Annotated in this window: 47 protein-coding genes (2 of these 47 cut by a window edge); 29 read left to right on the top strand and 18 right to left on the bottom strand. The window is 64.1% G+C overall.

Annotated elements, in window-relative coordinates; all coding sequences use genetic code 11:
* Positions 1–567, bottom strand: partial view of a hypothetical protein gene (locus B0G83_RS33030; RefSeq protein WP_105511528.1) — the 5' end (the start) only. The gene continues 993 nt to the left of window position 1, outside the view; only the first 567 of its 1,560 coding nucleotides appear in the window; the start codon lies at positions 565–567; the stop codon falls past the left edge of the window.
* 246 nt (positions 568–813) lie between these two features.
* On the opposite strand from B0G83_RS33030, the gene B0G83_RS33025 reads away from it, so the two are divergent.
* Positions 814–1,206 carry a nuclear transport factor 2 family protein gene (locus B0G83_RS33025; protein WP_105511527.1) on the top strand — a complete coding sequence of 131 codons (393 nt, stop codon included), beginning with the start codon at positions 814–816 and terminating at the stop codon, positions 1,204–1,206.
* Between the two features lie 16 nt (positions 1,207–1,222).
* Here B0G83_RS33025 and B0G83_RS33020 read toward each other — a convergent pair whose 3' ends face one another.
* Positions 1,223–2,341 carry a CPBP family intramembrane glutamic endopeptidase gene (locus tag B0G83_RS33020; RefSeq protein WP_146120330.1) on the bottom strand — a complete coding sequence of 373 codons (1,119 nt, stop codon included), beginning with the start codon at positions 2,339–2,341 and terminating at the stop codon, positions 1,223–1,225.
* A gap of 47 nt (positions 2,342–2,388) precedes the next feature.
* The gene (locus B0G83_RS33015; RefSeq protein ID WP_105511525.1) at positions 2,389–3,303 is read right to left on the bottom strand and encodes a LysR family transcriptional regulator; all 915 of its coding nucleotides are present in this window, start codon (positions 3,301–3,303) and stop codon (positions 2,389–2,391) included.
* 99 nt (positions 3,304–3,402) lie between these two features.
* On the opposite strand from B0G83_RS33015, the gene B0G83_RS33010 reads away from it, so the two are divergent.
* From B0G83_RS33010 to B0G83_RS33000, 3 genes are read left to right on the top strand one after another with little or no spacing between them, the layout of a single operon-like run.
* Complete coding sequence (locus B0G83_RS33010) at positions 3,403–4,707, top strand: CitMHS family transporter (RefSeq protein ID WP_105511550.1); 1,305 nt, start codon at positions 3,403–3,405, stop codon at positions 4,705–4,707.
* Between the two features lie 25 nt (positions 4,708–4,732).
* The gene (locus tag B0G83_RS33005) at positions 4,733–6,103 is read left to right on the top strand and encodes an acyclic terpene utilization AtuA family protein (RefSeq protein WP_105511549.1); all 1,371 of its coding nucleotides are present in this window, start codon (positions 4,733–4,735) and stop codon (positions 6,101–6,103) included.
* Between the two features lies 1 nt (position 6,104).
* On the top strand, positions 6,105–6,416 hold the full coding sequence (locus B0G83_RS33000) for a hypothetical protein (RefSeq protein ID WP_105511524.1): 312 nt from the start codon (positions 6,105–6,107) through the stop codon (positions 6,414–6,416).
* Here B0G83_RS33000 and B0G83_RS32995 read toward each other — a convergent pair.
* Positions 6,413–7,084: a TetR/AcrR family transcriptional regulator gene (locus B0G83_RS32995; RefSeq protein ID WP_258168428.1), complete on the bottom strand. Its 672-nt coding sequence runs from the start codon at positions 7,082–7,084 to the stop codon at positions 6,413–6,415. The genes B0G83_RS33000 and B0G83_RS32995 overlap by 4 nt on opposite strands.
* 92 nt (positions 7,085–7,176) lie before the next feature.
* On the opposite strand from B0G83_RS32995, the gene B0G83_RS32990 reads away from it, so the two are divergent.
* Positions 7,177–8,211: an NADP-dependent oxidoreductase gene (locus B0G83_RS32990; RefSeq protein WP_105511548.1), complete on the top strand. Its 1,035-nt coding sequence runs from the start codon at positions 7,177–7,179 to the stop codon at positions 8,209–8,211.
* On the opposite strand, the gene B0G83_RS32985 is transcribed toward B0G83_RS32990, so the two are convergent.
* The gene (locus B0G83_RS32985; protein WP_105511522.1) at positions 8,181–8,408 is read right to left on the bottom strand and encodes a hypothetical protein; all 228 of its coding nucleotides are present in this window, start codon (positions 8,406–8,408) and stop codon (positions 8,181–8,183) included. The genes B0G83_RS32990 and B0G83_RS32985 overlap by 31 nt on opposite strands.
* Positions 8,409–8,585: 177 nt before the next feature.
* Between B0G83_RS32985 and B0G83_RS32980 the strand changes: the two genes are divergently transcribed.
* Positions 8,586–9,905 carry an MFS transporter gene (locus B0G83_RS32980; RefSeq protein ID WP_258168427.1) on the top strand — a complete coding sequence of 440 codons (1,320 nt, stop codon included), beginning with the start codon at positions 8,586–8,588 and terminating at the stop codon, positions 9,903–9,905.
* On the opposite strand, the gene B0G83_RS32975 is transcribed toward B0G83_RS32980, so the two are convergent.
* The 6 genes from B0G83_RS32975 to B0G83_RS32950 all read right to left on the bottom strand — a co-directional run bounded on the left by B0G83_RS32975 (position 9,902) and on the right by B0G83_RS32950 (position 17,271).
* A complete protein-coding gene (locus B0G83_RS32975) occupies positions 9,902–12,166 on the bottom strand; it encodes a molybdopterin cofactor-binding domain-containing protein (protein ID WP_105511520.1) in 2,265 nt (754 codons plus the stop codon). The two genes, B0G83_RS32980 and B0G83_RS32975, sit on opposite strands and share 4 nt — an antisense overlap.
* A complete protein-coding gene (locus tag B0G83_RS32970; protein WP_105511519.1) occupies positions 12,163–12,681 on the bottom strand; it encodes a (2Fe-2S)-binding protein in 519 nt (172 codons plus the stop codon). The genes B0G83_RS32975 and B0G83_RS32970 overlap by 4 nt, the downstream gene beginning before the upstream one ends.
* A complete protein-coding gene (locus B0G83_RS32965) occupies positions 12,678–13,955 on the bottom strand; it encodes a c-type cytochrome (RefSeq protein WP_105511518.1) in 1,278 nt (425 codons plus the stop codon). Before B0G83_RS32965 ends, B0G83_RS32970 begins: the two co-directional genes overlap by 4 nt.
* A gap of 272 nt (positions 13,956–14,227) precedes the next feature.
* Entirely contained in the window at positions 14,228–15,442 is a 1,215-nt protein-coding gene (locus tag B0G83_RS32960; RefSeq protein ID WP_105511517.1) for an MFS transporter, read from the bottom strand.
* A 30-nt stretch (positions 15,443–15,472) separates the two neighbouring features.
* Entirely contained in the window at positions 15,473–16,621 is a 1,149-nt protein-coding gene (locus tag B0G83_RS32955) for an FAD binding domain-containing protein (RefSeq protein WP_105511516.1), read from the bottom strand.
* On the bottom strand, positions 16,618–17,271 hold the full coding sequence (locus B0G83_RS32950; protein WP_105511515.1) for a DsbA family oxidoreductase: 654 nt from the start codon (positions 17,269–17,271) through the stop codon (positions 16,618–16,620). Before B0G83_RS32950 ends, B0G83_RS32955 begins: the two co-directional genes overlap by 4 nt.
* A gap of 124 nt (positions 17,272–17,395) precedes the next feature.
* Here B0G83_RS32950 and B0G83_RS32945 point away from each other — a divergent pair, with 124 nt between their 5' ends.
* The 9 genes from B0G83_RS32945 (at position 17,396) to B0G83_RS32905 (ending at position 28,233) form a co-directional block, all read left to right on the top strand.
* Positions 17,396–18,316, top strand: a complete 921-nt coding sequence (locus tag B0G83_RS32945) for a LysR family transcriptional regulator (RefSeq protein WP_105511514.1) — start codon at positions 17,396–17,398, stop codon at positions 18,314–18,316.
* A 247-nt stretch (positions 18,317–18,563) separates the two neighbouring features.
* On the top strand, positions 18,564–19,256 hold the full coding sequence (locus B0G83_RS32940; RefSeq protein ID WP_105511513.1) for a hydrolase: 693 nt from the start codon (positions 18,564–18,566) through the stop codon (positions 19,254–19,256).
* Between the two features lie 64 nt (positions 19,257–19,320).
* Complete coding sequence (locus tag B0G83_RS32935; protein WP_105511512.1) at positions 19,321–21,189, top strand: amidohydrolase; 1,869 nt, start codon at positions 19,321–19,323, stop codon at positions 21,187–21,189.
* A 39-nt stretch (positions 21,190–21,228) separates the two neighbouring features.
* Complete coding sequence (locus B0G83_RS32930; RefSeq protein WP_105511511.1) at positions 21,229–22,698, top strand: mechanosensitive ion channel family protein; 1,470 nt, start codon at positions 21,229–21,231, stop codon at positions 22,696–22,698.
* Positions 22,699–22,899: 201 nt separating this feature from the next.
* Positions 22,900–23,541, top strand: a complete 642-nt coding sequence (locus tag B0G83_RS32925) for an HD domain-containing protein (protein ID WP_105511510.1) — start codon at positions 22,900–22,902, stop codon at positions 23,539–23,541.
* Between the two features lie 26 nt (positions 23,542–23,567).
* The gene (locus B0G83_RS32920) at positions 23,568–23,840 is read left to right on the top strand and encodes a DUF1427 family protein (RefSeq protein ID WP_105511509.1); all 273 of its coding nucleotides are present in this window, start codon (positions 23,568–23,570) and stop codon (positions 23,838–23,840) included.
* Positions 23,841–23,926: 86 nt separating this feature from the next.
* Positions 23,927–24,874, top strand: a complete 948-nt coding sequence (locus B0G83_RS32915) for a glyoxalase (RefSeq protein ID WP_105511508.1) — start codon at positions 23,927–23,929, stop codon at positions 24,872–24,874.
* The gene (locus B0G83_RS32910) at positions 24,864–26,399 is read left to right on the top strand and encodes an alginate export family protein (protein WP_105511507.1); all 1,536 of its coding nucleotides are present in this window, start codon (positions 24,864–24,866) and stop codon (positions 26,397–26,399) included. The genes B0G83_RS32915 and B0G83_RS32910 overlap by 11 nt, the downstream gene beginning before the upstream one ends.
* A gap of 82 nt (positions 26,400–26,481) precedes the next feature.
* The gene (locus B0G83_RS32905; protein WP_105511506.1) at positions 26,482–28,233 is read left to right on the top strand and encodes an FAD-dependent oxidoreductase; all 1,752 of its coding nucleotides are present in this window, start codon (positions 26,482–26,484) and stop codon (positions 28,231–28,233) included.
* A gap of 111 nt (positions 28,234–28,344) precedes the next feature.
* Here B0G83_RS32905 and B0G83_RS32900 read toward each other — a convergent pair whose 3' ends face one another.
* Positions 28,345–31,353, bottom strand: a complete 3,009-nt coding sequence (locus B0G83_RS32900; protein ID WP_105511505.1) for a winged helix-turn-helix domain-containing protein — start codon at positions 31,351–31,353, stop codon at positions 28,345–28,347.
* A 256-nt stretch (positions 31,354–31,609) separates the two neighbouring features.
* The gene (locus tag B0G83_RS32895; protein WP_105511504.1) at positions 31,610–32,527 is read right to left on the bottom strand and encodes an AraC family transcriptional regulator; all 918 of its coding nucleotides are present in this window, start codon (positions 32,525–32,527) and stop codon (positions 31,610–31,612) included.
* A gap of 762 nt (positions 32,528–33,289) precedes the next feature.
* Between B0G83_RS32895 and B0G83_RS32885 the strand changes: the two genes are divergently transcribed.
* Together B0G83_RS32885 and B0G83_RS32880 are read left to right on the top strand one after the other, a co-directional pair.
* Positions 33,290–33,871: a DUF3331 domain-containing protein gene (locus B0G83_RS32885; protein ID WP_105511503.1), complete on the top strand. Its 582-nt coding sequence runs from the start codon at positions 33,290–33,292 to the stop codon at positions 33,869–33,871.
* 134 nt (positions 33,872–34,005) lie between these two features.
* Positions 34,006–37,011, top strand: coding sequence for a winged helix-turn-helix domain-containing protein (locus B0G83_RS32880; RefSeq protein WP_105511502.1), 3,006 nt, complete (start codon positions 34,006–34,008; stop codon positions 37,009–37,011).
* 9 nt (positions 37,012–37,020) lie between these two features.
* Here the strand turns inward: B0G83_RS32880 and B0G83_RS32875 are convergent, their stop codons facing one another.
* Positions 37,021–37,941, bottom strand: coding sequence for a LysR family transcriptional regulator (locus tag B0G83_RS32875; RefSeq protein ID WP_105511501.1), 921 nt, complete (start codon positions 37,939–37,941; stop codon positions 37,021–37,023).
* A 266-nt stretch (positions 37,942–38,207) separates the two neighbouring features.
* On the opposite strand from B0G83_RS32875, the gene B0G83_RS32870 reads away from it, so the two are divergent.
* From B0G83_RS32870 to B0G83_RS32855, 4 genes are read left to right on the top strand one after another with little or no spacing between them, the layout of a single operon-like run.
* Positions 38,208–40,385: an FUSC family protein gene (locus B0G83_RS32870; protein ID WP_105511500.1), complete on the top strand. Its 2,178-nt coding sequence runs from the start codon at positions 38,208–38,210 to the stop codon at positions 40,383–40,385.
* Complete coding sequence (locus B0G83_RS32865) at positions 40,382–41,881, top strand: efflux transporter outer membrane subunit (RefSeq protein ID WP_105511499.1); 1,500 nt, start codon at positions 40,382–40,384, stop codon at positions 41,879–41,881. Before B0G83_RS32870 ends, B0G83_RS32865 begins: the two co-directional genes overlap by 4 nt.
* Positions 41,865–42,065 (top strand): DUF1656 domain-containing protein, encoded by a 201-nt coding sequence (locus tag B0G83_RS32860; protein WP_105511498.1) that lies wholly within the window; start codon positions 41,865–41,867, stop codon positions 42,063–42,065. The genes B0G83_RS32865 and B0G83_RS32860 overlap by 17 nt, the downstream gene beginning before the upstream one ends.
* A gap of 56 nt (positions 42,066–42,121) precedes the next feature.
* A complete protein-coding gene (locus tag B0G83_RS32855; protein WP_105511497.1) occupies positions 42,122–43,087 on the top strand; it encodes an HlyD family secretion protein in 966 nt (321 codons plus the stop codon).
* A gap of 151 nt (positions 43,088–43,238) precedes the next feature.
* On the opposite strand, the gene B0G83_RS32850 is transcribed toward B0G83_RS32855, so the two are convergent.
* Entirely contained in the window at positions 43,239–44,063 is an 825-nt protein-coding gene (locus B0G83_RS32850; protein WP_105511496.1) for an alpha/beta fold hydrolase, read from the bottom strand.
* Positions 44,064–44,219: 156 nt separating this feature from the next.
* Between B0G83_RS32850 and B0G83_RS38345 the strand changes: the two genes are divergently transcribed.
* On the top strand, positions 44,220–44,627 hold the full coding sequence (locus B0G83_RS38345) for a hypothetical protein (RefSeq protein WP_146120329.1): 408 nt from the start codon (positions 44,220–44,222) through the stop codon (positions 44,625–44,627).
* Positions 44,628–44,731: 104 nt separating this feature from the next.
* Positions 44,732–45,466: a hypothetical protein gene (locus tag B0G83_RS38340; RefSeq protein ID WP_146120328.1), complete on the top strand. Its 735-nt coding sequence runs from the start codon at positions 44,732–44,734 to the stop codon at positions 45,464–45,466.
* Positions 45,467–45,551: 85 nt separating this feature from the next.
* Here the strand turns inward: B0G83_RS38340 and B0G83_RS32830 are convergent, their stop codons facing one another.
* Complete coding sequence (locus tag B0G83_RS32830) at positions 45,552–47,453, bottom strand: potassium transporter Kup (RefSeq protein WP_105511492.1); 1,902 nt, start codon at positions 47,451–47,453, stop codon at positions 45,552–45,554.
* A 242-nt stretch (positions 47,454–47,695) separates the two neighbouring features.
* On the opposite strand from B0G83_RS32830, the gene B0G83_RS32825 reads away from it, so the two are divergent.
* A complete protein-coding gene (locus B0G83_RS32825; protein WP_105511491.1) occupies positions 47,696–47,992 on the top strand; it encodes a hypothetical protein in 297 nt (98 codons plus the stop codon).
* Positions 47,993–48,113: 121 nt separating this feature from the next.
* Here B0G83_RS32825 and B0G83_RS32820 read toward each other — a convergent pair whose 3' ends face one another.
* On the bottom strand, positions 48,114–48,839 hold the full coding sequence (locus B0G83_RS32820) for a helix-turn-helix domain-containing protein (protein ID WP_258168425.1): 726 nt from the start codon (positions 48,837–48,839) through the stop codon (positions 48,114–48,116).
* A gap of 276 nt (positions 48,840–49,115) precedes the next feature.
* Here B0G83_RS32820 and B0G83_RS32815 point away from each other — a divergent pair, with 276 nt between their 5' ends.
* The 5 genes from B0G83_RS32815 to fhuB all read left to right on the top strand — a co-directional run bounded on the left by B0G83_RS32815 (position 49,116) and on the right by fhuB (position 56,837).
* Positions 49,116–51,263, top strand: coding sequence for a TonB-dependent siderophore receptor (locus tag B0G83_RS32815; RefSeq protein WP_181157149.1), 2,148 nt, complete (start codon positions 49,116–49,118; stop codon positions 51,261–51,263).
* A gap of 19 nt (positions 51,264–51,282) precedes the next feature.
* The gene (locus tag B0G83_RS32810; protein ID WP_105511488.1) at positions 51,283–52,920 is read left to right on the top strand and encodes a cyclic peptide export ABC transporter; all 1,638 of its coding nucleotides are present in this window, start codon (positions 51,283–51,285) and stop codon (positions 52,918–52,920) included.
* Complete coding sequence (locus B0G83_RS32805) at positions 52,920–53,789, top strand: ABC transporter ATP-binding protein (protein ID WP_374954962.1); 870 nt, start codon at positions 52,920–52,922, stop codon at positions 53,787–53,789. Before B0G83_RS32810 ends, B0G83_RS32805 begins: the two co-directional genes overlap by 1 nt.
* A complete protein-coding gene (locus B0G83_RS32800; protein WP_105511487.1) occupies positions 53,786–54,757 on the top strand; it encodes an ABC transporter substrate-binding protein in 972 nt (323 codons plus the stop codon). Before B0G83_RS32805 ends, B0G83_RS32800 begins: the two co-directional genes overlap by 4 nt.
* 70 nt (positions 54,758–54,827) lie before the next feature.
* A complete protein-coding gene (gene fhuB / locus B0G83_RS32795) occupies positions 54,828–56,837 on the top strand; it encodes a Fe(3+)-hydroxamate ABC transporter permease FhuB (protein WP_258168424.1) in 2,010 nt (669 codons plus the stop codon).
* A 2-nt stretch (positions 56,838–56,839) separates the two neighbouring features.
* On the opposite strand, the gene B0G83_RS32790 is transcribed toward fhuB, so the two are convergent.
* Positions 56,840–57,671 carry the 3' portion of a peptidyl-alpha-hydroxyglycine alpha-amidating lyase family protein gene (locus B0G83_RS32790; RefSeq protein WP_105511486.1) on the bottom strand. It continues 317 nt past the right edge of the window, so the window shows 832 of its 1,149 coding nt (coding positions 318–1,149); its start codon lies beyond the right edge, outside the window — the gene reads right to left on this strand; the stop codon is at positions 56,840–56,842.

The following is a 57,671-nucleotide window of genomic DNA, read 5'->3' as shown; positions in this document are numbered from 1 at the left end:
GGCGAGCAGCGCGAGCGGCGCCACCCACGCGCCGTTGCTCGTGGCGACACCGCGATACAGATTGACGTTTGCCACCGAGTCGTGGCCCGGAAACGTCGCGGCATTCGCGCCGGATACGTAGCCCGACGAGGGCGTAACGGTGACTGTCGTCGGCGATGAGCCGAAGGGATGCAAGTAAGACACGGCGAAGCTCGCGTCGTCGCCCGCCAGGCTGAAGGAGCCCGTGCAGTCGCCCAGGCTGTTCGATGCGCTGACCGTGGTGGCTTGCCCTACGGCGATCTGCGCCGCCGATGCTTGCGGCACCGAGCCGCTTTGGCTCGCCGCGCTGCCATAGCCGAGCGCGAGGTCGGGAATCCAGTTGGTGAGGTTGATCGTCATCGAGCGTCCCGTCAGGCTGCGGCTGACCGCCGCCGCGTTGGCGGATAACTGGGACCCGCCCGGTGAGCCGCCATCGCCGCCACCGCACGCGGACAGCGCCGACACCAGCGGCGTGAGGGCGAGCGCGGCGCCGCCTTTGAGGAACGTCCGGCGGTGCGCGGGCATCGGCTGCCTGGGTGTTCTTGTCATGAGTAATCCCGTTCGAAGTTAAAAGAGAAATTGCATCGGGTGTTCTGAGCGTTGCACGCGTGTGCAACATGGGGCGCGTAAAGGGCGAATAGCGGCAGCGCCGGGTGTAGTTATGCACGAGTTATGTGAAAGGATTGCGACTTGTTTTGACGTGTCGATTCTAGAACTGCACGGCACGATAGAAATCGGTGACACCGATAAAAACGTGTGAAATCATTTCCGCTTTCCCCGAGGACGAGAACCGATATGACCCAGTCTACCGAGAACGCCGTGCACGTGGTTCAGGCGTTTTGGCGTCTCATGGCGACCAACGATTTCCGTTCGGTCACGGCGGTTCTGGCGGATGACTTTGTGCTCGAATGGCCGCAATCGAATGAGCGCATTCGTGGCGTCGCCAATTTCGCGCAGTTCAACGCGGAGTACCCTGCGCAAGGGCGCTGGATTTTCACGATCAACCGTATTGTCGGCAATGAGAAGGACGCGGTGTCGGATGTCTCCATTACCGATAGCGTCCTGCAGGCCAGAGCTATTTCCTTCTTTACGGTCGAGCACGGCAAGATTGCCCGCGTCGTCGAGTACTGGCCGGAGCCTTACGAGCCGCCGTTCGATCGCACGAGACTTGTCGAGCGGATTGAGTGAGTGGGGCGACTACGCCTCATGCCCGCCGTGCGCCGTTTCTCGGCAAGGTTCCAACGATCACGCACGCGAGCACGGCCATCATCGGCAACATCAGTATGCTGCCTTCCGGACCTGCCGCTCCGCCACTCAACCAGGCGGGTCCGGTTGTGTGACTCGTCAGCCAATGACCGCTCGCCATCGCGCCGCTATCGGCGACACCGAACACAAACGATTGACTCCAGTCCCACGCGGCGTGAAAGCCGATGATCCACCACAGCGAACCCGTGCGCCAAACCGCGAGACAGAACACGATCCCGGCAGCGGCGACGGACGCAATGCCGTATACCGTTTCCCCCGGATTGCCCATATGCGTCAGCGCGAAAATGGCTGCAGTGACGAGTGTGGCGACGACTGGCCCCACGCCGCGAAGCAGGCGGAAGAAGACATAACCCCGGAAACTCAGCTCCTCGTTAAACCCGACGAGCAGGAACAACGCCGCCCAGACTGCCGCCGATTGGATCAGCGGTCCCAATTGCATGCCGGAAGGCTCAATGGTCACCGCGTGAAAATAGCGCAGCGTGGCCATCATGAGCGACATGGCCAGGACACCGAAGAAGAGCCCCTGTGCGAGATGGGCGGCGCGATGCGGTGCGCGAAGTCCGTAGTCGAGCCATGAGCGTTTGTCGATCAGGCTCATGACTTTGGTCGCGACGAGTCCCGCCAGGATCATGACGATTTCACCGATGAGCATTTTCGTCGGGATGATCTCCGTGGTTCTGGGCGGAAGGTGATGCAACAGATGCGCGATAAACGCCGCGCCCGCAATCAAGCCGCCGACAATCATGACGAAGAGCAACGCGGCCCAGCCCGAGCGCAACCCGTCCGCGCCGATCCAGATCCGCTTGAATCTGCCGCCAAAAAAACGACGTAGCCGGCCGGGCCGTGGCCGAACGGGATCGCCGCTGCGATCAGGACCGCTCGATGCCGCGCTGTAGTTCTTCAAATCGCTCATTCGCTGCCTCGTATTTTTTTGTTCTGCCTGGAGAGATAACCCGGCAACGTCTTCAGGATGCGAGCGTTGCAGGGTTAAGACATTAGCTCGACAAAAGAGGTTTGAGTATGCGCGGCAGATGAACTTTGTCGATGAAAGCCTCAAGCGTTCATATAGCCCAATGAAAGAGGCAACGTACGCACGCCGTTGAATCAGATCACGCCGTGACCTTCACCTTCTGCGCGCAACTTTTCCAGCAGAAGCTCGACGAATTTTTCAGTCAGCGGAGGCAGCGTGCGGCCGCGCTTTTTGATCAACGCGATGGGCCGCACGAACGCTGCGTCGCGAATCGGTCTTGCCACCAGGCCCGGTTCGGCCAGCACCTCGCGAGCAGTGCCCGGAAGAATGGTCACGCCCAAGCCGCCACGCACCATGGCCACGGCTGTCATCATGTAGGTCGGTTCACAGGCGATCTCGGGCGTGCAGTCGGCGTCGGCCAGCGCCGCGTCGACCACCGCCCTGACACTCGTGCCTTGCGCCGTGAGTACCAGCGGTACGCCGGCGAGATCCTTGAGTTTGACGAGGCGACGCCGTGCGAGCGGATGCGCCTTCGGACACACGGCGACGAGACGGTCCACGCCGGCATACAAGACCTCGAAGCCCGGGTCGGCCAGCTCGCCGCCGGTCAGGCCGATATCCACGTCTTCATTGCGCACCAGCGTATTCACCATACTGGCCACCACGTCGCGAATATGGAAGCCGGCGCGCGGCACCTCGTTCTTTAACGCCTGGATCAGATCGGGCAGCAGGCTGGCGGCGAAGGTGGGCAGGCACGCCATGCGTACGGTTCCGCTCGAACCGTCGCCGAGCGCTCGCGCGTCGATCAGGACATGCTCCATGTCGCGCAGCGACTTTTGCAGCACGGGCAGCAATTCGCGACCCGCCGGGGTCAACGCGACGTTGCGGCTATTACGGTCGAACAGCCGCACGCCGACCGTTTCCTCCAGCCGGCGAATCTGCACGGTCAACGCGGGCTGCGACAGATGCAGGCGCGTGGCTGCCCGCGTGAAGTTGCCGGTTTGCGCCACGGCGATGAACGCACGGATATCGCGAAGATTGAGATCCATTATGTTTTTTGATTGCTGCTATCGAATCATTTCAATTGATTTATCGCAGTGCCGAAATTACGCTGGTTCGCATCAGAAAACAAGTTCGGAGACACGCACATGCTGCCATTGCTGGGGCTGGCCACCATCGTCGTCCTGCTCGGGGCGATCCTGTCGAAACGCATGTCGCCGCTGGTCGCACTGATCATCGTGCCGATCGCGGCGTCGCTGATCGGCGGCTTTGGCTTGCAGACGAGCAAGTTCGTGATCGATGGCCTGAAGAGCCTCGCACCGGTCGTGGGCATGTTCGTGTTCGCGATTCTGTACTTCGGCACGATCACCGACGCGGGCACGCTGGACCCGATCATCGACCGCATCTTGCGGGCGGTCGGCACCAGGCCGACGCGCATTGTGATGGGCACCACGCTGCTCGCGCTGCTGATCCACCTGGACGGCTCCGGCGCCGTCTGTTTTCTGGTCACCATTCCCGCGATGCTGCCGCTCTACGACCGCCTGAAAATGGATCGGCGCGTGCTTGCCGCCGCTGTCTCGATGGCGGCGGGTATCAACTTCCTGCCGTGGACCGGACCGATGATCCGCGCGTCGGCGTCGCTTCATCTGCCGATTTCGGCGCTGTTCAATCCGCTGATTCCGGTGCAGATCGTCGGGCTGGTGTTCGTCTTCGGCACGGCGTTCTGGCTTGGGCGGCGCGAAGCCCGGCGCCTCGGTTACTCGGGCGCCGACGATTCGGTGCCGATGCCCAAACGCGAACTCAGCGCCGAGGAACAGGCACTGCGCCGCCCGAAGAACTTCTGGTTCAACATCGTCCTCACGCTGATCGTGCTCGGCACGATGGTGGTCATGGGCGAGAAGATTCCGCCCGCGATCATGTTCATGGTGGGATTGTGCGTCGCGCTGATGGTGAACTATCCGAACGTGGACATGCAGCGCAAACGGATCGACGCGCATGCACGCGCGGCGCTGATGATGGCGGGCATTCTGCTCGCCGCGGGCGTCTTCACCGGCATCATGCAAGGCAGCGGCATGCTCAAGGCGATGGCGCAGGCCGCGGTCGGCTTCGTGCCGCCCGCGCTTGCCAGCCATATTCCGGTCGCGCTCGGCCTCATCTCGATGCCGCTCAGCATGCTGTTCGATCCCGACTCGTTCTACTTCGGCGTACTGCCCGTCGTGGCCGAAGTGGCCGGACAACTCGGCGTGCCGGCGGTGCACGTCGGCCAGGCGGCCTTGCTCGGTCAGATGACCACGGGATTCCCGGTGAGCCCGCTCACACCCGCCACGTTTCTCGTGGTCGGACTGTGCGGCATCGATCTCGCCGATCACCAGAAATTCACGTTCCCACTGCTGTTCGGTGCTTCGATCGTCATGACGGTCGCGTGCGTCGTGCTGGGCATTTTTCCTCTGTGAGTCTTTTTCAATGGACGATACGCGTATGACTGCAACTCGGACTGCAACCCAGGGCGCACGCCGTGTGCGCATCGGGGCGGGGGCGGGCTACGCCGGCGACCGGATTGAACCCGCGGTCGAACTGGCGGAACACGGTGCGCTCGACTATCTCGTGTTCGAATGCCTCGCTGAACGCACGATCGCGCTCGCGCAGCAGGCGCGCCGCAACGATCCGGCGCTCGGCTACGATCCGCTGCTGGCCGCGCGCATGAACGCGGTGCTGCCCATTGCGGTGCGCAATGGTGTGCGCGTGATCTCGAACATGGGGGCGGCCAATCCACGCGCGGCCGCGCGCAAGACCGCGGAGATCGCGCGGGCGCTCGGCCTTGGTGGCCTGAAGATCGCCGCCGTGACGGGCGACGATGTGCTCGACGTCGTGCGGCAAGGCGATTTCCGTTTCGAAGAGTCCGGTGAGAGCGTGGCGTCGTTGGGCGAGCGGCTGGTTTCCGCCAACGCGTATCTCGGCGCGGCGCCGCTTGTCGATGCGTTGGCGGCCGGGGCCGACATCGTCTTGACGGGGCGCGTGGCGGACCCGTCGTTGTTCACGGCGCCGCTCATCCACGAATTCGGCTGGGACATGACCGATTGGAATACGCTCGGCCAGGCGACCGTGGTGGGGCATTTGCTGGAGTGCGCGGGCCAGGTGACGGGCGGCTATTTCGCCGATCCGGGCTTCAAGGACGTCCCGAATCTCGCGCGGCTCGGCTTCCCGATCGGCGAGGTCGGCGCGGACGGCTCGGTCGTCATCGCGAAGGTGGCCCATGCCGGCGGGTGCGTGACCGAAGCGACGTGCAAAGAGCAACTGCTCTACGAGATACACGATCCCGCGCGTTATCTGCAACCCGATGTCGTCGCCGATTTCACACAGGTTCGGGTGTCGGCCGAAGCGCGTGATCGGGTGCGCGTGACGGGGGGGCGCGGAACGCCGCGCACCGGCACGCTGAAGGTATCGGTGGCGTATGTGGATGGCTACGTCGGTGAAGGGCAAATCTCGTATGGCGGGCCCGGCGCGGTCGAGCGTGCGCGTCTCGCACTCGAGGTCGTGCGCGAGCGGTTGGCGTTGACCGGTGTCGAGACCACCGAACTTCGGTTCGATCTGATCGGCGTGAATGCGTTGCACGGCGAGACGGCCGGCGCGCGCGGCGCCGATCCGTACGAAGTTCGCTTGCGTGTGGCGGGGCGTACCGTGTCGGTCGCGCAGGCTGTACGAATCGGCAACGAGGTCGAGACGCTTTACACCAATGGCCCGGCGGGCGGCGGCGGTGTGACGAAATCGACCCGCGAGGTGCTGGCGGTTCAATCGATCCTGTTGCCGCGAGTCGACGTCAAACCCACCTTCGAATTTGTGGAGGCATGACATGAAGCTCAGAGAGTTGGCCCATTCGCGTACCGGCGACAAGGGCAATACATTGAACGTGTCGGTCATTTGCCGCGATGCGAACGATTACGAGCATGTGCGTCGCGAGTTGTCGGCGGAGCGGGTGAAGGCGCATTTGAGCGAGGTGGTTCGCGGCGACGTGGTGCGCTACGAGTTGCCCAATCTGGCGGCGTTCAACTTCGTGCTGGGGCAGGCGCTCGGCGGTGGTGTCACGCGTTCGCTCGCGCTGGATGCACACGGCAAGTCGTTGAGTTCGGCGTTGATGGATCTGGAGATTGCCGGCTTGCCTTAGTCACCCGTTCCACGCACGGCCGGCTTGGCAGCATGGCGTCGACGCCGCCTGAGCAAATACGCACCGACCATCTCCACCAGCTCCTGTTTAAGCACGGGCAAACCAATCGTCCCCCGATGCGCGGCGTCATGAATCACACCCGCTACCGCCGCCGAGACGACTTGCGCGGCGGCGTCCGCGGATTCGCGGTTACGTGCGTCGTCTTCATCCGGCTGCGCGATCAATGCCGCATAGCAGCGCAGATACTCCGTCTCGAACCGGTCATGAACCGACTTCGGTCCACGCGCGCGCGGCGCTTCTTCAAGCAGCACACGATGCAGCGCCGGGTTAATGCTATGAACCCCGATCATGCCGTCGACCAATTGCTCCACACGCCGCGCCAATGGCAACGTCTCATCGCCGATTGGACGTAGCACGGCGAGAATCTCGTCGAAGTGGCGAGCCGTGATGGCTTCGGACAAGATCAGCTTGTTCGGAAAGTACTGGTATAGCGAGCCAATGCTCACGCCGGCGGCCTCGGCAACTTCATTCGTCGTGAAACCGGCCCAGCCGCGGCGGCCCAAAACCTGAGCCCCGGCAATCAGAATCGCTTCGACCGTGGCACGGGAACGCGCCTGACGCGGCTCTTTGCGCATGCTCGAAGGACGTGTGGGAATGCGAGTAGCCAAGTGTCTGCTCCCGGGAGAATATGAGCGCTATGCTCACATTGTTCGACACGTTTGGCAATGACGTGCGCGCAAAGCCTCGCGAGGATTTTCAAATGACCCAAGCATTCCCTGCCACCCGCCGCGAAGTTCGTCTCAAGTCGCAGCCCGAAGGTTTGCCCCACGCCGACAACTTCGAGATCATTTCGACGCCGCTGAAGACACCCTCCGATCACGAGGTGCTGGTTCGCAACCGCTATTTCCTGCTGTCCGCGTCGCTGCGCATGATGATCAGCAAAGGCGCGCTAGACATAAAAGGCGTACCGTTCCCCGCTTTGCACGAAGGCGACCCGCTGGCGGCCGAAGCACTTGGCGAAATCATTTCGGCCCCTGCGGGCAGCGGTTTTTCTGTAGGCGACCTGGTGCTGCATTTTCAGGGCTGGCGCGATTACGCAGTGGTTGCCGCGACGGATTGCCAGCGGGTCGTCGGACGATTGCCCGACCCGATTGCGTATCTGGGGCATGGCTGGACCGCCTATGCTGCGTTGACTCGCGGCGTGGAGATTCATCCGGGCGACACGGTATTCATTTCCAGCGCGGCCGGGGCGAACGGATCGATGGCCGGGCAGATCGCGCGTTTGCTGGGCGCGGGGCGAGTGATCGGCAGCACCAGTTCCAGCGCGAAGGCGGCACGCCTCGTGTCCGAGTTGGGTTACGACGCGGCGGTGTACCGTGGCAGTACGCCGATCGCCGAGCAACTGGCCGTGGCCGCGCCGGAAGGTATCGATGTGTTTCTCGACAACGTCGGTGGCGAACAACTGCAGGCGGCGATTGCGACCGCGCGTGAAGGCGCGCGCGTGGTGATCGTCGGCACGCTGTCGGGGCAACTAGCGAGCCACGGCGCGGGCAGAACCGCGCCGGTCGAACTGGACTCGGTGCAACTGCTGGTCAAGCGCATCACACTGCGCGGCTACAGCGCCGACGACGATCCCGACGCTTACGCAGAGTGGATTCAGCAATTCGCGCGATGGCTGGAGGCGGGCAGCATCCGCTTTCCGCACGAGATCATCGACGGGCTCGATCATGCGCCGCTCGCGTTGGAGCGGGTGATTCGAGGGGACTACTTCGGGACGGTGTTGATCAAACCGTAATCAAAAAAACAGGAATCTCCAGCAGCCATCAACTGCCCATCACTCCCGTATCCCGAAGCTTCCGCCGTTTCGCGTACCACGTCGTCCGCTGTCGGCGTTTGCTTCAGCGGCGCAAAGCGCTGCGGCGACCGGGCGGGCGGCGCGAATGTGTCCAGTTTCCGAATAGGGCGCGGATGGTGATCGAAACGGATGTGCATGCTTCGATTCGTGTCGAAGCATCGGCAAGCGGGCGGCCCCTACACTCGTCTTAACTTCTTTCGACCGAGGCACGCGATGACCGCCAACCTTCATTCCGCCATTGAAACCGTCGCCGCCAACGCGGCCGTCCGCTGATCGTGGCCGCGCTCGCGCCGACTCGCAGCGCCGCGTCCCGTGTGCTTGCCGCCACCTGTATCAGCTATACGGTGGTGCTGCTGGACGCGTCCATTGTCAATGTGGCGCTGGGGGAAATCAGCCAGTCGCTGCGCAGCAACATAGCGGGCCTCCAATGGGTCGTCAACGCCTACACGCTGACCTTCGCGAGTCTGCTGATGACCGGCGGCGCGCTCGGCGACCGGCTCGGCGCGCGCAACGTCTACCTCACCGGACTCTCGGTGTTCGTGCTCGGCTCGGTGCTGTGCGGATTCGCGCCCGACCTCACGACGCTGACGTTGGCGCGCGCGTTGCAAGGCGTCGGCAGCGCGATGCTGGTGCCGTGCTCACTCGCGCTGATCAACGACGCGTACCCGTTGCCCGCGAGTCGCGCGGCGGCCGTGAGTTTGTGGATGGGTTGCGGTGGTGTGGCGATGGCATCCGGACCCTTGATCGGCGGGCTGCTGATTCATCTGCTGGGGTGGCGCAGCATCTTCTTCGTCAACGTGCCGATTGGGCTCGCCGGGATCTGGCTCGCGCAAGCGGTCGAACGCACGGCGTCGCCAGGCACGCGGCATGTCGATCTACCGGGACAACTGGCGGGAATCGTTGCGTTAGGGTCGGTGATCGGCGTGCTGATCGAAGGGCATCGGCTCGGCTGGCAGTCCGCGCCGATCGTCGCAGGTATCGTGATCAGTGGCGTCGCGTGGGTCGCGTTCTTCGTGATCGAGACGCGGACCCGGCATCCCATGCTGCCGATGCAGTTTTTCCGCAATGCATTGTTCTCGGCGTCGACGTGGGTGTCGATGGTGTCGGCGTTCGTTTTCTACGGCATGTTGTTCACGTTCAGCCTGTTTTACCAGCAGGCGCGCGGCTATTCCGCACTCGACACTGGCCTCGCCTTCCTGCCGATGACCGGCATGGTCGCGCTGGGCGGCCTGCTGTCGAGTCGAATCGTGAAGCGGCTGGGAGCGAGGGAGTCGATGTGTATCGCGTTCGCGCTGTACGCGTTGGGCGCCCTCGGCATGAGCCTCACGACCGTGGCTTCGCCGTATTGGGCCGCTGTCGTGCCGATGCTCGCCATCGGCATGGCGTCCGGCTTTATCTCACCGGCGGCGACTTCGCCCGCGCTCGGCACCGTCGATAAAAACCGCGCAGGCATAGCCGCCGCCGTGTTGAATTCGGCGCGTCAAAGCGGCTCCGCGCTGGGCGTGGCGATCTTCGGCACGTTCATTTCGAGCGCCCACGTGTTTCAGCAGGCGATGAACCTGATTCTAGGCATCGTGGTGACGCTGTCGATGCTCGCCGCCTGTGTGTGGTGGGTGGCGTCGCGGTCGCGCTAAACATCGATCCGCTTGCGCAGACTCTCGCCGGCCAGCGGCATATCGCGCAAGCGCTGACCCGTTGCATCGAACAGCGCATTGCCGAGCGCCCCCGCGGCCGGACCCATCGACGCCTCGGCGACGCCCAGAAACGGCATGCCGGGTCGGTTGATCAGATGCACGTTCACGCCGCGCGGCACCGCCGAAAACCGCAGGATCGGATAACTGCTCCAGTCGAAGCTGCGGATTCGCGAGGTATCGAACTTGAGTTCCTCGTATAGCGTCCAGCTGGCCGACTGAATCACGCCGCCTTCGATCTGGTTGCGAATGCCGTCCGGGTTGACCCCTTGCCCGCAATCCACCGCGACTTCGGCATGTTCGAGAATCACCTGACCCGTTTCCGGCACGACCGAAATCTCCACGGCCATCGCGACATAAGCCATCAGGTTCTTGTACTTGCCGAACGCAAACCCGACTCCGTGATTGCGCTTGCGCGCGGCACGCGGCCAACCGAATTTTTCAGCGGCGAGTTTGATCACGTCATGCGCGCGCGGATCCTGCATATGCTTGAGTCGGAACGCGACCGGATCGGCGCCCGCGGCGGCGGCCAGTTCGTCCATGAAGGTTTCGATCGCGAAGACGTTCATGTGCGCGCCGAGCGAGCGCATCGCCGAGGTTTGCAACGGCATGGTCGGCGAAAAATTGTTCATGACGTGCACGTTCGGCAACGCGTACAGCGGAATCGCGTTGCGGTCGCCGCCGCCTTCAGGCTGCACCATCGGCACGGAAGGCGCCGACACGAACGGCTTCGCCAGCATGCGCGCCGGCAGCAGCCGGCCCGCGTTGACGATCCGCTCATTGTGCGAACTGCTCCACAGCGCGTAATTCCAGTCGACGATACTGCCGCCCGCGTCGAGCGACGCGCTCACCTCCGTAACCATCGCGGGCGTGAAGTGGTCCCACGTGTGTTCCTGTTCGCGCATCCACTGCACCCGCACCGGCTGGCCCGGCAGTTCGCGCGCAATCAACGCGGCGTGCGCGGCGGCGTCGTCCGCGCCGTTGTGGCCATAGCAGCCCGAGCCTTCCATGTGGACGCAACGAATCTGCTCCTTGGGCAGCGAAAGCATTTCAGTGAGCCCGTCGCGCAGTGGGTAGACGCCTTGCGAATGGGTCCACACATTCATCACGCCGTCCTTGAACAGCGCGACCGCACAGGACGGCCCAATCGAACCATGCAGCATGTAGCGCTTGCTGTATTTCGCGCTGAGCGTTTTGACGGACGTGCCCGCCGCGCCGTGCGTATTGGCGATCTCGATGTGCTGCGTGGAGATCGTCTTCAGATCGCGATGCACGGTGGCCGGATCGGGCAGCGTGCGACCGGCGCTCCATTGGCTGCCGGCCGCGAGCGCGCGCTGCGCCTGCACCGCTTGCCATTCGCCTTTGGCGACCACGGCGAGCATGCTGCCGTCGCGGATCACCTTGATCACGCCCGGCATCTTCAGGATCTCGGGCGTGTTGGTCTGCAGCAGTTGGGCGTCGTACACGGGCGGCATCACCACGCGAGCGTGCAGCATGCCGGGCATCGTGATGTCCTGCACGTAGCTCACGCCGCCGGTCACCTTGCCGGGAATGTCGAGCCTCGGCATCGAGGTGCCGATTACGTTGAAGGTGGCGGGATCTTTCGACGGCGACACCGGTGTCGCCATACGATGCAGATCGACGAAGCCGACCGCCTGGCCGTAGGTCATGCTGCGGCCGTCGGGCGTTTTGATCACGGCGTTGCGCACATTCAGCACGGTGCTGTTCACGCCGAACTTCGCGGCCGCCGCGTCGACCAGCAGGCCACGCACCTGGGCAGCCGCGTTCAGCAATGCGCTGCCGCTGTCGGCCATTGTGTGGCTACCGGCAGTCAGCCCTTCGTCCGGCGACGCGCCAGTGTCGGCGGTCAGGAACGTGATCAGCGCGGGCGCCATGTCGAGCTCTTCGGCCGCGACTTGCAGCAGCGCGGTACGCACGCCGGTGCCGAGTTCGACCTTGCCGGTGTAGACGGTCACCTTGCCGGCCGGATCGATCTTGATCCACGCGTCGAGATACGGATTGGTCTTCAGGCTGCCGGCCAGCGTCTGGGTCGCTTTGCCGATATGCACGGCCGCGCCTTCGTCGGCGATCACTTCCTGCGCCATCGCCCTGACGCCGGGGAACAGGCTGAAGCTCACCACCAGCGCGCCGGACATCAGGAAGCGGCGGCGTCCTTCGTTGACGTCGTCGTGATCGAGGCTCATTGCGCGCCTCCATGAGCCACCGCGCCGTAAGTGGCAGTAGATGCCGCCGCCGTATACGGCACGGGTAAATGCGCGACTTCGCGAATCGCCGCGAGAATGCGCGTATGCGTGCCGCAACGGCAGAGGTTGGTTTCCATATGGTCGAGCAACTCGCGCTCGGTCGGGCGCGGATTGCGATCGAGCAGCGCCTGCGCGCGCATGATCATGCCGGCGATACAGTAGCCGCACTGCGCCGCCTGGTGATCGATAAACGCCTTCTGCAACGGACCGGGATGCTCGGCTGTACCGAGACTTTCGATCGTGCGCACGGCGCGCGTGCCGATCGCCGACACTGGAATCAGGCACGAGAACGTTGCCTTGTCGCCGACGATCACGGTACAGGCGCCGCATTGGCCGAGGCCGCAGCCGAACTTCGCGCCATGCAGATGCAGGTCGTTGCGCAGCGCGTACAGCAGCGGCGTGGAGGGATCGATATCGAGCGTGTGCTGCACGCCATTGACGGTAAGGGTGATCATCGCGCGTTGTTCTCCTTTCTGACTTTGGCGACCGTCGCCTCGACGTCCTGCCACGGATCGCGCTGCGAATACGCGGCGCGAACGTAGGTCGCCAGATCGGCGATCTGCTGGTCGCTATAGACCTCGCTGAAGGCGGGCATGTAGTTCATGCTGTCCTCGCCCTGCCAGCCGTTGCCGCTGAGGATCATCTGCGCGGTGTTGCGCGGCGTCGTCGCGTTGATCGCGGTGCTGAAGGCGAGGGTGGGGCGTTCGCCGATCGACTGCATCGGCGCGGCGGGGCCGTGGCACTGCGCGCACGAGGCGGCGAACAGCAGCGCGCCGCGTTGCGCGCCGGGCGACGTCGCGTCTTGGGCTGCCACGTTGGTCATGGCGGGCAGCGGTTTCTGGATCGACAGGATGTAAGCGGCGATCGCTTGCACGTCTTCTTCCGGCACGGTGGCCAGGTCGCGCGTGACCGGCAGCATCGGACCGGCCGCCGCGCCATGTTCGCCGGCGCGGCCGGTGCGCAGATAGGTCACGAGCTGCTGCTGGGTCCATGGCTTGGGCGCCGCGCCGAGCGCATTGAGCGCGGGCGCTTCCCAACCGTCGACCACGCCGCCGTCGAACGCATGGCCCAGCTTTTCGCCGCCAATCGCATTGAGCGGCGAATGACACGACGCGCAGTGCCCCAGGCCATCCACCAGCAGCTTGCCGCGATTCCACTGAGCCTCTTTCGACGCATCCGGTTGCTGCTCGCCGGGACGCAGGAAGAACACGTTCCAGAAGGCGAGCGGCGGGCGGAAATTCAGCGGGAAGATCAGGTCGTTGGCGGGCGCGGTCGCGTGGACCGGCTCACGCGTCATCAGATACGCGTAGGCCGCCGCGACGTCGCGATCTGACATGCGGGTGAAGTGAATGTACGGAAACGCGGGATACAGCAGATGCCCGTCGCGCGCCACGCCATGACGGACCGCACGCGTGAATGCCTCGAGCGACCAGTTGCCGATGCCGGTCTGCGGGTCGGGCGTGATGTTGGTCGCGTAGATCGTGCCGAACGGCGTGGCCAACGGCAGGCCACCGGCGAACGGTTTGCCGCCCTTCGCGGTATGGCAGACGATGCAATCGCCGAGCGCCACGACACGCGCGCCCGCGAGCCGCGTCTGCGAGTCGAACGACGTAGCGGCCGGTGGCGCAATGGGTTCGATGGCGGGGTTCCACGCCAGCAGCAGGAAGACGGTCAGCGCGGCGATGATGACCACGCCGCTTGCCGTCAGCAGTTTTGACTTGCGGGTCATTCACGCACCTCTCACTGAAGTCTTGATTTAAAGAACGCGCATGCGCGGGGTGGCGCATGCGAGTGTGGGGACGAGCGCCGTCACCGTCGGATCCCAACGAATGGAATGACACGGTTTTTTATTGCAACGATGGAAGGTCGTGCCGGCGTTTTGACTCGATGTAGCTAGCGTATCGCCAACGTCATGAGAACTCCTGAAGCCGGACTAAAAACTTGTTAATCCGGACGGCGCGATGCCGTCCGGCGGCCCTGCCTGAATCGAAACTGAAAGCGTTATGCAATGCGCGCTGCGTGCGGCCGGCCGATCACGAGATAGTGCGCCAGCGCAATCAGCGGGAAGGCGGTGGCGACACTCGCGACCAGCGTCCAGCCGCCGTGCTCATAGAGCGGACTGGCCAGCGCCGAACCGAATGCGCCGCCCACGAAGATGCTGGTCATATACAGCGCGTTCAGCCGGTTGCGGCTCGCCGCGTGCAACGCGTAGATTTCGCGCTGGCCGAGCACCATGTTCATCTGCACGGCGAAGTCGAGCACGATGCCGGTTGCAACCAGGCCGAACACCCCCCACGCCGGATGAATCAAGGCCGGCGCAAAAGCGAGCGCGCCCACCACCAGCGCGATCAGCGTGGCGCGCATCGTATGGCCGCCGTCGGCGAGACGTCCTGCCACCGGTGCCGAGGTCGCGCCGATCGCGCCGACCAGCGCGAAGATGCCGATCGCGGTCTGCGAGAGCCCGAATTGCCGCGTCAGCTCGATCGGAATCGCGGTCCAGAAGAGGCTGAACGAAGCGAACATCAGCGCCTGATACAACGAGCGGTGGCGCAGCACCGGCATCGTGCCGACCAGGTGGCCGAGCGAGCCGATCAGTTCGAAGTAGGTCGCCTTATGATCCGGCTGGCGGCGCGGAATGGTCAGCGCGAGCACGCTCGTGACGATCGCCATCAACACGGCGGCGCCGCCGAACACCGCGCGCCAGCCGAAGTGTCCTGCCACCACGCTGGAGATCGGTCGCGACAGCAGAATGCCGAGCAGCAGGCCGCTCATGATCGTGCCGACCACCTTGCCGCGCGATTCGTCCGGCGCGAGGTGCGCGGCGAGCGGAATCAGGATCTGCACGGCGACCGAGCTGAAGCCGATCAGCAGCGAAATCGCGAGGAATCCGCCGGCGTGATGCACGAAGGTCGCAGCGGCGAGACTCGCAATCGACACCAGCGCGGTGGCGATCATCAGCTTGCGGTTCTCCAGCAGGTCGCCCAGCGGCACGAGGAAGAACAGACCGAGCGCATAGCCGATCTGCGTGAGCGAAACGATCAGGCTGGCGGTGCCGGTGGACATGTGAATGTCCGGCGCGATCAATTCGGTGATCGGTTGCGCGTAGTACAGATTCGCGACGATCGCGCCGCAGCAGAAGGCGAACAGCGCGATCAGTCCGCGTGTCAGTTTGACGTGGCCGGTACCGATCGTCGTCGTGGATGCCTGGGTCGACATTGCAACTCCCTAAAAAGAAAGAACGTGAACTCAGCGAGCGATGTTCATCACCCGGTCGCCGAGCGAAATACCGAGATCGGTCATCAGACGGCCGCGTTGCAGCTGCTGGTTTTCCCAGCGCTTGAGCGCGGCGTCGATCGTTACGCCGCTCTGCCATGTCGACGACAACGCCCGCGCCAGCGCATGCGCATTCGCGGCGGCCTTCGCGGTGCTGCCGGCCGTATGCGGACGCGGCACCGAGGCGGCGTCGCCGAGCAGCACCGCGCGGCCGAACACCATGCGCGGCGAGCGCAGATCGACGATCGGCTGCATGAACGGATCGTCGGTGCCGTCGACCAGCGCGCGAAATGTCGGCGCCAGCAAGGCCGCGGCGTCGTCGCGTAACACGGCGACGTCGGCGCGCTTGGCCGAGCCCGGCGGCAACGAAAACGCCCGCGGCTGGCCGTGCCGGTCGATCAGCAAACGGTCGAGCTGCTCGCGGCTGTACTTGCGATACCACACCCAGTTCCAGCGACGTTCGCCGACCGCCGTCGAGTCGCGCTCGCCCGGAATCAGATAGGCGAGTGCCGAGTGCTCTTCGCCCTGCTGAAACGTGAAGCGATCACGCAGCGTGTTCGCGGCCTGCAACGGCAGGTTCGGTTCCTCGACGAGTCCGCGCCATGCGACATAGCCTGCATAGGCGGGCACGATCTCGGGCAACAGCCGCCGCCGGAGCGTGGAACGGATACCGTCGGCACCGATCAGCAGATCGGCCTGCTCGGTGCGCCCGCTTTCGAATTGCGCGACGATCTGCTCGCCGTTCATGCGGAAATCGGTGAAGGTCTCGCCCGCATGCTGCGACTCGGCGGGCAAGGCCTCTTTCATGGCGCGATACAGCAGGCTCCACGACGTTTGCATCTGCGGCATATATAACTGCTCGACGCGGTGGTCGTCGCGATCCAGATAGATGCGCTCGCCCGACGCCACGCCCGGCGGGTCCGGCAGTGCGACGCCGGCAAACTGCAGCGCGTCCAGCACATCCGGCTGCAGCACGATGCCGCCGCCGCGGCTGTCGAGCTGATTGGTCGAGGTTTCGAACACGTCGACCCGCCAGCCCGCCGCCCGCAGCGTGGTGGCCGAAAACAGGCCGCCCAGTGAGCCGCCGATCACGACCGCGCGCGGTTGTTCGAGGGCTTTCATGCTGCGTCCCTCCGCGCTGCCGTGCACAGTGCCTGAACGAACACCGTGGGCGGCTGCGCGCCGCTGATCGCATGGTCGTCGACCACGATCGTGGGCACTGCCTGAACGCCGCGCCGGTCGGCTCTTTCGCGCGCCGCGTCGATCTCCAGATCGCCGGCGGTGCTCGCCAGGTAAGCGCGCACTTCGTCAGCGTCGAACGTATGCTCGGCGGCGATCGCGACCAGCGTGTCGAGCGAGCCGATGTCACGGCCTTCGGAGAAGTACGCGGCATGGATGGCCTGATACAGCGCGGCGGTGGCGCGCGGTTCATTGCGGCACTGCGCGAACTGCATCAGCCGATGCGCGAGACGCGTGTTCGGCGTGCGCAGCACGCGGTCGTAGTCGAACAGTGCGCCGGCGCTTAGGCCGGCGGCCGTCACTTGCGCGTCCATGGCCTGCGAGCGCGCCCAGCTGCCGAACTTGAGGGTTCGATAGGCGCGCCGCTCCATGCCTTCGACGGGCATCGACGGGTTCAGCTCGAACGGCACGTAGCGAATCGATACCGTCTCGGCGACGCCGGAGTCCGCCAGCGCCGCAGAAAGATTCCGTTGGCCGATCCAGCACCACGGGCAAATAAAGTCGTAATGAACTTCCACCTGAATGGCTTGCATGTTGCACCCCTCACTAGGTAACGGATGCAGCTTATACGTTGCGTTCGTGACGCGGAATATGGCTAAAATGCAAACCCGCGTTGCGTTTTTTGCAATCAAACCACTGCCGACACCGCTATCGACCATGGACAAATTCCTTGCCGTTAAAACGCTGCTGGAAGTCGCCGATGCCGGCGGCTTTTCGAAGGCCGCGCAGCGCCTTGGCGTGGCCACGTCGTCGGTCACGCGCCTGATGGACGCGCTGGAAGCGTCGCTCGGCACCGCCCTGCTGACCCGCACGCCGCGCAAGGTCAGCCTCACTGACGCCGGCATCGCTTACGTCGAGCAGGTCGGCAAGGTGCTCGACGATCTGGCCGAGGCGGACGAGAGCGTGTTCGACAGCGGCGCGTCGCCGGTTGGCTCGCTGCGCATTTCAGTGCCATCCACCTTCAGCCGCTTGTGGCTCGCGCCGCACCTCGCCGCGTTTCTCGCCGACCATCCGCGCGTCTTTCTCGACGTGGTGGTGGCCGACAACTTTCTCGACCTCGCGCTCGAACGGATCGACGTGGCGATCCGCATCGGCCGGCTGGATCGCGACCCCAACCTGATCGTCAGAAAGCTGGCCGACAATCCGCGCTACGTCGTCGCGAGCCATAGCTACCTCGAACAGCACGGCACGCCTCGCACGCCGCAGGAACTCGCTGGTCACGAATGTCTGCGTGTCGCGTACGGCGGCGGCTATCGCACTCGACAGATGTGGACCTTCCGCCGCGACGGCGAAGAAGAGCGTGTCGAGGTGCGTGGGCGTTTGCTGTCAAACGGCCTCGACATCCTGTTCGAAGCGGTGATGGCGGGGCGCGGCATCGCGCTGCTTCCTGGGTGGCACGTCAGCGCCGAAATTCGCGCCGGTCGTCTGATGCGGTTGTTCGAAGCGTACGACGCCAGTCCACATCAGGGCGACGCCGTGGTCTATGCCGCGTATCTACCGAATCGCCGTCACTCCAGCAAAGTGCGCACGCTCGTTCAGTTTCTCGAGGCGCGGCTGCAAGGTGCGCTCGAAGGCTGAATCCGGCCACTGAAGTGTAAAAAAAGCGCCCGCTTAATGTCCTGCAAAAAAATGAATAGTTCTGAGGGTGGTACGCGCGAGGCATCGTCCGTGGGTTCTGAAGCTTGATATTTTTTAAGAACGATTAAGGGCTTCGACAAGGACGTTGCGAAAGGCCGTGATTAGACTGGGTCTCAGTTTTTAACGCACTTCAGGCAAGTGCGGCATGTCTCCCATGTCAACTCACCCTTTTAGGACTTACATAGCCATGGCTAATCCGAAACTCGAAGTGCTGACCCCGGCAAACTCCCAGCTCATTTTCATCGACCAGCAACCGCAAATGGCTTTCGGTGTTCAGTCGATGGATCGTCAGACGCTTAAAAACAATGTCGTCGGGCTCGCCAAGGCAGCGAAGGTATTCAACATTCCCACCACGATTACGTCGGTGGAATCGGAAAGCTTCTCGGGCTACACGTACCCGGAATTGCTGGACGTGTTCCCGGATCACAAAGTGCTCGAACGCACGTCGATGAATTCGTGGGACGACCAGAAAGTGCGTGACGCACTGAAGGCCAACGGCCGTAAGAAGGTGGTGGTCGCCGGTCTGTGGACGGAAGTGTGCAATAACACGTTCTCGCTGTGCGCCATGGACGAAGGCGACTACGAAATCTACATGGTCGCCGACGCGTCGGGCGGCACGTCGAAAGAAGCGCACGACTACGCGATGCAACGCATGATCCAGGCCGGCGTGGTGCCGGTGACGTGGCAACAGGTGCTGCTCGAATGGCAACGCGACTGGGCGCACAAGGAAACGTACGACGCGGTCATGAAGCTCGTCAAGGAGCACTCAGGGGCGTACGGCATGGGCGTCGACTACGCGTACACGATGGTTCACAAGGCGGCTCAGCGCACGGCGCAGCAGCACGAAATCCTCGCCGCAGTGCCGGCGAAGACGAAGTAAGCACGCCCGCTTGCCCTGAATAGCTCCGCGCATTTCACGCGGAGCGCTCCCTATGAGGATCGCCATGACTCCCAGTACTTCCGCGCCGACGCCGGCCGACGTCGTCTTCTTCAACGGCAAGATCGCCACGCAGGACGATAAGCGTTCGTTCGCCGATTCGATCGCCGTCGCCGACGGCCGCGTGGTCGCCGCGGGTTCCCGCGATGCCGTGATGCGGCATGTCAACGACAGGACGCGGCATGTCGACCTCCAGGGGCGCACCGTCATTCCCGGTCTGAACGACTCGCACCTGCATATCATTCGCGGCGGCCTGAACTTCAACATGGAATTGCGCTGGGACGGCGTGCCGTCGCTCGCTGACGCGCTCGACATGCTGCGCAAGCAGGTGGCCCGTACGCCGGCGCCGCAATGGGTACGCGTGGTGGGCGGCTGGAACGAATTCCAGTTTGCCGAACGCCGCGGCCCGACGCTCGAAGAAATCAATGCGATCGCACCGGACACGCCGGTGTTCATCCTGCATCTGTACGACAGCGCCTTGCTGAACGCTGCCGCGCTACGCGCGGTCGGCTATACGAAAGACACGCCGAATCCGCCGGGCGGCGAGATCCAGCGCGACAAGCGCGGCAATCCGACCGGCATGCTGATCGCACGGCCGAACGCCGGGCTTCTGTACGCGACGCTCGCGAAGGGCCCGAAACTCGCGCTGGACGATCAACGCAATTCCACGCGCCACTTCATGCGCGAGCTAAACCGGCTCGGCGTGACCAGCGCGATCGACGCGGGCGGCGGCTACCAGGCCTACCCGGACGACTACGCCGTCATCATGGAGCTGGCGAAGCACAACGAACTGACCGTGCGGATCGCCTACAACCTGTTCACGCAGAACGCGAAGAAGGAGATCGAAGACTTCGCGAAGTGGGTGAAGATGACCAAGCCCGGCGAGGGCGACGACTTCCTGCGCGTGAATGGCGCCGGCGAAATGCTGGTGTTTTCGGCAGCGGACTTCGAAGACTTTCTCGAACCGCGTCCCGATCTGCCGGACACGCTCGAAGTGGAACTCGAAGCCGTGGTGCGCCTGCTGGTGGCGAACCGTTGGCCGTTCCGTCTGCACGCCACGTACAACGAGTCGATCGAACGCTTCCTGAACGTGTTCGAACGCGTCAACGCCGACATTCCGTTCAACGGACTGCGCTGGTTCTTCGACCATTGCGAAACGATCACGCAACAGAATATCGAACGCGTTCGCGCGCTGGGCGGCGGCATTGCGATTCAGCACCGCATGGCGTTCCAGGGCGAGTACTTCATTCAGCAATACGGTGAAGAGGCGGTCAAGCGCACGCCGCCGATCCGCCGCATGCTGGACGCCGGCCTGCCGGTCGGGGCGGGTACGGACGCGACCCGCGTCGCCAGTTTCAATCCGTTCGTCTCGCTGTACTGGATGGTGTCGGGCAAGACGGTGGGCGGCACGCAGATGTATGCGGCCGAGAACAAACTCGATCGCATGGAAGCCCTGCGCCGCTACACGGTGGGCAGCGCATGGTTCTCGAACGAAGACGACAGGAAGGGCGCGCTGGTGCCAGGCCAGTTCGCCGACTTCGCGGTGCTCAGCGAAGACTATTTCAGTGTCGACGAGAGCCGCATCAAGTTCCTCGAATCGGTCATGACGGTGGTGGGCGGCAAGGTCGTCTACGCCGCCGACGAATTCGCGCCGCTCGCCCCGCCCGCGCTGCCGGTCAGCCCGTCATGGTCGCCGGTCGCGGAGTTCGGTGGCTATAGCCGCTACAAACCGACTGCGGTGGCCTGCGTGGACGGCTGCGTGAATCTGTGCGGCGTGCATGCGCATGCGCACGGCTGGGCATGGCGCAAGAACGTGCCGGTCAGCGATTCGAACGGCTTCTGGGGCGCGCTGGGATGTAGCTGCTTCGCCTTCTGAGCGTTACCGGTTCATCCCACCCCGCGAGCGAGGACCTGTATGCCGACTTTGACTGACGGTGTGTTGTTCGGCCTCGGCATTCTGGTGCTCGATTTTCTCGCGTGGCGGTTCATGATCCGCACGAGCGACCAGGCGCGCCTTGCATTCCGGGCGCTCCTGTTCGCTCTGTCTACTTACGTGCTGTTCAGTTCGGGCATGAATCCGCTGCGCGCGGCGCCGTGGCCCGATCAACCGCTGCGTCATCTGCTCGCGCAAGTGCTGGAAGTGGTCTGGTGGCTGCAAGGCGCGCGGCTGCTGACCATCGTGCTGGATCGCACCGTGCTGCCTGAAACCTGGCACAAGGAACGTCTGTTTCAGGACGTATTCGGCGCGTTGCTGTTTCTGGCCGCCGCGGTCGGCGCGATCGCCTTCGTGTTGCAACTGCCGGTGCGCGGATTGCTCGCCACCTCCGGCGCATTAGCCGTGGTACTCGGGCTGGCGATTCAGAGCACGCTGAACGACGTGTTTTCCGGCGTCGTGCTGAACGCCACCGAACCGTTCCGGATTGGCGACTGGGTCACGATCGGCGAGGTGGAGGGCAAGGTGATCGAGAGCAACTGGCGCGCTACCAGCCTGTTGAACGGGCAGGGCAATATCGTCGTGATCCCGAATAGCATGGCGGCGCGCACCAACATCGTCAACGCGAATCAGCCCTCGCATACGCATGGCATTAGCGTCGTGCTGCCGATCAAACCGTCGATCCGGCCGGCGCTCGTGCTGGCGGCGCTGACGAACGCCGCGCAGAGTGCCGAAGGCGTGCTGGACGATCCCAAGCCGGTGGTCAGCGTGCGGCGCGCGACCAACGACGCGATCGAATACGAGATCGTCTGTTATGTCGCCGAACTCGGCAGAAAAATCGAGGTGCGCAACGACCTGTTCGATCTCGCGCACCGGCATCTGGCGTCGCGTGGCGTGCTGTTGCAACCGCTGTCGGTGCCTGAACCCGCATCCACCGGCATGACCGAAAAGCAGCGCCTGCTGCGCAACGTGCTGATCTTCCGCACGCTCGAAGACAACGAATTGACCGAACTCGCCGCCAAGCTCACGCGGCACGAATTCGATGCGGACGAAACCATTTACACGGCCGCGGACGAGAGCGGCCACGAGCTTCACATTCTCGCGCAAGGGGTGGCCAAGGCGGTCGTCTCGAAGGACGATGGCGAGGTCGAGTTACGCCGCCTCTCGCCCGGCGACTCGATTGGGCAGTCGGGGATTCTGGCGGGTGTCAGAACGGCGGTGATCGTACGCGCCATGACGCGCGCCACCGTGTTCCGGCTCGACAAGACCGCGTTGACGCCGCTGCTTGAGCGGCGCCCCGAGGTGGCGAAGGAAATGTGCCGTCTGCTGTCGGAACACCACGCCACCGAGGAATTGCTGCTGGCGTCCCCGCACGACGTGGAGGACAACCCCGGCGGTCTGCTGCAGTGGATTCGCGACGGCGTGCGGCGCTTCCACGAGCTGACGCTATGACGGCCATGCCTGACCTGCGTGGCATCGATCGGATCGGATCGGTTCGGTTCGATCCGGCATAACCGTCGCGTCGATTAAGTCTTTTTAAGGATGGACCAAAGTCTTAATGGGGTTAAGTCGTTACGCTGCAATGGAGTGGACCTGACCTCGCTCCGTCCTGCCTGGCTTGGCGGCGGGGACGTCCCAAACGGAGGACTTGAGATGAAGAAAACCATTGCCGGCGTGGACATTCCCGATGGCGTAGTGGCTCAGGCAGCAAGCGATCTGATGCGCAGCATGGAATCCGAGTTGATGTTTCATCATGCGCAGCGCGCGTTTCTGTTCGGCGCGTTGGCGGGGCACCGCGACAACCTGACGTTCGACGCCGAACTGTTGTACGTCGGCGCGATGTTTCATAACGCCGGGCTGAACCTGAAGTATCGAAGCTCGCCGCATCGCTTCGAAGTGGACGGCGCGAATGCCGCGCGCGAGTTTCTGCAGCAGCACGCCGTGGCCGAGAGCGACATCAAGGAAGTCTGGACTGCGATTGCATTGCATACGACGCCGGGTGTTCCGCAGTACATGTCGCCGCTGGTGGCCATGATCAGCGCCGGCGTGCAGATGGACGTGCGCGGCGAGCGCTACGACGAATTCACCGCGCAGCAGCGCGACGAAATCGTGCAGGCGTATCCGCGCGAATCCGGCTTCAAGAAGAAGCTGATCGAAGCGTACGCGCGCGGCATGGAGCATCGTCCCGCGACGACCTACGGGACCGTCAATGCCGACGTGCTGGACCGGTGGGATCCGAACTACCGACGGCTGAATTTTTGCGGACTGGTGCTGGGCTCGGACTGGTCGAATTGAGATGGATTCTGGAAAGGAAATAAAGCATGGGCTACGTCATTTCACTGGGCGTCGGTTTCGGCGTCGGATTGCTCTACTGGCTATTGAAAGTGCAGTCGCCGGCGCCGCCGCTGATCGCGCTCGCCGGGCTGCTCGGCATGGTGCTGGGCGAGCACGCGATACCGGTCGTCAAGGCGCAGTTCTTCGCGCAGGAACAAACGCAGGGCCAGACCCAGCCGCAACCGGCGCAGGTCGCCCAGGCGAACGGCGGCGCGGCGCAAAAGGTCGCCACGCCGGGCGCGCCGAAGGACGGCGGCTGAGCGCCGCTCGCCTCGCCTGAACTCAGACCGCCTCGCCGTGCCGAGGCTATCCATTCAATCGTTGCTAACACAATCGGGTAATCCAAATGTTCAAATCGCTGCATCGGTTTCGTCCTCTCGCGCTGCTGTCCGCCGCGCTGCTGATCGGGTTCGCGCCCGTTTCGTCCGCTTTCGCCGACGCCGGCCCGGCGGAAGTGCCTGGCGCTAAAACCGCGCTGGTGAAGCACCCCGACGTGTCGGTCGGGGCGCAGTACGACACGACGCACGTGTACGTGGCCGAGGCCGACCTCGACGCGTTCGTCAACAGCTTCATCGCGACGTTCGGTGGCAAGGCATCGCCGCGCGCCGTGTTCACCGTCACGCCGACGCCGAGCAAGACCGCGTCCCAATACGTGCAGACGCCGGTGGGCATGCTGTCGGTGTTCGGCTTCGAAACGCCGGTGCCGTATCCGTTCGGCAATGAGCGCACCGGTTATCTGGTCACCGACATCGATCAGGCCGTGAAAGCCGCGCGCGCGGCCGGCGCGGACGTGCTGGTCGATTCGTTCGACGACCCGATCGGCAAGGACGCGATCATTCAATGGCCGGGCGGTCTGACAATGCAGCTCTACTGGCACACCAAGGCACCGAACTATGCGCCGCTGCAGAGCGTGCCGGATAACCGCGTGTATGTGTCGCGTTACGAAGCGAACAACTTCGTGCGCCGTTGGCTGCACTTCTCGCACGGCAAGGTGGTGTCGGACAATCCGCGCGCGGATGCCGGCGTGATCGGCCGTCCGGGCGAAACGGTGCGCGAGATTCAGATCGGTTCGGGTTTCGGCCGCATGGTCGTGTTCGTGACGGACGGCAAGCTGCCGTTCCCGTTCGGACGTGAGACGACCGGCTATGCCGTCGCCGACGTCGCGCAAACGCTGGAACGCGCGCAAGCGGCCGGTGCGAAGGTGCTGAGTCCGGCGTACACGAGCGGCGCGCACAAGACCGCAATGCTCGAATTCCCTGGCGGATACATTGCCGAAGTGCACGATGGTCAGTGAAGCAGTCGTCGTGAATGGATCGGCGTCGAGCAACGCCGGGAGCCGGGCGCGTCGCGATAGCGCGTTGCGCGCCGCTCGTGCGTTGCTGCTGAGCACCGGGCTGGCGGCGGCGTTGCCGGCCGCGGCCGCGGTGAATACCGCGCTGGGCAGCGCGGACGATACCGCGGCCGGCAGCGACAACGTGGCCGCGGCGGCCACACCGGCGGCCTCGTGCGCGCGGCCGGCGATCATGTTCAACCGCTGGCAGGAAAACTGGTCGGTGCTGGCCAATCCGTGCGTGCCGAAAAAGCCGTTCGATTCGTTGAAGTACATCCCGTTGTTCGGCAATCCCGACGCTTATATTTCGCTGGGCATGGTGTGGCGTGAGCGGGTCGAAATGAACGACGCGCCACTCTTCGGTCTGGGCAGTGGGCATGACGATACCTATCTGCTGCAGCGACTCGAAGTGCACGCCGACGTGCGCCTCGGCCCGCATGTGCAGATCTTCACGCAGATCGAAAGCGCGCAGCCCTACGGCAAGGACAACGTCACGCCGGTCGACAAGAATCCGCTCGACTTGCGTCAGGCGTTCGTCGCGATTACCGAACCGCTCGGGCCGGGCACGTTCAAGTTCCGCGTCGGCCGCCAGGAAATGGCGTTCGACTTGCAGCGGTTCATTTCCGTGCGCGACGGCCCGAACGTGCGGCAGGCGTTCGACGCCGTCTGGGCCGACTACGAGACCGGCCCATGGCGCTGGATCGCGTATGCGTCGCAGCCGGTGCAGTATCGCGACAATGCGGATTTCGACGACGTCTCCAACCGCGACCTGACGTTCAGCGGCGTGCGGGTGGAGCGCAAAGGCGTCGGACCCGGCGACGTGTCCGCGTATTACTCGCGCTACAACCGCAGCAATGCGCGCTTTCTCGATGCCACCGGCAACGAGCATCGCGACGTGTTCGACGCGCGTTATGCCGGCACGCTCGGGCATATCGACTGGGACGTCGAAGGCATGTATCAGTCGGGGCACGTGGGCAACAAAACGATCGGCGCGTGGGCGGTCGGATCACTGGCGGGCTATACGCTGGCCTCCGCACCGTGGACGCCGCGTCTCGGCGTTCAGGTGGATGCCGCCTCGGGCGACAACCATCCGGGCGACGGCCGCATCGGCACGTTTAATCCGTTGTTTCCGAACGGCTATTACTTCGCGCTGGCCGGCTACACCGGTTACGCCAACCTGGTTCACGTGAAGCCGACGCTGACGCTCAAACCGAACAGCAAGCTGACGCTGCTCGCGGGCGTGGGTCTGCAATGGCGCGAGACCACCGCCGACGCCGTCTATCAGCAAGGCTCGGCGGTCGTGCCGGGCACGGCGGGCCACGGCACTAGCTGGACCGGTTTTTATACGCAGTTGCGCGCCGATTATGCGGTTGCCGCCAATCTCACCGCGGCCGTGGAAGCGGTGCATTTTCAGGTGGGACCGTCGTTGCGCGATCTGGGCGCGCGCAATGCCGACTATATCGGCGCCGAATTCAAGTTCGGCTGGTAACGGGCTCTTAACGGGCCGGTCAAGGTAAAGCGGCGTGGTTCGCAATTCGTCGTCACGATGACGCGCTAGAAGAGGTCATGTCATGAGCACCCCGGATTTTTCCGTCACCGGCGCAGCCGCGGTAGCCGCGCCGTCGGAACTCGAGTTTCCGTTTTCGTCGCTGGAATACCGGCGGCATCAGATGTTCCCGCGCCTGTCGGCGGCCGAGATTCAGAGTGTGCGCCGCTTCGCCCGGCCGATGTCGTTCAAGGCGGGCGAGTTCATCTTTGAAGCCGGGCGCGTGGCGCTCGGTCTGTTCGTGCTGTTGCACGGGCGCGTGCGGATCGAGTCGCGCGACAGTTTCGGCCGCGCGACGCTCGTCACCGAGCATGACGACGGCCATTTCATGGCGGAGATGGCGCAGCTGTCCGGCAAGCCTGCCTTGATCGACGGCATCGCGCTGACGGAGGTCGAGACGCTCGTGATCGAGCCGGAGCGGTTGCGGGCCTTGATCGTCGCCGACGCGCAACTCGGCGAGCACATCATGCGTGCGCTGATTCTGCGGCGGCTCGGGCTGATCGAGCAGGGGCTCGGACCGATTATCGTCGGCAATGGCGACGACGCGCGGCTCGTCAGGCTGCAAGGCTTCCTGCGCCGCAATGCCTATCCGGCGACGGTGATCGACGCGCGCAGCGATCCCGAGGCGATCACGTTGCTGGGTGGCATGACCACCGGCCCCGGCGATTTTCCGCTGGTGTTCTGCCCGAACGGCTCGGTGCTGCGTGCGCCGGACGAAGCGCAACTCGCGTCATGCCTCGGGCTCGTGCCGACCTTCGAGCCTTCGCATGTGTACGACGTCGCGATTGTCGGCGCGGGGCCGGCGGGACTCGCCGCCTCCGTCTATGCGGCGACCGAGGGCTTGTCGGTCGCGGTATTCGATCAACGCGCGCCGGGCGGCCAGGCGGGCGCCAGTTCGCGGATAGAAAACTATCTAGGCTTTCCGACCGGCATTTCCGGTCAGGCGCTGGCCGCGCGCGCGTTCCAGCAGGCGCTAAAGTTCGGTGCGCATCTGGCGATTCCCGGCAAGGTCATGTGCGTGGAGCGGCAGGACGATCTGTTCGTGCTGTCGCTGTTCGACGGGCAGCGCATCAGCGCCCGCACGGTCGTGGTGGCGAGCGGCGCGGCGTATCGCAAGCCCTCGGTGCCGGGCTTCGAAACCTTCGAGGGACGCGGCACCTATTACTGGGCATCGACCATCGAAGCGAAGCTGGTGAAGGGGCAGGACATCGTGTTGATCGGCGGCGGCAATTCGGCCGGCCAGGCGGTGGTGTTTCTCGCCAACTTCGCGCGCAGCATTCGCGTGCTGATTCGCGGCGAGGATCTGTGTTCGAGCATGTCGCGCTATCTGATCGACCGTATCGGGTCGCTGCCCAACGTGACGCTGTGCACGCGTTGCGCGCTGCAAGGACTCGATGGCGATGAAGCGGGCCTCACGCAAGTGCGGATTCGTCGTGAGGACGAGCAGCGCGGCGCAACGATCGACGAAACCATCGAAACGCGGCATCTGTTTCTGTTTATCGGCGCGGACCCGAAGACCGATTGGCTCGGTGCGAGCGGCGTCGAACTCGATAACCGAGGCTTCGTCGTGACCGGGTTCGCTCGCAGCGAACCGCACGGGATGTCGCCGCAAGCGAGCGCGCGCTTTCCACTCGAAACCAGCGTGCCGGGCATGTTCGCGGTCGGCGACGTGCGCTCGGAGTCGGCCAAACGCGTGGCCGCGGCGGTGGGCGACGGCGCGGCCGTGGTGAGTCAGATTCACGCGTATCTGAGCCGGACGGCTGCCGTGGCCGCATAGCGTTGCGGTTCGTGCGCCGGACGTTTGCGCTTGCCTGATTGCGGAGTGCCGGAAAGAATCGTCCGCGCGTATTGGCTTCAGTGTCGACGCGACCGCGTGAACCTTCGGCGTTTATTCAGTCGAAGCGGAGTAGACCGGCGGCGGGATGTTCTTCGCCGGCCGGCGCCGTGAGGCGGCTTGTTCGCCGCTCTTGCCGGCGCCTTTGCGAACGGTTTTCGCAGCGCCCTTCGCGGGGTTTTTCGCATCGTTTTTCGCGTCGCGCCTGCCGCTGCGTTTGCGCAGCTTGCCGAGCAACGCCTGGGCCGCGTTCATGTCGGCCGTACCGGCGGCGCGTTGCAACTCGGCCACGAGCGGCGCCAGCAAACCGATGGCTTCCGCCGCGCGGTCTTGTGCGTCGAGCAAACGCGCCATCGCCGTCGATGCCCGCAATGCCCACATCTTCGCGCCCTGCTCGCGGGCAAGCTGCAGTGCCTCCGAAAAGCACGCCGACGCGGTCGCGAGATTCGCTTCATGCGCATCGCTCGCTTTCGCGTGCTGCGCCGCTTCGGCTTGAGCCGCGAGACCGAACGCTCGCCAGACTTCCGGCAGGAAAAACAGTTCGCCGTTGCCGAGGCAAAAGTCGCGCGCGTCGTTGAGCCGCGCGACGGCTTCGGTTAAACGTCCATGTTCGATCAGCGCTTCGGCGTACGCGACGATAAACGGCGTGATCAGACGCCGGAAACCGCGCGACATCAACGCGTCGAGTCGCGTGTCGAGCACCGGCAGCGCCTGCCCGGTATGTCCTTCGAGAATGTCACGGCAGGCGGCCAGGCAATCGCAATAGTCCAGCCAGTTCGTGAAGCCGTGCAGCGCGGCCTGCGATCGCATGATGTCGATATAGCGCGAGCCGCGCGCCAGATCGCCGGACATCAGCGCGAACGGAATGACCGTGGCGCCCAGCACGTGGGTCAACGACGGTTCGAGCGTGTCCGGACGAATCGTGTCGACGACGGTATCGATCAACGCCGTGGCCGCGTCGGGGTCGCCCTGCAGCCACGCGATCCGGCCGAGCGTGCCGTTGCAGTACACCGCGGGATCGACCGCGAAGCAGCCGCCGCTTTGCGCGTCGCGCCGCAGTTGCACGATACGTTGAGCGACCCGCTCCAGTCCTGCCTTGGCCTCCTCATGCCGACCGTGACAATGCTGTGAAATGGCGCCGATCTGGTCGGCGAGAATCTTCTGCCATGGCGTGCCGTGCTCGGCAGCGAGTCGCTGGAACTGCTGCGCCACGTTGATCGATTCATTGATGTTGCCGAGCGACAGCATCGTGTTCCACAAGCCCCATAGCGCGTGCGCCTGGAACGCCTGATCGCCTGTCGCGGCCGCGCGCGCGAGCACGTCGCGCCACAATTGCGCCGCTTTTGACACCGGTCCGCACACATACGGCAAAGCCGACGCCAGCGCTGCGCGCACGCGCATGTCGCACGCGGCGTCGACGGCACCGGCGGGCAGGGTGTCGAGCACGTCCACCGCCTGCATGGCGCGGGTGCAGCATTCTTCGATCATGCCCGCATCGTGCAACGCGCCCACCAGGTTCGACGCCAGTTCGACGCCGACGCGCGCATCGCCATCGGGCGAGAAAGCCCAGTCGCAGGCCACGCGTGCGTCTTCGAGCGTCTGCAGGCGGTCTTGCGGATGGCTGGCGTGGTGGCGCTGGGTCTCGTCCGTTTGTGCCTGGAAGCAACTGGACAGATAGCGGGCATTGCGCGACGTGATGGCCTGCAACTCGCCTTCTGCGACCAGTTTTTCCAACGCATACGCGCGGGTCGATTCGGACAGGCGGTACTTCGCGACCGGTCCGTCGAATTCGACGTTCACGAGCGACTTCGCCACCAGTTCCGTGATGGCGCTGATCGCGTTCGCGACCGAATGCTCGGCGTCGCAGGTGACCGCGCACATCGCTTCGAACGTGAAGCTGCCGCCGAAGATCGCCAGACGTCGGAACAGCGTGCGCGTGTCGGTATCGAGGATCGCGAAGCTCCAGTCGAACGTCGCGCGCAAGGTTTGATGGCGCGGCAACGCGGTGCGATAGCCGCCCGCCAGAATCGCCATGCGATCGTCCAGCCGGCGGTACACGCCCTCCACGCCGAGCGCGACGACGCGCGCGGCGGCGAGTTCGATGGCGAGCGGAAGGCCGTCCAGCCGCCGGCAGATTTCGCCGACCAGACGCAGTTCTTCCGGGTCCGCGCCAATCGCGCCTTGCAGCGAATTGGCGCGCTGCAGGAACAGCTTCACGGCGGAACAGCGCAGAATTTCGGCCGCGCCCGCCTGCGGCAACGGCACGTCGAGTGGATCCACGCGGAAGATCGCTTCGGGCAGAATGCGCAGCGGTTCGCGGCTCGTGACCAGCACACGCAGCAGGTCGTTGCCGGCCACGATCGCATCGACGATGGTCGCGATCGCGCCGATCACATGTTCCGCGTTGTCGAGTACCAGCAGCCTGAGTTGGCGGTCGAACGCCGTGGCCAACTGCGCCACGGTGAGCGGCTCGGGCAGGGCGAGTCCGCAGGCGTCGGCAATCGCGCGGAGCGCGTCGGCCTCCGTACTCAGCGTGGCCAGTTCCACGAAGCTGACCGGTTCGTTGAAGTCGCTCGCGGTGTGGCGCGCCGCTTCGATCGCGAGACTCGTCTTGCCGATGCCGCCCGCGCCGACGAGGGTCAGCACATGCGTTTGCGACAGCATCGCGCGAATCTGCCGGACGGCGTGGTCACGCCCCTGCAGCCCCGCCTTGGACGGCGGCAGGCTGCGCGCGTGGCTCACTGGCGCAGCGAACTGAGGGGTGCCCGGGTTCTTGCGCCGTTGCAGAAGCTGGTAGCCGCGCCCGGGCACCGTGAGAATCAGATCGCGGTCCGGGCCAAGAATTTTGCGCAGCGCCGACAGGTGGACCTGAACGTTGTTTTCTTCGACGACCGTGTTCGGCCAGACGGTGTCCATCAGTTCGTCTTTCGTGACGAGGCGGCCGCCGGCGGAGGCGACGACCGAGAGAATGTCGAAGGCGCGCGACCCGACATGCACGACCTCGCCGTTCTTCCGCAAAGTGCGCATGTCCAGATCGATCTGGAAGCTGCCTATTTCGATCATGATGTTCTTCAGGTTCAGGAATAGGGGGCGTGCATGGGAAACACGGCTGTGCGCCGGCGGGACTGGACGGGCTGGGCGACTGAGTTTGGCAGGCTCGACGTTACCCGAGCCCAACCCTTACGTCTTGTATGTAAGTACGATGCTTTGTAAGAAAGTCGCTGCTACGGCCGGGCGGGTTCTCCTCCGGTTAAAGCAAGGCTGATTGAAGCAGGTTGGTCGACACGCGCCGACGGCTGGCGCGTTCCTTCGCTTTACTTCACTTGCGGGTCTCGCGACGCCAGGCGCCGGGCGGCGTGCCGACCAGCTGCGAGAAGGTGCGCGTGAAGTGGCTTTGATCGGCGAAGCCGCAAGCAATCGCGATTTCCGACAAGGGCGCGTCGGAATGCTTCAGCAGATCGCGCGCGCGATCGATGCGCCGCTCCACCAGCCACTGATGCGGCGTGCGATCCGTGGTCTCGCGAAACGCGCGGATGAAGTAGCTGCGCGACAGGTTGCACGCGCTGGCGATTTCTTCAAGCGAGACGCTGCCGTGCGTCTTCGCGAGCAGCATGTCTTTCGCGCGGGTTTCCTGCAGGCCCGAGAGGCGCCGGCTTTTCTTGTCCGACTCGCTGGCCACCTTGCCGTAGCGGTCGATCAGATGCGTGCCGAGCGCGACACCGAGCTGCTCGACAAACAGCGGACTGGCCTCGCTACGGCTGTCCAACGTCAGCGCGAGTACCTGCGCCAGATGACCGAAGATCGGATCCTTCTTGCCTAGCAGCGACGCGAAGCCGGTGATCGCGGAGCCGCCGCGTTCATAGCAGGTGTTTGTGACGAATGCGTGTGACAGCTCGACCAGGACGAAGTCGAACGCGCCGTGCAGGTCGGCCCGGTAGTCGTCTTCGAAATTGCGAACGTAGACGGAGTCCTTCTCGAAGTCGTGCAGGGTCGAACGGTTGCCGGACATGATCCGCCGACGGTGGCCGGCCGCCAGCGAAATGCCGATCAGGAAGCCGCGGTCCGACGGCGGCGTGACGACTTCGCTGGTGTTCTGCTCGCGCCGGCATTTGCGATAAAACGTGAACTCGCCGGTGTGCAATTCAAGGTCTTTATGCAGCTGATTTGAAACGCATCCGAGCGAATCTTTTTTTTGCCGGGATGACGTGGCGGTGAAAATGTGTGCGTCGTTGTGCATGATCCGTCACCTCTGTTCGTCGCGCGGCGGGTTGTGAGTCCGCTGCGTCTCGCCAAAATCGTGGAGGGTGAAAGTCGGCGTGGTGGCGCGATTATCTCGGAAAATACAAATGTTAAATATTTATTTTTTTTGAGTTTCCAGTGGACAATTCAATAAGCCTTTAATCAGCTTTCTATCGGCGGGCAATGGGCTACGCCGTGTCGCTCGCTCGCCTTCCCTTTTCGCGGACTTCAGTGTGTCGGGCAGGATTTCTTTTTGTCATCGATGGTCCGGAAACCTTGCTGGCTCAGGACAATTAATAAAAATTAGCAACGGTTACGGACGCGGCGTCGTATGCTTTTTTCACCGTTGCGACAATCCACAGGAACGTAATGAAGAAGCAGATCCGGCACGCGTGGTTCATGCAGGCAAAAGCCTGCTGCCTCGTGGTGTTGAGCATGGTCGTGAGCGATCAACGCGTTGCCGAACGCGGTCGTGCGGGTCCGCCAGGCCGATGCGGACTATTGGCCGAATCAGGCTAACAAACCGACCGCGCCGAGCTTCCTCAGCACCTTATTCGACGCGGCGCTCGCGCCGCTACGCGCTCAATCTTGCAGCCGACCGGCACGATCTGGTGGGTGCCGCCCACATTGCGTTTCCGGGCTTGGGGCATGTCAGAAGGAACGGCACGACGTATGACTGGGTAGCGGTCAACTACGAAGCCGCGCCTGCGCCATGATGGTGGCGTCGGGTTCGTCTTTCATCACTTCGAGAGAACGCCAAATGAAAACGGAAACGGTCTCGGCTTCGGTCCAGGTTTCGGTCAGACAGCACACGCTGCAAGCGAACGTTGCCCGCCAGGCAGCGTGCCAGACTTCTTACGAGCCGAGCGGCGCGACCTTCGATGACGCCGGTGTGTCGGTCTGGGATCACGTGATCCGCGCGTTGCGGCGCGTCGACCGCAGCGATGGCGACGGCGAAGGCGCGGCTGAAGCGTTCCTCCCGCGGCCTGCTTCGCGGCGCGCCGCTTATGCGCTGTCGCCGCATGTTCAGGTGGAAGTGGTGGAGCGCTTGTCGGAGACCTCGATCGCGGTGCTGTGGCAGGACGCGACGCGCTGCCGCTACGCCGATCAGGTGTGGATCAGTTGCCGCGCGCGACTCAAGGGGCGCTGCGCGTTGAGCGGCGCGGTGATTCGTCGCGACGACATGATCTACAAGCCGAGAGTGCGCGCGTCGATCCCGGCCAATGCCGCGGCGATGATTCTTGCCTCGGTGGTCGAGCAATTGCCCGCCATGAAGATGGCGTTGACGGGCAGCGCGCCAGATCGCAAGCATGAAGCGGCACATCACGCAGTGCGTGCTTAGTACAAATTTTTTGAATCATACGTTCAGTTTTTTTCGCGCATCCATTGCCGCCGATGTTCTAGACTTCGGGGACGCAACACTGAGCGGGCATTCCTCAGTTTTTCCTCCATTCGTTGCGTCAGGGAACTCAGGTAATGATTCGCTTAGGTTCGCTTCTGGTCGATCTCGAGCGCCGCGAAGTGCTTGCCGACGGTAAGCCCGTCCGGTTGGGCAGCCGCGCGTTCGATATGCTGGCCGTGCTGATCGCCGCGAACGGTGAACTGGTATCGAAGAACGAGATGCTGAAGGCCGTCTGGCCGAATGCGATCGTCGAAGAAAATAATCTGCAAGTGCATATGTCGGCACTGCGCAAAATGCTCGGCGAAAGTCGCGGACTGATTCGCACGGTGTCCGGCCGCGGCTACCGCTTGCTGCAGAGCCGCGAGCCGAAGTCGCTCGACAACGCGGATCACGAAGAACAGGCGGTCGAGCGCATCGCCTCCGGCCACGCCACCCGGCATAACCTGCCGGTCAGTTACTCGCCGTTGATCGGCCGCGGCAAGGCGCTCGAGGACATCGTGCTGGCGTTAGCCTCGGCCCGCCATGTGACGCTGGTCGGTTCGGGCGGCATCGGCAAGACGCGCCTCGCGGTCGAGATCGCGCGCGGCCTGCTGACGCGTTTTCCCGACGGTGTCTATCTGGTTCCGCTCGCCTCCGTCACCGACGCGAGCGGCGTACTGGCCGCGTTCGCGGCGAGCGTCGGGGTTACACCGTCGATGGGTCCACTGACGCTCGCCACCCTCACCAGGGAAATCGGCGAGCGGCGCATGCTGTTCGTGCTCGACAACTGCGAACACGTGCTCGGACCGGCCGCGCAACTGGCCGAGACGCTCCTGAACGTGAGTTCCACGCTGCGTGTGCTGGCAACGAGCCGGGAGCCGCTGCGCGTCGCCGACGAACATCTGTACTGGGTCGCTTCACTCGACGTGCCGGCGCAGGACGACCCCAGCCCGGCGGTGCTGCAATGCAGTGCGGTCGAACTGTTCCTGGCACGCGCCCGCGCGATCGACGCGCGTTTTTCTTCCGACGAGAGAAGCATTCATCTAACCGGCGAGGTTTGCCGCCGGCTCGACGGCATTCCGTTGGCGATCGAGCTGGCGGCGGCGCGCGCGGCGATACTCGGCATCGAAACGCTCGCCGGGCATCTCGACGATCGCTTCAATATGCTGACCGGCGGCAACCGCACGGCGTTGCCGCGCCATCAGACCTTGAAGGCGACGCTCGACTGGAGTCACGCGCTACTCGACGACGCCGAGCGCGCGACGCTGCGCCGGCTCGGCATCTTCGTCAACAGCTTCACGATGGACGCGGCGATCGCCGTAGCAGGCGACGACACGATGCGCGAACTCGACGTGATCGCCGCGGTCTCCGGGCTGGTCGAAAAATCGCTGGTGGTCACGCGCATGGAAGGCGGCCGCGCCAGCTATCGGCTGCTTGAGACCATGCGCGCCTACGCGATACAAAAGCTCGAGGACAACGGCGAGCGCCGCGCCGTCACGCTGCAGCACGCGCGTTACTTCCTCGGCTTGCTGGAGCGTGAGGCGCTGGGCCGCACGGACCCGTCGAACGCGTTCTCCGATGCCTGGTATCAACGCATGCGCGCGCTGCTGGACGACGTGCGCGCGGCGCTCGGTTGGGCGCTCTCGCCGAAGGGCGACGAAACACTCGGCGAGACGCTGGCCGTGAAGACCGTCTTTCTGCTTTACGAACTGTCGCTGGTCGACGAATGCTGCATGTGGGCACGGCGAGCGCTCGATGCCGTTTCGGCAACGCACGACGGCTCGCGCTCGACTCACCATCTGCGGATTCGGATGGAACTGCAGGCGGCGCTCGGTGCGGCGCTGGTCTACGTCAACGGACCGGATCGCGAATCGCGCGGACTGTGGTCCGAGACGCTGGCGTCGGCGATCGCACTCGGCGACGCGGCGTTCGAAGCGCGCGCCTTGTGGGGCATGTGGAATGGCAGCCAGTCGTCCGGCGCGGCGCGTAATGCGCTGGCGTTCGCGAGGCGTTTCGCGTCGCGCGCGGCCGAAAGCGGCGACGCGAGCAACGCAGTGCTCGCGTACCGGCTGCTGGGAATCGCATTGCACTATGCGGGCGATCAGCAGCAGGCGCGCGCGTCGCTCGAACAGATGCTGTTGCGCTGCGACGGCGTGCGGTACGGTCTGCCGCTCGGGCGCTCCGTCGATCAAGGCATTGTCGGCCGCGCGACGCTGGCGCGCGTGCTGTGGTTGCAAGGGGCGCGCGATCAGGCGCTGCGGCACGCCGAGGAATGTGTCGTCGACGCCTGCAACCAGCAACAGGCGATCGTCAAATGTTATGTGCTGATCGAGGCGCTGGTGCCGCTCGCGCTGTTATCGGGCAAGCGGGAGCGGGCGGCTCAGGCGCTGGCGCTGCTGCACGAGATATCGACGCACGCGGGATTGAGCGTCGCGCAGGCCTGTTGCCGTTGTTTCGGCGAATACCTGCGTTCGCTGGACGACGTCAGCCCGGAGCGCCTGCATGCGTTTCGTGTCGCGTTGGAGCATCTCGAGACGCTCGAATTCGGCGCGCCGCGCGCGATGCTGATCGGCCAGTACAGTCTCGCGCTCGGCCGTGCGGGTCGGCGGGACGAAGGTGTTGCCGCCGTGACGCAAGCGCTGATGCGTTGCGACGAAACCGGCGACCACTGGTATGCCGGGGAACTCCGGCGCATTCACGGCGAGTTGCTGCTGATGGCGCCGGCGGATGCGCCGCTGTCGGAGATCGTCGCGCGCGACGCCGAAGACTGTTTGATCGCGGCGCTGGAAGATTCGCTCGCGCAGGGTAGCCGTTCGTTGCAACTGCGCGCCGCGACCAGCCTGGCTGCGCTGTGGCATGCGCAGGGCCGCAGCAGCGAGGCGGCCCAGTTACTGAGTTCGGCGTGCGCGAAGCTGACCGAAGGGCTCGACTGGGACGACTTCAAGGCCGCGACCAGGGTGTTGCTGATCGCGTCGGCGGCGGCCGGCGAGCAGGGCGCCGCTTCCGCCGCCACCGCTTCGACCACTACCGCCAGAATTCCGCGTACCCGTGTTGATTCATTCGACGAAGACGCGCAAACCAACGTCGTGGAGCGCGACTAGATCGCCTGTTCAGCCGTGCAACATTCTTTGTTGCGCGACGTCGTCGATCAGGTCCGGCCGGTCCAACTGTTCGACCCACCAACGCAGCGCCTTGCCCGTTTCGTCGCCGCGCCATGCGAGATAAAAGTGCGTGGTGTGCCGCATGCCGATCACTTCCTTTTGCACCAGTTCGCCGCGGCTCAGCGGCTCGGCGGCGAGGCATTCCGGAATCGTGCCGGCCGCGAGACCGCGAATCTGCGCCGCCAGTTTTGCTTCGAGCGTCGGGACCGTCATGACCTCCTGATTGTCGGCGATCGCGATGGTGCGCGGCGCCAGTTTGCGCGACGTGTCGCCGATCGCCACCGCCCGATATTTCGCCACTAGGTCCTGCGTCAGCGGGCCGGGCATCGACGCCAGCGGATGATCCGGTGCGACCACGAAGACATGCTTTAACGAACCGATCGGTTTCGCCATCAGATTGGGAATGGCCGGCGGTTCGCCCGCGGCGCCGACGACCAGATCCGCGCGGCGTGTCAGCAGCGCGTCCCACGAGCCGCCCAGCACTTCTTTCGACAGATGCAGGCGCGTGTCCAGCTGCAGCTTGTAGAAATCGCTGACGTGGTCCCACAGCAAGTCGAACGGGATGATTTCGTCGATCGCGACATGCAGTTCGGTTTCCCAGCCGTGCTGGATGCGCTTGGCCTTGCATTCGAGATCTTCAGCCGCCTGCAAAAGACGGCGCCCTTCCTCGACCACCACGCGCCCCGCGTGCGTGAGCATGGCGCGCCTGCCGCTGCGGTCGAACAGCTTGACGCCGAGATCGAGTTCCAGCTTCTGGACCAGATAGGTCAACGACGACGGCACCTTGTGCAGCGTTTCGGCCGCGCTGGCGAAAGTGCCGGTCCGGTCGATGGCGTCGAGCACCTGCAGCACTTCGAAAGAGAGATTCATGGCGAACGGCGGTAGGGCGTGAAGTACGCCAGCATACTGGATTCCGGGCGTTTCGCTAATGCCTTCCAACGCCTTCCATCGCCCGCGCGGCTCTTTTTTCCTTGCACAACGTGTGCCCGTTTCATTAAGGTGTTTTTAGTCCGGTTCAGGACATTTTTGACGCGATAGCCTAGCCTTGGCAGATTGCGGCCGCCGAACGGCGCCCGGCGATCTCGCGGACAACCCGGTCATCCATTCATGTTCATCCATCGCTCGACGACTGCCCTATGACCTCGCCCGCGGATGCCGGCGGCGCGGCCTCGCCGCGCCTGCGTGACGAGTGGAAGGCGTACTGGAGCGACGACGCGCCGCGTCTGCTCCACATCGTCAAGGTCGCCATGGCGGCGACGCTGGCGATGGGTTTGTGCATGCGCCTGGAACTTCGCACGCCGGGCACGGCGATGGTGTCGTGCGTGATCGTGATGATGCATCAGCAAAGCGGCATGGTCATCGCGCGCGGGTTTTATCGCGGGCTGGGCATGGTGTGCGGCAGTCTGGCGGGGCTCGTGCTGATCGCGTTGTTCCCGCAGCAGCCGCTGCCGTTCTTTCTGGCGTTGGCGGCGTGGATCGGCGCGTGTGTGTTCGGCGCGTCGTACTACCGTAATTTTCAGTCGTATGGTTTCGTGTTGGCCGGCTACGGCACGGCGATCACCGCGATGCCGGCGTGGTCGAATCCCTATGGCGTGTTCGACAACGTCGTGTTCACCGTGAGCGAAGTGGTGATCGGCGTGGTCTGCGCGAGCGTGATCAGCGCCGCGGTGTTTCCGCAGCGCGTCACGCCGGCGCTGTACGCCTCGAGCCAGCGCAATTTCACGCATCTGTTGAATGCACTGCATGCGGTGCTTGAACGCACGGCCGCCGTCGCCGGGTTCGACCTGTTCCTCGATCTGATCCGCGAGCGGGCCGGTGTGGAAACGTTGCGCAGCGGTGCGGTGTTCGAAGATCCGTCGATCCGTTTGCACAACCACCTGTTTCTCGATCTCGACCGGAGCTTTCTCGACACCGTGGCGTGGATTCATGCGCTGCATCAGTTGAAGGCCCGGGTCGCCGCCGAAGCCGATCCGCGCGTGCTGGCGGTCGTCGACGAACTGCTCGGCGGCCTGCTCGCCATCGTGCCGGACCGACGGCAGACGGAACCGGTTGCGCTCGATCAGGTGCAGACCATGCTGGCCCGTCTCGACGCGTTCGAACAGGCGCTGCCCGCGCAATTGCAGCGTCTGCTTCAGTCGCTCGACGGGCAGGCGCCGCAGCAGCGCCAGTTCGCGGCGACCACCGGCGCGGCGCTGTTCTTTTCAATCGCCGATCTGCGCTTGCTGTGCCGCGCGTATGTCGACGCGCGTGTGGAGGACCGGCAGCCGTGGAATCTGTCCGTGTTTCAGGCGCTCAGCCGGATCGGTCGGACGCGCGCCACGGCCAATCGCACGGCGGCGCTGGTGGCCGGCGCGCGCGCGGCGATCGCCGTGCTGGCGGTCGGGGCGGGGTGGCTCGCGTCGGGCTGGGTGAACGGCTCCAGCGCGATCGTCGCGGTGGCGATCACGAGTGCGTTGTTCGCGCTCGTGCCTAACCCGGCCGTCGTGAGCTGGCAGATTTTCGGCGGATGCCTGGCCGGCTGGCTGGCGGGCTTCGGATTCAATTTTTTTCTGTTGCCGCGCTTCGATAATTTTCCGCTGCTCGCAGCGACGATCGCGATCTTCGTGATGGTCGGCAGCTATGTAAATTCGTTTGCGAAGACGGCGGTGCTCGGACTCGGCTTCAGCATCTATTTCTGTTTTATCGTCAGCATTTCGAATCCGACTGTTTATAACCCGAGCGCTTACCTCGATACCGGCTTTGCGCTGCTGGTCGGTATCGCCGCCGCGGCGGTCGCGTTCTCGATCATCGTGCCGCGCGCGGGCGACTGGATTTCCGCGCGGTACCTGAAACAGATTCGCGCGCTGGTGGCGGAGAGCGCACGCGATGACGACCTCGACGACCTGCTTTACAGCTTCGAATTGAGTCTGCGCGATTTCATCATCCAGATCGCGGCGGCGCCGGTCGATCCGCGCGTGGATCGCAATCGTCTGATCGGCTGGGCGTTCGCCGCGCTGGAGATTGGCCGCGCGATGATCCAGGTGCGGCTGGATACGGAGCGGCTCGGCGGCGCGCTGCCGTCCGCCTGGGCCCCCGCGCAGGACGCGTGGCTGGCGGCGCTCGCCGAGCTTTTCTGCAATGCGGCGCCGCAGGCCGCTCAGGACGCCCTGGCCGCGACGCGGCGCGCGCTGGTGGTGTTGCCGATCGCGCACATCGACACGGTGGATGCCACGATGCTCGCGCATTGCCGGATGCGCGCGCTGCTGCACTTCACCGAACTGACCCTGCAGGACGATACTGTGTGGCTGTGGCAAACCACGGGAGCGGCAGCATGAACGCGCGTTGTCGGTTCACCTTGACGGGACTGCGAGCAATGGCGGCGGCGCTCGCGTGTACGTCGCTGCTGAGTGCGTGCATCGACAGCGGCGGCATTCATACGCGCGAGTCGATGATCGACCCGGCATCGCTCGATGCGGGCGCGGCGTTGCGCGCGACCCAGCAGGATGCGAAGTGGCCCACCGAGCGCTGGTGGCAACAGTGGCGCGACCCGCAACTCGACACGCTGGTGCAGGATGCCACGGCGGGTAATCCCGGCTTGCGCGCGGTCGAGGCGCGTGTCGACGCGGCGCGCTTCCAGCTACAGATCGCCGGCGCGGCCGAGTTGCCGCAACTCGATGCGGGCGGCAGTTTCGAGCGCCGCCGCTACGCCCGCTACACGACGCCGGCGCCGCCGGGTGGCACGACGGTGTGGAGTAACAGCATTCAGGCGGACCTGACTTACGACCTCGATTTGTGGGGCAAAACCCGCGCGTTTCGCGAAGGCGCGCTCGACAACCTGCACGCGACGGCCGCCGACGCGCGCTTCGCCGAAATCGAATTGCAGACCGCCGTGGTGCGCGGCTACGTGCAGTTGTCGTTGCAGTACGCGCTGCTGGACGTCTACCGCGCGGTGCAGGACGAACAGCAGCACACGGTCGACATCGCGACGCGCCGCTGGCATGCGGGCGTGGGCAGTCAGCTCGAAGTCAGCCAGGCGGCCACGCAGTTCGCGACGAGCACGACGCGCGTGCAGCAGGCGCAACAGCAGCTTGCATTGAGCCGCATCGTCCTCGCTGGACTGGCCGGCAAAGGACCGGGTTATGGCGATACACTGCATCGCCCCAGCCTCGCCTTGAGCGTGCCGGTCGCGTTGCCGGCGTCGCTGCCGGTGGACCTGATCGGTCATCGGCCAGACGTGGTGGCGGGGCGCTGGCGCGTGCTCGAAGCGGACAAGGGCATCGACGCCGCGCACGCCAACTTCTATCCGGACATCGACCTGCTGGCCACGGCGTCGCTCGGCTCGGCCGCGACCTTCGGCGGCTTCTTCAATTTTCTGAATAGCGACGGCATGGGCCACGGTGTCGGCGCGGCGATCTCGCTGCCGATCTTCGACGGCGGACGACGGCGCGGTCAATACGGCGTCGCGGTCGCCTCGCGCGATGCCGCGGTCGACGCGTACAACCAGAGCCTGGTGAACGCCATGCAGGGCGTGGCGATTCAGGTGGTGTCGCTGCGTTCGCTCGACCAGCAGCAGGCATCGGTCGAAAGCACGCTGGCGTCGGCGCGTCGCTCGTTCCGGCTGGCCGACACCGGCTATCGCAGCGGCATCACCGAATTCCTGAACGTGCTGGCCGCGCAGAACGAACAGTTGCAGCAGGAGGAAAGCCTCGCGCAGATTCAGGCGAAACGCCTCGACGCGTGGGCGCTTTTGATGAAAGAGCTGGGCGGCGGTTTTGCGTTCGCGGCGGCCGACGACGTGTCGCAAGGAGTCAGCGATGCCGGGCGAAATTGATCTGTTCTCGCTGTTGGTGCCGGGCCTGCTGCCGATTCTCGTCGGCTGCGCGCTGCTGTTTTTCCTGCTCGATCTGGTGCTGGCAAGACTCGGCTTCTATCGCTATACATGGCATCCCGGGCTCTTCCGTATCGCGTTGTTCGCCGCGCTGTTCAGCGGCATCGCGCTGTTGCTGCGGCAATAAGTTCGCCACTGAATCGCTTCCATGAATTCACCGACCGCTAACGTCCGGCCACGAAGATGAAAACGCAATCCCTGCTGCGCGCGGCATTCACGCTAACCCTTCTCGTCGTGGCGATCCTGCTGGTGCGCCTGCTATGGCTCGACTACATGTTCTCGCCGTGGACGCGCGACGGCCGGGTTCGCGCGCAAGTCGTGCAGGTCGCCACCGACGTCTCCGGCCTCGTCAGCGAAGTGCGGGTGAAGGACAACCAGTTCGTGCATCAGGGCGATGTTCTGTTCGTGCTCGACCCGGCGCGGTTCCATTATGCGGTCGCGCAAGCCGACGCCGATCTGCTGCGTGCTCAGGCACAGGTGGAGCAGGCCAAGGCGCAGATGGCGGGCAGCGAATCCGGCTTCGCGATGAAGCGCGCCCAGGCGGCGCGGCGCGCCAATCTGGCGGGCGATGTGATTTCCGACGAAAGCCGTGTCGACGCGGCGTCGCTCGCGAAACAGTCGGCCGCCGCGTATGCTGCCGATGTCGCCGCCTACAGCGCGGCTCAGGCGCAGGTCAAGACGGCGCAGGTCGCGCAGCAGACGGCGGTGCTCAATCTCGCGCGCAGCGAAGTGCACGCGCCGGCCGATGGCTACATCACCAATCTGAATCTCTATCCGGGCGATTTCGCCACGGCCGGCAGCGCGCGGATGGCGCTGATCGACTCGCATTCGTTCTGGGTCTACGGCTACTTCGAGGAAACCAAGCTGCCGCACGTGCATGTGGGGGATCAGGCAGTGGTGCGGCTGATGTCGGGCGGCGAGGAGATTCTTGGGCATGTCGACAGTCTGGCGAGCGGGATCGCCGATCGCGACAATCCGACCAGCAACGGCGATCTGCTCGCGGACGTCAATCCGATCTTCACGTGGGTGCGCCTCGCGCAACGCGTGCCGGTGCGGGTGCACCTCGACCACATTCCGGCCGGGATGAAGCTTGCGATGGGCATGACCTGCACGGTCACGCTGCGGCCGAAAGACGGTCACCCGTCGTGAACGTTTGAACGCCTGAACGGCGGCCGCTCGATCGGTTCGCACCGTGGAAACGATTCAGCACCGCCGGCTGTCGTGCAGCCGTACGGTGCTGAATGAGGGCTTCGCTTCGGGTGCCGGCCGGCTGATCGAGCCAGCCGCCCCCGACCTGACCTTAACCTTGTTGCAGAAACGCGAGCAGATCGGCGTTGACCTTGTCGGCTTCCGTCGCGCACATGCCGTGCGGCGCGCCCGGATAAACCTTCAGCGTGGCGTGCTTGACGATCTTCGCCGACATGCGGCCGGCCTGGTCGATCGGTACGATCTGGTCGTCGTCGCCATGCAGCACTAGCGTCGGCACGTCGATCTTCATCAGATCGGCTGTGTAGTCGACTTCCGAGAACTGCTTGACGCAGTCGTACTGGCCTTTGATCGAACCGAGCATGCCTTCGCGCCAGAACTCGTCGATCGTGCCTTGTTCGATCTTCGCATTCGGACGGTTGTAGCCGAAGAACGGCACCGCGAGGTCTTTATAGAACTGCGAGCGGTTGCTCGCGACGCTCGCACGAATGCCGTCGAACACCGACATGGGCAGACCGTTCGGGTTGCTCTCGGTCTTGACCATGATCGGCGGCACCGCGCCGATCAGCACCATTTTCGCGACGCGCGAGGTGCCGTGACGGCCCACGTAGTGAGCGATCTCGCCGCCGCCCGTCGAATGACCCACCAGCATCGCGCCCTTCAGGTCGAGTGCGTTGATCACTGCGGCCAGATCGTCCGCGTACGTGTCCATGTCGTTACCGTGCGACGGCTGGTCCGAGCGGCCATGACCGCGGCGGTCGTGCGCAATGACGCGATAGCCCTTGTTCACCAGGAACAGCATCTGCGGATCCCATGCATCGGCGTCGAGCGGCCAGCCGTGCGAGAACACCACCGGCGTGCCGGTGCCCCAATCCTTGTAAAAGATTCGCGTACCGTCTTTAGTCGTAACGTAGTTCATGGTGTGACGCTCTCCTTGATGTGAATGGGATGAGTTGCCCGTGTGCGTCATGCGACATCACGGGTTGAATCCTACGGCGCGACCGCCTGTGTTGAACTTCAGAATGCTTAATTCTTCTTAACGGAATTCGCGGCCGAACCGTGGAGCCCATCGACGTTGAACGAAGCCGGCGGCGGCGCCTTTTTTACACCAGGTACAATCCACGCAAACTATCGGGTTGAGTTGCATCGGGTCGTTCGCGTGCGAGGCTTGGATTGCCCGCACCGGTCCACGTACACCATCGCAACGATCCATTCATTTCTCAGGGTCACAATGAGTCGATTTTGTGCCGTGGCAGCGGCCGTGTGGGGCATCGGGGGATGCATCGCGCTGATCGTCGGTCTGCTGTTTCTGGGCGCGGCCAACTCCTTCGGCGCGGCGCTGACGCCTTACATCGGCGGTGGCCTGATGGCCTTCGTCGGGTTACTCGGCCTGATCGCCGGGTTGATCGCGGCCGTCTGGCCTTCGTCGAAAAAGAATGCGCGGCGTGCCGAGGACAAACCGTGGCTGCGCGGAGATCGCTGAAACAGCGCTAAAGTTTCTGCCGCGCGCTGCCGTTATGCATTGAGAGGCAGTCCGTCGGGCTTGCCTATTCCCGACGAATCGACCTGTTCAAAGGAGGTGTGCTGATGCAGATCACCAGCGCGACCAGCCTCAACACGTGGCAAACCAACGGCGGCGGCACGGCCGCGACGACTACGACGACCGCGGCCGCTTCAGGGGCTGCGGGTTCCGACGTGGCGGGTTCCACTTCCAATTCCACGTCCGCTGCTTCGTCGGGTTCCTCGGGCTCTGCCAGCTCGTCCGGCTCGCAGTCCGGTAACTCGACGTCGACCTCGGCGGCCTCGGGTTCGTCGAGTAGCAGTAGCAGCAGTTCGACCACTCACGCCAAAGGGAAAGGCGGTAAGGGTGGGGGCGGAGGCGGTGGCGGCGGTGCGTCCAGCAGTTCGAGTGCCACTGAATTCGAAATGCAGCAACTCACGCAACTGATCCAGAGACTGCAGGCGCAACTCGTGGCGGTGGAGTCGCAAATGTCGCAAGCGCAGGGAGCGCAAACACGGTCAGCGCACGGCTCGCAAGCGCAATCGCAGGGCAGTCAGGCGATCGCGGGCACGCAATCCGGCAGTGGCGTTTCAGCCGACGCCTCTACGCAGACGGCGCAGGCCAAACATTCGCGCCAAGCCAGCAGTTCGGCGCAATCGGCCGGCGACGACGTTCAGGTCAGCGCCCAGGAAGTTCGGGTGAGCAGCCTGGCGAGTCAGGTGTCGACGATCAATTCCGCGATCGAAATGGCCACCTCCGAGCTAGCTCAACTGATGCTCGCCTCCGGCAAGACGACCGGCATGATCGATACAGAGGCGTGAGTCGTTCTCTCACGCCGCATGTCGTCACCGCTCACCGCATGGTTGACTCGAGCAGTCGGCACGGGGCGACGCCCGTGCCGGTGCATCAGATATTGATCTGACCGCCCATTTCCACCACGCGATTCGCGGGCAGGCTGTAATATTCGGCCGCCTGCGCTCCGTTCCTCGCGAGGAACGCGAACAGCTTCTCGCGCCACAACGACATCGCCTTGCTCTCGCCGGTCGCCAGCACCGTATCGCGAGCGAGGAAGAACGACGTGTCGGCGGGCTCGTAGTGCCAGTCCGGAATCTGTTTCTGCACGAACTCCAGCACGCGCGGCACGTTGGGAATCTCGGTGAAGCCATGACGGACGACGACCGAGTAGCAGCCATGTCCCAGATCCTCGACCACCGCCTTCTGTTCGTCCGGCACGTGAGGCACGTTGTCGGTCGTACCGGCCATGAAGATGTTGAACTGATGCATGACGCCGTTGTGCTTCAGGTTGTGCAGAAATGCGCTGGGCGCCATGCCGGCGACGCCGCCGGGAAACACCGCGGTGCCGTTGGTGCGCGGCGGCGAATGCGCGCCTTCGCATAGCGAGTGAATCAGGCTCGCGAGCGGAAGGTTGTCGCTTCTCATCCGCTCCATGAGCGTTTCGCGCCCCTTGTGCCAGGTGGTCATGACGGTGAACAACAGGCCGCCCGCCAGCAGCGGGAACCAGCCGCCTTCCATGACCTTGCTGACGTTGCTCGACACGAACACGGCGTCGACGAGCGCAAGCGGCACGATCACCACGGCCGTTTTCAGTGCGCTCCATTTCCACAGATCGTGGGTGATGAAATACATCAGCAGGGTCGTCAACAGCATGGTCGACGCCACCGCGATCCCGTACGCCGCCGCGAGATTATCCGACGATTTGAAGAACACGACGAGGAACACCACCGCCGCGTAAAGCGAAATGTTGATGAACGGCACGTACACCTGGCCCATCTCGTGCGACGACGTGTGAACAACGGGAATACGCGGCAGAAAGCCGAGTTGTACGGCCTGCTTGGTCATTGAAAACGCGCCGGAAATCACCGCTTGCGACGCGATGATGGTAGCCGCCGTGGCCAGTACCACCAGCGGCACCAGCGCCCAGCCCGGTGCCGATTGAAAGAACGGTTGGGCGATCGTCGATGGTTTGTCGAGCACCAGCGCCGCCTGGCCGAAATAATTCAGCACGAGGCTCGGCAGCACGAGAAACAGCCAGGCGAGATTGATCGGCCGCTTGCCGAAGTGCCCCATGTCCGCGTAGAGCGCTTCGCCGCCGGTCAACGCGAGAAATACCGAGCCCAGCACGATGAAGGCCGTGGTGGGTGCATTCGCAACGAACGCGACCGCATAGGTCGGCGAGACGGCCCGCAGAATGTCGATGTGCGGGATGATATGCGACAGGCCGAGCGCCGCCAGGGTGATGAACCAGACGATCATGATCGGGCCGAACACCTTGCCGACCGCGCCGGTGCCGCGTTTCTGCAGCTTGAACAAACCCGTCAGAATCACGAGCGAGATCGGCACGATCCACTCGGTGAGATGCGGATCGACCAGCGTCACGCCTTCCACCGCCGAGATCACGGAAATGGCCGGCGTGATCATCGAATCGCCGTAGAACATCGCCGCGCCGAACACGCCGAGGGTCAACAGCACTTGCCGCAGCCGTTCGGGCGCGACGCGCGAAGCGAGCGCGGTAAGCGCGAGTATGCCGCCTTCGCCGTCGTTATCGGCACGCATCACGAAAGTGACATATTTGAGCGTCACCACGATGATGATGGCCCAGAGAATCAGCGACACGATGCCGAACACGTTCGTCTGCGTGATGCCGCCGGCCGCCTTCAGGCATTCGCGAAGCGTATAGAGCGGGCTGGTGCCGATATCGCCGAACACCACGCCGATCGCGCCCAGTACGAGGCTGGGCGCGGCCGCCTTGGCGGGGGCGTTGGGTGATGAAGTCGCGGAGGAGGACATAGGTCGGTCGTAAGCGGAGTAAAAGGCAGCGGATGCATCGGCGTGGTGGGACGGGCGGCGATGAATGCCGGTCGTGCGACTCGCGAGCCGAGGCAAAGGATAGGTCGGGCCGGACGTGGTCTGTGTGCGCGACCCTACCTCAGTCGCCAGATTCCCCAGATCGCAATGAGCAGGGCGAGTCCGAACCCACCGCCCAGCAGGATATAAGTACTCATGTGAATCCTCGATGTCTTCGGTGAAGCATGATTGACGCGTCGCGTTGCGACCCGTGCCTGCCCGAATCCTACCGTGCCTTCCTTTCAGAAAACATCGCGACGCCTGGACCCGGCGCGCTGCTTTCTTCGTACCGATCGAAAGGCGCGTCGCCGCTCGACGCGCCCGTGCTTCTTCCGCTGTGGTTCGCGTCTGCGCGCGTCGAACTGTTTGCGCGATTTCACCACCGCGTGAAATCCATGACGGCGCATCTCCGCTTCGTAGTCCGCTACCGCGTCGTGGCCCGACAGTTTGTCGCGTTGCGCATCGTCGAGACGTTCGGCTAGCAGCGCGGCATCGCGCAGGGCGGTGTTCGCGCCGACGCCGCGACCCGGCGTCATCGAATCGCGCGGCGAGGCGCTGAAAGACCGCAGGCCGTCGAGAATGCGCCGGCCTGCGCTTTCCCTCTCAACTCCGCTTCAGCAACCGCTGAGGCGTTTCGCCCATTTCCCGCCGGAACATCGCGATAAAACTGCTGCTGCTCTGATAGCCCAGATCGTCGGCGACTTTCGCCACGGAGTCGCCGACCACCAGGCGCGACATTGCCTCGACCAGACGCAACTGCTGACGCCATTGTCCGAAGGTAAGCCCCGTCTCCAGCCGGAACAGACGTGCCAGTGTCCGCGCGCTCGCGCCGACGGTCTCGCTCCATTCGTCGAGTGTGTCGTCGTTGTCGGGCGAGGCCAGCAACTGGCTGCAGATCGCTCTGAGCCGTCGATCGCTGGGTAGCGGCAGTCCGCCTTGCGTCGTCGAATCGGCGCGGTGCAACAGTTCGAGCAGCAAAGGCGCGATGTGCGCGCCGAGGCTGTCGGCGGCATATTCTTGCGGCTCTCCGGCCAGCGTGGTTGTCAATTCGTGCATCAGCGGCGTGACCAGCAGGACGCGGCACGCAGGCCATAACCACGGCGCGGCGTCGGGCTCCAGATACACGCTATAGGTATCGACGCGGCCGATCGCATGAATTTCGTGGTCGACGCCGGGCGGCAACCAGATCGCCCGCATGGGCGGCAGCATCCAGCTGCCCATCGGCGTCAGCACGCGCACGGCGCCGGTCATGGCGTAGCACAACTGCACCTGCTCGTGCGCGTGCCAGATTTCGCGTTGCCCATTGGTATAGGACGAACTGCGAGCCATTACAGGTCGCGGTTGACGCCGGTATTCGACGCCGAATTGTGCTCGCCAGATTGGATCCATCTCAAAGCTCTCGTTGAAGCCTGCCAAAAAGTGTCTGTTTCGCGATGTTTGATGGCAAGACAGCGCAACAATACCGACGCTATCCTTTCACGACTTCTGCGGTTTCGCAAGCCAATGCGATAACTAATAGTAACGATTCGCATTCGTACTTGCATTTAATGAGACATAATGACAATTGAAGGGATGGTGGAAATGAGCGGTCGGGGATCGAAGCGAATGAGAAAAACGCGTTGGGCAATGGCCACGATGTGGCTGACGGCGGCCGCCGCGGCTCATGCACAAGGCGCAGGGGAGACCACCCAGACGGGCGGCGCGAACGCAGCAGAGGGCGCGGACAAGAACACGCTGCCGGCGGTCGTGGTGAGCGCCGGTTCGGGCGACGACAAGGAAACGTTCGGCTACGTCGCGAAGCGCAGCACCGCTGGTTCGAAGACGGATACGCCGTTGATTCGAACGCCGCAGTCGGTTTCCGTGGTGACGCGCGAGCAGATGGACGCGCAGGCGGCGCAAACGCTGGACGCCGCGATCCGCTACGTGCCGGGTGTCACGACTCAAGACAACGACACGCGCTTCGATCAGATCACGGTTCGCGGCTTTAGCCTCGACAGCGATACGTATCTCGATGGCCTGCGCCTGATGCGCACTACCTGGTACGCGTCGCCGCGAATCGATCCGTATTTCCTCGATCGCATCGACGTGGTGCGCGGACCGGTCTCGGTGCTGTATGGCCAGGGCAGCCCTGGCGGCGCGGTGCTGATGACGAGCAAACTACCCACCGCCTATCCGTTTCACGAGTTGCAAGTGCAGATTGGCAGCGACAACCGCTATCAGGGCATGTTCGATCTGAGCGGCCCGGTCGATAAAGACGGCACGATTCTGTATCGCGTCACGGGACTCGCGCGCGACGCCGATTCGCAGACCGATCACATCAAGGAGCAGCGGCTCGCGATCGCGCCGTCGGTGACGTTCCGTCCCGACCGGAACACGAGCTTTACGCTGCTGGGCAGCTATCAGTACGATCCGCAAGGCGGGCTGTTCAATCCGGTGCCCGCGGCCGGCACGATCCTGCCGAATATCAACGGACACATTTCGTCGCACGACTATCTCGGCGATCCGAATACCGACCGCCTCAAGCGCCAGCAGTTTTCGATCGGCTATCTGTTCGAGCATGCGTTCAGCGATACGTGGAAGATCCGCCAGAATGTCCGTTATCTGCACCAGGACATTCAGTACTACCAGAACTCGCTATTCGGCTCACTGGCCGACGACCAACGCACCGCCGGCCTCTTCACCAATAACAACGACGAGCACCTGACGAACTTCAGCGTCGATACGCAGGCCGAGGCGAAGTTCGACACAGGTGCGGTCAATCACACCGTGCTGTTCGGTTTCGACGTTCAGCGCGTGATGGATCGCATTAGCCGTGGTTTTTCGCTGGGCACGATCGATATTTTCGCGCCTGACTACAGCAACGTCGCCTTCGTGCCGGACAGCACGAAGCAATACATCGCGCAAACGCAGTACGGCCTCTACGCGCAGGATCAGTTGCGTTATAAGCGCTGGACGTTGACGCTCGGCGCTCGCCAGGACTGGGCCCGCAATTCGAATACCACCGACGGCGTCGGCACGCTCAGCCAGCAGCACGCCTTCACGTGGCGCGCGGGGCTGAACTACGAATTCGAATCGGGCATTGCTCCCTATGTGAGTTTCGCGAAATCGTTTCAGCCGGTTGCCGGCGCGAACTTCGACGGTTCGCCGTTCCAGCCGACTCGCGGTAAGCAGTATGAAGTGGGCGTGAAGTATCAGCCCAAGGGCTATAACGCGGTGTTCACCGTGGCCGCGTTCGACCTGCGTCAGCAGAACGTCCAAACGTCGGACGACGCGCATCCCGGCTTTACGAATCAGACGGGCGAAATACGATCGCGCGGTTTCGAAGCCGAAGCGCGCATCGGTCTTACCGAAGGGTTGAACCTGATCGCGTCGTATGCGTTCCTGAATCAGCGCGTGACCGCGGCTGGCGCAGACGATCCGTCGTTGAACAAACGGCCACCGTCGGGCAACCCCACCAATATGGCGTCGATCTGGCTGGACTACACGCTGCATGCCGGCAATCTGCGCGGCCTCGGCTTCGGCGGCGGCGCGCGCTATATCGGCACGACATACGGCGACTCGGGCAACACGTTCCAGGTGCCGAGTCACTTCCTTGTCGACGCGGTGGTGCACTACGACGTCCGCAACTGGCGCTTCGCGGTCAACGCCAACAATCTGTTCAACCGTCAGTACATTGCCTATTGCACGAACAGCGTGCAGTGCTACTACGGCTCGGATCGCTCGGTGATCGGCACGGCGAGGTATCAATGGTAATCGGCGTACACGGTTAGATATGCACCTTCTCTGGTCAATGATAAAGGGGTCGCGCGGGCGCTTGCTCGTCGCGATCGCCATGAGTCTCGTCAGCGGTTTCGGCAACGCGGGGCTGGTCGCGCTGATCAATCAGGCGCTCGCGTCGCCGCGCGAGCAACTGGTCGAACTCGGCGTGCGTTTCTTCGCGATCGGCGTCGTCGTGCTTATTACGCGGACGGTGTCGCAGACACTCTTCATGAGTCTCGGCCAGGACGCCAAGGCGAGTCTGCGAATGAGAACCATCGAGCGGATTTCGACGGCGCCCTACGCAAGTATTGAACGTCAGGGATCGGCACGCGCGTTGGGCGTATTGACCCAGGATCTCGACGCGATCGTCGTGCTGTTCGTCGGTTTGCCTGGACTCGTGATGAACGGTGCGGTGATTGCCGGTTGTCTCGTGTATCTGGGCTTCCTGTCGTGGCAGGTGCTCGCGTTTGCGTCGCTCACCGTGCTGATTGGCGCGGCGGGTTTTCGTCTGGCCCACACGCGCGGCCTGTTCCATCTGCGCAGTTCGCGACGTCGGGAAGACGCGCTGGTGCATCATTTTCGCGCGCTTTTCGACGGCGCGAAAGAACTGAAGCTGCACCGGGCGCGTATGCGCGCTTTCGTCGACGACACGCTGGCCGGCAACATCGAGGCGGTTCGCGTACAGCGCACGCGCGGCTACGTACTGTATGCCGCCGCGGCGAGTTGGGGCAGCTTCGTTTTCTTCGCGTTTATCGGCTGCGTGCTGTTCGTTCTGGCGCGCTATCTGCCCGTGACGCCGCACATCATGTCCGGCTACGCAATGATCTTTCTGTACATGATCATGCCGATCGAAAGCCTGCTTTCAGCGATTCCGAACCTCGGCACGGCACGCGTGGCACTCGAACGCATCGAGCAGGTGAATGCGGAGTTGCCCGTCGAGCGAACGGATCCTGTCGCGCACGCGGCCTCGTTCGACAGCATCGTGCTGGAAGGCGTCACGCACCGCTATTTCAGGGAAAAGGAAAACGACGTCTTTACGCTGGGCCCGATCGATCTGAGCTTTCGTCCGGGCGAACTCGTCTATCTGATCGGCGGCAACGGCAGCGGCAAGACCACGCTTGCCAAGATGATCGTCGGACTCTACGCGCCTGAAAGCGGACGCATTTTGCTGAACGGCGAAGCGGTCGGCGAGGCGCAGCGCGATGCTTATCGACAGCACTTTTCCGTGATCTTCAGCGATTTCTATCTGTTCGACACGCTGTTCGGCATCAAGCTGGACAACGTGGATGCGCTTGCGCACGCGCTGCTCGACGAGCTGCAGCTGTCGCACAAGGTCCGCATCGAGAACGGCGTGTTTTCGACGCTTGAACTGTCGCAAGGTCAACGCAAGCGGCTCGCGCTTCTGGTGGCTTATCTGGAAGACCGGCCGTTTTATTTGTTCGACGAATGGGCAGCGGATCAGGACCCGCTCTTCAAGGAGGTGTTCTATCGGCGCTTGTTGCCCGAGCTGAAGGCGAGAGATAAAGCGGTCGTCGTCATCACGCATGACGACCGTTACTTCCCGCTCGCGGATCGCTATTTCAAGCTGGATTTCGGCCAGGTGGCCGAAGAGGGCGGCGGCGCTGCGGCGGCCGCTTCGGCGCGTGCCTGATGGGCATTTCCCTTTATTTAAGCCGCATGTTGCCGCACAACGGTTCAGACTTCATGGCCAATACGAGTTCGTCTTTCACGGAATCCGCCTCGGTGTCGTCGCTGTTCGAACTGGACAACGTCCGATTCGATGTGGGCGCAACGACGTTGCTGGATGGCATCGACCTGTCGATTTCCCGCGAGTGCGTCACCGGTTTGATCGGTCACAACGGGTCGGGCAAGACCACCTTGATGCGATTGCTGGCGCGCCATCATGCGCAAGGTGCGGGCGCGATCCGCTTCGACGGCAAGCCGCTGGCGGCGTGGAAGCCGCGCGAATTCGCGCGACAGGTGGCGCATTTGCCGCAATACACGCCGTCCACGGACGGCCTGCTGGTGCGTGAACTCGTCGCGCTGGGCCGCTATCCGTGGCACGGCAGCCTCGGTGTATTCGGCGACGAGGATCACGCGCAGGTCGCCGAGGCAATGCGCGTGACCGACGTGACCCACTACGCGGACCGGCAGGTAGATAGCCTGTCCGGCGGCGAGCGTCAGCGGGTGTGGCTGGCCATGCTGATCGCGCAGGACAGCCGCTGCCTATTGCTTGACGAACCGACTTCGGCGCTCGATGTGGCGCATCAGGTCGAAGTGCTGGACCTCGTGCGCACGCTCTGCGCCGAACGCGGCATTGCCGCTGTTATCGTGCTGCACGACATCAATATGGCCGCGCGCTTTTGCGATCGGATCGTCGCGCTGCGCAACGGCAAGATCCTGATGCAAGGTTCGCCTCGCGACATCATGACCGGCCCGAACCTCGAAGCGATCTACGGCGTGCCGATGACGGTGCTGCGAGATCCCGCCAGCGGCCGCGCCGTCGGAATTCCGCGATGAAGACGGAGAGCGTTGTGCCGCAGCGGTCGAAGAAACGCCGTCTCTGTCTAAGCGCGCTGGCGGCTACCGCGCTCGGCGCGACGGTTGCCGCGCACGGCGCCATGGTGGATGCCACCGCCCGCGCGCCACGGCGGCTCGTCGTGCTGAATTGGGATCTGACGGAGATGGTGCTGTCGCTCGGCGTCGCGCCGATCGGCGTGCCGGCGCCGGCGTGGTACACGAGTAGCGTGGTGGCGCCGCCGTTGCCGGGTGGGGTCGTCGACGTCGGTTTGCTGTTTCAGCCGAACTACGATTTGCTGTACGAGCTGCGGCCCGACCTGATGGTGATTACCCCTGCGCATGCGAGCGTGAAGGCTTCGTTCGAGCGCATTGCACCGACCTTGACGCTTGGCTCGTACATGACGGATCCGCAACCGTATCGGGCGATGCGCGTCGAACTGTCGACGCTCGCCAGGCGGTTGGGTCTCGACGCGCGGGCGCAGTCGCTGATGGACGAAACCGAGCGTGTTCTCACGCACTCGCGCGCGGCGCTCGACGCCGCGTTACCGAAGGGCGGCTATGCGCCGGTCTATGTTGCCCAGGTGATTGACGATCGCCATTTGCGCATTTTCGGCGGCGCGAGCATGTTCGGCGAAGTTCTGCGGACGCTGGGTATCCGCAACGTCGCCGCCGCGTTGGCGGACGGCTCTCGTGGCGCATTGGTGGCGGGAGGTGCTGCCTCCAGCATCGTGGAACTCGAGCGGCTGATCGTCGCGCCCGATGCTCAGATGCTGTGGGTCGGTGCAAGCGGGGACGGCACGGCCGCCGGTCTGCAGCGCAATCCTGTGTGGCGGCAACTGCCTTTCGCGCAACCCGGCCGATCGGCGATCTTGCCCGTCGTCTCGCCGACCGGTGCCCTGATTTCCGTTCAACGGTTCACTCGCGCCGTCGCGGACGCGATGCAAACGCGGACCAGTCATGTCGTATAACCCGATGCCCCATTTCAACCGGCGCCGCAGCGCGACCGCTATTCCCGAAGCCGGCGCAGGACCGCGGTTAGTGACATCGGAACCGAAAAACAGACTGCCAACGCTGATCTCGCTACTGGTGCTGGCCGCCTTGACGTTGACCGTGTGGGTGTTGCAGAAGCAACTCGCGGGCTCGAGTCTCTGGTCCGCGCTCGTCACACCGGAGCCGGGTAATCTGCATCAACTGATCGTGCATGACAGCGCATTGCCGCGTATCGCCATCACGCTCATTTGCGGGGCGGCGCTCGCACTCGCGGGCGCGATTGCGCAACAGGTGCTGCGCAATCCGCTCGCGGAACCGATGACGCTGGGGATCTTCCCCGGCGCCTATCTCGCGCTGACGATCGCGACGATCTGGGCGCCGGCCGCCGCCGCGAATCAGCGCGAACTGATCGCGCTGGTGGGCGGCGCATTGGCGATGTTGCTGGTCTTCGGCCTCGCATGGCGGCAACGGCTCGCGTCGCTGTCGGTGATCCTGTCCGGGATGATCGTGAGTCTGTATTGCGGCTCGCTCACGCTCGGGCTGGCGATTTCGCATTTTCAATTGCTCACCGGACTCATGATCTGGGGCGGCGGCGCGTTGGATCAGCACGGCTGGCAGGCAAGCGGCGCGTTGTTCGAGCGACTCGCGCTCGCTTCGGTCGCGATTTATCTGTTGCGGCGTCCGCTGAGTCTCTTCGAAGCCGGCGAAAGCACCGCGCGCGGATTGGGCGTTTCGCTGCTGCGCACCCGCTTCGCCGCATTGGGTCTCGCGGTGGCGCTGACCGCGTGCGTGGTCAGCGCGGTCGGCGTGATCGGCTTTATCGGCCTCGCCGCGCCGACGCTGGCTCGTCTCGCCGGCGCCCGGCGTTTCCAGCAGCGTCTCGTCTGGGCGCCGCTGCTTGGCGCAACGCTTTTGTGGCTCACCGACGAAGTCGTGCAGATGGTGGCGATCAGCGGCGTATTCGGTTCGCAACTCATTCCCACGGGCGCCGTCACCTCGCTGTTCGGCGCGCCGATGCTGCTGTGGCTGTTGCGGCAACTCAAGTCGCGCCCGGATCTACGCGCGGATAGGCTGGGTGGTTCGACGGCCTTCCGGCGCAACCGCCCCACGCGGTTGATCGCGGTGGTGGCGTTGCTCGCCGTGCTGGTCGCGGTGCTCTCGCTGATGTTCGGACGCGGCCTGAATGGCTGGCACGTGACGAGTGCCGCTCAGCTCGGCGCGCTGGCGTTCTGGCATGTGCCGCACACGGCGGCGGCGGTGACGGCGGGCATCATGCTGGGCCTCGCCGGTGTGCTGGTTCAGCGCACGACCGGCAATCCCGTGGCCAGTCCCGATCTGATTGGCGTCAGTTCGGGCGGCGCACTCGGCATTGTGGCCGCCGTGTTCATTTTTGCCGCGCCGGGGCCGATCGAGTTGTTCGGCGCCTGTCTCGTCGGCTCGATCGTCACGTTGATGCTGTTGCTGTGGTTCGGACATCGCGCGAAATATGCGCCGGAGCGGCTGTTGCTGATCGGCGTGGCAATGGGCGCATTGTTTCAGGCCGTCAGCGGCGCGGTGACGGCGAGCGGCGATCCGCGCGCGGTGTTGCTGCTGAATTTCGTGGTCGGCTCGACGTATTACGTGGATCCGATTGCGGCGGCAGTGGCGGTGGTCGTCGCGGTATTCGGTCTGGGTGCGGCGCCGTTGCTTGCTCGGTGGTTGGAACTGCTTTCTCTCGGCGAAGGCACGAGTCGCTCACTAGGCGTGCGCGTCGACGTCGCGCGTCTCGCGGTTTTGTTGTTGACGGCGTTGCTGACGGCTACGGCGACCTTGCTGATCGGACCGTTGTCGTTTGTCGGGTTGATGGCACCACATCTCGCCCGTTCGCTGGGCGTGTGCCGGGCGCGCGAGCACCTTTTGGCGGCGGCCGCCGCAGGCGCGCTGCTGATGGTGCTGGCAGATTGGCTCGGACGCATGCTGCTGTTCCCCGACGAAATGCCGGCGGGTTTGATGGCCGCGTTGATCTGCGGACCGTATCTACTGTGGACGATGTTGCGCGCGCCGCCGCGTGCGGCGTGAATTCACGCATGCAACACCAGCTTCTGCACCCGCCAGTTCAACAATTCGGCGACGAACAACACGTTCTCCGACGGGCACGCCATCTGATGAATCCAGCCGAACTGCTTCAACTGTTTGCCGGATTGACCGAGCACGCCGAGTACTTTCCCGTCGAGCGTCATCTTGTAGATACGGCCCGGATAACCGTCGGCGCTGTACAGCACCTGATTCGGTCCCGGCGAAATGCAGATGGCCCACGGTGCGCCCGGCGCAAACGTGCCGGCCGCGAAGGTCGCTTCGTCCGGCATGTTGCCGATCGCCGGACGCGCGCCCGGCGGCACCGGCACGTCGATCGTGAATTGCCGCAGGAACGTACCTTCGGTATCGAACACCTGTATGCGCCGGTTGCTGCGGTCGGCGACGTAGAGGTTGTCGTGCGCGTCGAGCGCAATGCTGTGCGGCGTGTGAAACTGTCCCGGACCCGTGCCGCGCTCGCCCCATGACTTGAGCCAGTTGCCGTCGCGATCTACTTTGGCGACGCGCGAGTTGATATAGCCGTCGCTGATGTACGTATTGCCCGCCACGTCCCACGCCACGTCCGTCACCTGGCGGAAGCGTCCGTCCTCGGCGGGCAGCGGCGGGTTGGGGTGTTTGAGCGGCGCGGTATCTTCGTCGGCCGCTTCCTGCTTGCGGCCGAATACCATCGCGACGCGGCCGTCCGGGGTGAATTTGATCACCATGTCGGAGCCTTTGTCCGTCACCCAGATGTTGTCCTGCCGGTCGATCTTGACCGTATGCGCGAACGACCACGCGTACAGATTGCGTCCTATCTCGCGAATGAAACGGCCGTCGGGC

Source organism: Paraburkholderia sp. BL21I4N1 (assembly GCF_002973525.1).
In the GTDB taxonomy this organism is placed as follows: Bacteria; Pseudomonadota; Gammaproteobacteria; order Burkholderiales; family Burkholderiaceae; genus Paraburkholderia.
Note: the sequence above shows the minus strand (reverse complement) of the source record. Positions and strands in the feature narration are given on the sequence as shown.

Excerpts from the sequence above, each read along its gene's own strand:
- B0G83_RS33025 (WP_105511527.1), top strand. The coding sequence starts at position 814 with ATGACCCAGTCTACCGAGAACGCCGTGCACGTGGTTCAGGCGTTTTGG.
- B0G83_RS33015 (WP_105511525.1), bottom strand. The coding sequence starts at position 3,303 with ATGGATCTCAATCTTCGCGATATCCGTGCGTTCATCGCCGTGGCGCAA.
- B0G83_RS33010 (WP_105511550.1), top strand. The coding sequence starts at position 3,403 with ATGCTGCCATTGCTGGGGCTGGCCACCATCGTCGTCCTGCTCGGGGCG.
- B0G83_RS33005 (WP_105511549.1), top strand. The coding sequence starts at position 4,733 with ATGACTGCAACTCGGACTGCAACCCAGGGCGCACGCCGTGTGCGCATC.
- B0G83_RS33000 (WP_105511524.1), top strand. The coding sequence starts at position 6,105 with ATGAAGCTCAGAGAGTTGGCCCATTCGCGTACCGGCGACAAGGGCAAT.
- B0G83_RS32990 (WP_105511548.1), top strand. The coding sequence starts at position 7,177 with ATGACCCAAGCATTCCCTGCCACCCGCCGCGAAGTTCGTCTCAAGTCG.
- B0G83_RS32985 (WP_105511522.1), bottom strand. The coding sequence starts at position 8,408 with ATGCACATCCGTTTCGATCACCATCCGCGCCCTATTCGGAAACTGGAC.
- B0G83_RS32975 (WP_105511520.1), bottom strand. The coding sequence starts at position 12,166 with ATGAGCCTCGATCACGACGACGTCAACGAAGGACGCCGCCGCTTCCTG.
- B0G83_RS32970 (WP_105511519.1), bottom strand. The coding sequence starts at position 12,681 with ATGATCACCCTTACCGTCAATGGCGTGCAGCACACGCTCGATATCGAT.
- B0G83_RS32965 (WP_105511518.1), bottom strand. The coding sequence starts at position 13,955 with ATGACCCGCAAGTCAAAACTGCTGACGGCAAGCGGCGTGGTCATCATC.
- B0G83_RS32960 (WP_105511517.1), bottom strand. The coding sequence starts at position 15,442 with ATGTCGACCCAGGCATCCACGACGACGATCGGTACCGGCCACGTCAAA.
- B0G83_RS32955 (WP_105511516.1), bottom strand. The coding sequence starts at position 16,621 with ATGAAAGCCCTCGAACAACCGCGCGCGGTCGTGATCGGCGGCTCACTG.
- B0G83_RS32950 (WP_105511515.1), bottom strand. The coding sequence starts at position 17,271 with ATGCAAGCCATTCAGGTGGAAGTTCATTACGACTTTATTTGCCCGTGG.
- B0G83_RS32945 (WP_105511514.1), top strand. The coding sequence starts at position 17,396 with ATGGACAAATTCCTTGCCGTTAAAACGCTGCTGGAAGTCGCCGATGCC.
- B0G83_RS32940 (WP_105511513.1), top strand. The coding sequence starts at position 18,564 with ATGGCTAATCCGAAACTCGAAGTGCTGACCCCGGCAAACTCCCAGCTC.
- B0G83_RS32935 (WP_105511512.1), top strand. The coding sequence starts at position 19,321 with ATGACTCCCAGTACTTCCGCGCCGACGCCGGCCGACGTCGTCTTCTTC.
- B0G83_RS32930 (WP_105511511.1), top strand. The coding sequence starts at position 21,229 with ATGCCGACTTTGACTGACGGTGTGTTGTTCGGCCTCGGCATTCTGGTG.
- B0G83_RS32925 (WP_105511510.1), top strand. The coding sequence starts at position 22,900 with ATGAAGAAAACCATTGCCGGCGTGGACATTCCCGATGGCGTAGTGGCT.
- B0G83_RS32920 (WP_105511509.1), top strand. The coding sequence starts at position 23,568 with ATGGGCTACGTCATTTCACTGGGCGTCGGTTTCGGCGTCGGATTGCTC.
- B0G83_RS32915 (WP_105511508.1), top strand. The coding sequence starts at position 23,927 with ATGTTCAAATCGCTGCATCGGTTTCGTCCTCTCGCGCTGCTGTCCGCC.
- B0G83_RS32910 (WP_105511507.1), top strand. The coding sequence starts at position 24,864 with ATGGTCAGTGAAGCAGTCGTCGTGAATGGATCGGCGTCGAGCAACGCC.
- B0G83_RS32905 (WP_105511506.1), top strand. The coding sequence starts at position 26,482 with ATGAGCACCCCGGATTTTTCCGTCACCGGCGCAGCCGCGGTAGCCGCG.
- B0G83_RS32900 (WP_105511505.1), bottom strand. The coding sequence starts at position 31,353 with ATGATCGAAATAGGCAGCTTCCAGATCGATCTGGACATGCGCACTTTG.
- B0G83_RS32895 (WP_105511504.1), bottom strand. The coding sequence starts at position 32,527 with ATGCACAACGACGCACACATTTTCACCGCCACGTCATCCCGGCAAAAA.
- B0G83_RS32885 (WP_105511503.1), top strand. The coding sequence starts at position 33,290 with ATGAAAACGGAAACGGTCTCGGCTTCGGTCCAGGTTTCGGTCAGACAG.
- B0G83_RS32880 (WP_105511502.1), top strand. The coding sequence starts at position 34,006 with ATGATTCGCTTAGGTTCGCTTCTGGTCGATCTCGAGCGCCGCGAAGTG.
- B0G83_RS32875 (WP_105511501.1), bottom strand. The coding sequence starts at position 37,941 with ATGAATCTCTCTTTCGAAGTGCTGCAGGTGCTCGACGCCATCGACCGG.
- B0G83_RS32870 (WP_105511500.1), top strand. The coding sequence starts at position 38,208 with ATGACCTCGCCCGCGGATGCCGGCGGCGCGGCCTCGCCGCGCCTGCGT.
- B0G83_RS32865 (WP_105511499.1), top strand. The coding sequence starts at position 40,382 with ATGAACGCGCGTTGTCGGTTCACCTTGACGGGACTGCGAGCAATGGCG.
- B0G83_RS32860 (WP_105511498.1), top strand. The coding sequence starts at position 41,865 with ATGCCGGGCGAAATTGATCTGTTCTCGCTGTTGGTGCCGGGCCTGCTG.
- B0G83_RS32855 (WP_105511497.1), top strand. The coding sequence starts at position 42,122 with ATGAAAACGCAATCCCTGCTGCGCGCGGCATTCACGCTAACCCTTCTC.
- B0G83_RS32850 (WP_105511496.1), bottom strand. The coding sequence starts at position 44,063 with ATGAACTACGTTACGACTAAAGACGGTACGCGAATCTTTTACAAGGAT.
- B0G83_RS38340 (WP_146120328.1), top strand. The coding sequence starts at position 44,732 with ATGCAGATCACCAGCGCGACCAGCCTCAACACGTGGCAAACCAACGGC.
- B0G83_RS32830 (WP_105511492.1), bottom strand. The coding sequence starts at position 47,453 with ATGTCCTCCTCCGCGACTTCATCACCCAACGCCCCCGCCAAGGCGGCC.
- B0G83_RS32825 (WP_105511491.1), top strand. The coding sequence starts at position 47,696 with ATGATTGACGCGTCGCGTTGCGACCCGTGCCTGCCCGAATCCTACCGT.
- B0G83_RS32820 (WP_258168425.1), bottom strand. The coding sequence starts at position 48,839 with ATGGCTCGCAGTTCGTCCTATACCAATGGGCAACGCGAAATCTGGCAC.
- B0G83_RS32815 (WP_181157149.1), top strand. The coding sequence starts at position 49,116 with ATGAGAAAAACGCGTTGGGCAATGGCCACGATGTGGCTGACGGCGGCC.
- B0G83_RS32810 (WP_105511488.1), top strand. The coding sequence starts at position 51,283 with ATGCACCTTCTCTGGTCAATGATAAAGGGGTCGCGCGGGCGCTTGCTC.
- B0G83_RS32805 (WP_374954962.1), top strand. The coding sequence starts at position 52,920 with ATGGGCATTTCCCTTTATTTAAGCCGCATGTTGCCGCACAACGGTTCA.
- B0G83_RS32800 (WP_105511487.1), top strand. The coding sequence starts at position 53,786 with ATGAAGACGGAGAGCGTTGTGCCGCAGCGGTCGAAGAAACGCCGTCTC.